Consider the following 57,671-nt stretch of genomic DNA (forward strand, 5'->3'; position numbering starts at 1 on the left):
CATCGTCACGGATGTCCACTGCCAGCGGCAGTGCCTTGCCACCGGCAGCCTCAATCTCTGCAGCTGCACTGTAGATGGTGCCGGGCAGCTTGGGGTTGGGCTCGGTGGTTTTAGCTAGGATCACGATGTTGGCGCCGTCGGCCGCCGCACGCCTGGCAATGGCCAGGCCGATGCCGCGCGAGGCGCCAGTGATAAACAGGGTCTTGCCTTTGAGGCTATTGCTAGTTTGGGATGCAGTTGTCATGGTTTCTCCTATGGCTGCTATATATTTGAATGACTACAACTTTGATAGCTGTATACGTATATTCCACGAGGGCTAGAGGCCTATTTGATACATCATGTTTTGGAAAAATCGGGCTTGCGCTTTTCCATGAACGCCGTGAAGGCTTCCTTGGCGGCGGGCTCCTGCAACAGGCGGGCAAAGCTTGCGCCCTCTTCCGCGATCTGCGCCAGCACCTGGGGCATCAGGCCCTTTTTCATCAGGCGCTTGGTCTCTACCAACGACTCCAGCGGCTTGGCGGCCAGCTTGCGGGCCTGCGCTTGGGCTACGGCGTTGGCCTCGGTGGGCGGCACGATGCGGTTGACCAGGCCCACTTCCAGTGCGGCCTCGGCCATGAAGGGCTCGCCCAGCAGCAGTGCCTCGGCGGCACGGTGGTAACCCATCATCTGGGGAACCAGCAGACTGCTGGCCGCCTCCGGGCACAGGCCCAGATTAACAAAGGGCATGGAGAAGGCGGCGTTGTCGCCTGCATAGACCAGGTCACAGTGGAACAGCAGTGTGGTGCCAATGCCCACGGCCGGGCCGCAAACGGCGGCAATGATGGGCTTGGGGTGTTGGGCAATGGCGTGCAGAAAGTCAAACACGGGTGAGGCTTGCAGTGCGGGAGACTCCTGCGAACTCGGCTTGCGCTGCAAAAAGTCGCCAATGTCGTTACCCGCGCTGAACACGGTCATGTCGCCCTGGATCACGGTGACGCGAATCGTGGGGTCCGTCTTGGCCTGCTCCAGGCCGGCGGCCATGGCGGCGTACATGGCCGGGGTGAAAGAGTTTTTCTTGTCCGGGCGGTTGATGGTGAGTGTCAGCACACCGGCGTCAATGTGGGTGAGGATGTCTTGCATGGTGGTATCAGTTTTTATAGTAAACAACCTGGTGGGTGGTGGCCAGCATCACACCGGCTTCATTCCAGAGCTGGGCCGTTTGATCAAAGTAGCCATTGCGAAAAGCCTGCGCGCGGGCCTGGCCCAGTATGTAGCCGTTGCCGCTGGCCTGCAACTGGGCAGTATCGGCATGGAAGTACACGGTCATGGTCACGGTGCCTATAGGCACCAGGGTCGCACGGCGTATGAACACGCGCGGGAAGAATACATCGGATAGCGCAGTGAGCGAGGCAAAGTCCAGCGGGCGCGGCGGGTTGTCACGCATCCACAACTGCGTCAGGCTGTGATCGCCGCTGCCATCCCAGGCCTGGGGTATGGCGCCAGAGATGGGACGCATCTCGTACCGCTTGATCCACTCCATGGGCACAGGCCCCAGGCCGTGTGGCATCTGCTCTGGCGGCGGGCACAGGGGCATGGCCTCCTCATCCACGCCCCAGGTCTCGCGGCGCAGTGCCGTAAATGCGGTGCCGGTAAGAACCGTCTCGCCGCCTTGCAGCACCTCGATGATCCAGTGCTGGGTGGAGCGGTTGGTGCGTGCGGCGCGGGCCTGAATCACAAAAGGACCATGGGCCAGGGCTGCTGCAAAGTTGATGGTGAGTGAAATCGGGTCGCCCAGGCGCTGCGGGTGCAGCAGCACGGCATTCAACATCTGTGCAGCACTGATGCCACCATACGGCCCCACCATATTGGCGTAGGCCGCGCTGGTATGGCCGGTAAAACTGCCGTCACGCTGCCGTTCCAGGGCGATGGCCTGGTCAAATGCATGGCTACTCAAATCACTTTCTCCCAATAGAAAAGGCCACCCGTAGGTGGCCTTGGTGCGGTTACGCTAGACGCGCTCAAAAATTCCCGCAGCACCTTGACCCGTGCCCACGCACATGGTCACCATGCCGTACTTCAGATTATGGCGATGCAAAGCATGAATCACTGTCGCGGCCCGGATAGCACCGGTGGCGCCCAGCGGGTGGCCCAGGGCGATAGCACCGCCCATGGGGTTGACCTTGGCCGGGTCCAGCCCCAGGGTGTTGACCACCGCCAACGACTGGGCAGCAAACGCCTCGTTCAGCTCAAACCAACCAATATCGCTGTGCTGCAAACCGGCGTAGCGCAGCGCGGCTGGAATCGCCTCGATGGGGCCAATGCCCATGAGTTCGGGTGGCACACCACGCGCAGCGTAGGAAACAAAGCGCGCCAACGGGGTCAGGCCAAACTGCTTGACCGCCTTTTCGCTGGCCAGAATCAGGGCGCCGGCACCGTCGCTGGTTTGCGAACTGTTGCCGGCTGTAACGCTGCCACGCGCCGCAAACACTGGGCGCAACTTGCCCAGTGCTTCCAGCGTGGTGTCGGGGCGCGGGCCTTCGTCCAGGTTCACGGTGCGGGTTGTGGTCGTTACCTCGCCAGTGGCCAGGTCCGGCGTGCGCTCGATGATGTCAATGGGCGTGATCTCATTGGCAAACTCGCCCGCCTGCTGGGCCCGCACGGCGCGCAAATGCGATTCCAGCGCAAAGGCGTCTTGCATCTCGCGCGTGACCTTCCACTGCTGGGCCACTTTTTCGGCGGTAATGCCCATGCCGTAGGCAATGCCGATGTTCTCGTCACGCTCAAAAATGGCGGGGTTGAACGAGGTCTTGTTGCCCCCCATCGGCACCATACTCATGGACTCGGCACCACCGGCGATCATCACGTCGGCCTCGCCCACGCGGATGCGGTCGGCCGCCATTTGAATGGCGGTGATGCCCGACGCACAGAAACGGTTCACGGTAACCCCCGCCACCGGATGGGGAAAAACCAGACCGGTCGCGATGCGGGCCATGTTCATGCCCTGCTCGCCCTCGGGGAAAGAGCAGCCAATGATGGCGTCCTCAATGGCCTTGGGGTCCAGCGTGGGCACCTGCAGCATGGCGCTCTTGATGGCAGCCACCAGCAGTTCATCGGGGCGGGTGTTGCGGAAGTAACCGCGACCGGAACGCCCGATGGGCGTACGGGTGGCCGCAACGATGTAGGCGTCTTGAACCTGTTTCATGGAAAAACTCCTTAGGATTTTTGTAAAGGCCCAGGCTCACGCCGGAGCACTGGCTGGGTTGGGTGCTGTCACCTTTTTTTTGGACGGCACCCAGGCCCAGATAAATTCACACACAATGGGCTCTTCGCCCGAGGCATCGGTTACGGTCACAGGGACCACCACCTCGCCCTTGTCCTGGGACTGCATCAGACGGCGCTGCTGCGCGCTTAAGTGCGCCACGGCCCGCATGTCGCCCTGGGTGCGGCGCTTGAACTGCACCTTGAGCTCCTTGGCCAAAGGCAGGCAGTCGTCGCGCACATTCATGCCGACCACCATGCCGGTGGCGGTCTCGGCCAGCAAGGTCATCGCTGCAGCGTGCACGCCGTGAATGTGGTTTTGCACGCAGCGCTGGTTGGTGATGGCAATCTCCACCTTCTCGGGCGTCATCACGGCATAGTCCAGACGCGCCGTACCGGTAAAAGGCACAGCACGGCGCAGCACCCAATTGCGTACGCGTGGGCGCAGCAGTGCTGGCACTTTGTCCAGCATGGACAAAGTGCGCACCAGGCGGTTGGGATGTTGGGTCATTGGCACTCTATAGAACGGCGTTCGTGGCTGAGGAAGCGCAGCGAGCAGGTCTCAGGCAAGGCGGACGGAGCACAGGAACCGCAACGTACTCCCTGTACGTGAGGATTCCGAGCACCGCCCAACGCGGCATGAGGACTGCGCAGTAGCTTCATCAGTTACGAACCGGCTTGCCGGTGGACATCATGCCCATGATCCGCTCTTGAGTCTTGGGGTGATTGAGCAGGCTGCCGAAGGCCTTGCGCTCCATGGCCATGCAGTATTCCTCGCTGACCAGGGTGCCAGCATCCACCTGGCCACCACAGACCACCTCGGCAATCAGCCTGGCAATATGGAAGTCATGTGCGCTGATGAAACCACCGTCGCGCATGTTGACCAGTTGCGCCGTGATGGTGGCAATGCCGCTGCGCCCAGCCACCGGGAACAGGCGCTTGTGCGGTGCGCGATAACCACCGGCAAACAGGGCTTTGGCCTCGTTGATGGCGACAAACAGGAGTTCGTCTTTGTGCGGCACCACCACATCGCTGTCCAGCAGATAGCCCAGCTTGCGGCTTTCCAACGCGCTGGTGCCCACTTTGGCCATGGCGGCGCCGGTGAAACCTTCGGTGAGGAACGGCAGCAAATCTTTGGAGGTGGACAGTGCCATGTTCTCGGCCGCACGGCGAGCGATGTAGGTGAGTCCGCCAGCGCCAGGCACCAGGCCCACGCCCACTTCCACCAGGCCGATATAACTTTCCATGGCCACTACGCGGCGGCTGGAGTACACCGCCAGCTCGCAGCCACCGCCCAGCGCCAGACCGCGCACGGCGGAGATGACCGGCACGTTGGAGTAGCGCAGCGTCAGCATGGCTTGCTGCATTTCTTCCTCAGCACCGCTGACAGCGGCGGCGCCACCGATCATGAAGGCCGGCAACATAGCCTGCAGGTCAGCGCCGGCAGAGAACATGTCGTCTGGCGACCAGATCACCAGGCCTTGGTAGTCCTTCTCGGCCAGTGCCTGGCCTTGCAGCAGACCTTCGACCACACCAGGGCCGATGGCGTGCATCTTGGTCTTGATGCTGGCGATCAATATTGCCCCGTCCAGAGTCCACAGGCGGATGGATTCGTCTTCAAAGACGGTCTTGCCAGCCGTAGCGGCCGACGCGGCATTAGCGCCCAGCACGCTTTCAGGAAAGTGTTGACGGGCATAGACCGGCAGGCGGCGCGGCGCGACAAACTGGCCCGTGGTGGGGTTGAATGAGCCTTCTGGCTGGTGCACACCGCCGCGCTCTGCCACCGGGCCTTCAAACACCCATTGGGGCAGGGGCGCCTTGCACAGCGCCTTGCCGGCGGCTATGTCTTCCTGGACCATCTTGGCCACTTCCAGCCAGCCAGCCTCCTGCCAGAGTTCAAACGGCCCTTGCTGCATGCCAAAGCCCCAGCGCATGCAAAAGTCCACATCGCGGGCGTTGTCGGCAATCGTTGCCAAATGGATGGCTGCGTAGTGGAAGCTATTGCGCAGAATGGCCCACAAAAACTGGCCTTGCTTGCCTTCTGCATTGCGCAGCAGCTTGAGGCGCTCGGCCGCGGGCTTCTTGAGCATGCGGGCATAAACCTCGTCTGCCTTCTCACCGCCCGCCACATACTCTTCGCTGTCCAGATCAAACCGCAACACGTCGCGGCCTACTTTCTTGAAGAAGCCGGCCTTGGTTTTTTGGCCCAGGTTGCCCAGCTCCAACAGCTTTTTCAGCACGGCAGGTGTGGCAAAGCTGTCGTAGAACGGATCGGTTTCGACGGAGAGCGTGTCTTGCAGCGTCTTGATGACGTGGGCCATGGTGTCCAGGCCCACCACGTCGGCGGTGCGGAAGGTGCCGCTGCTGGCACGGCCCAGTTTTTTGCCGGTCAGGTCATCCACCACATCAAAGGTCAGACCGTAGTTTTCCACTTCCTTCATGGTCGCCAGCATGCCGGCAATGCCGACGCGGTTGGCGATGAAGTTGGGGGAGTCTTTGGCGTGCACCACACCCTTGCCCAGGGTACTGGTGACAAAGCCTTCCAGCATGTCCAGGTATTTGGCATCGGTGGTGGGGGTGTTGATCAACTCCACCAGGGCCATGTAGCGCGGTGGGTTGAAAAAGTGGATGCCGCAGAAGCGGTGCTTCATTTCTTCGGGCAGTGCCTCGGACAGCTTGGTAATCGACAAGCCCGAGGTGTTGGATGCCAGGATGGCATGCGGCGCCACAAAGGGGGCGATCTTCTTGTACAGATCAAGCTTCCAGTCCATGCGCTCGGCAATGGCCTCGATGATCAGGTCGCAACCGGTGAGCAGGTCCATGTGCTCTTCGTAGTTGGCTTGCTGGATTAACACCGCGTCATCCGCCACACCCAGGGGCGAAGGTTTGAGCTTTTTCAGGCCTTCCACGGCCTTGGTGACGATGCCATTTTTAGGGCCTTCCTTTGCGGGCAGGTCAAACAACACCACGGGTACTTTGACATTGACAAGATGGGCGGCGATTTGCGCACCCATCACGCCGGCGCCCAGCACGGCGACTTTCTTGACTATAAAGCGGGACATACGGTTCTCTCAGATTTGATCAGTGGAGGACAGCGCTTGCGGTCATGCCGCTGCAATCTGCCCCGCAAAATTACGGTGATACCCGAATCCAGGTCTGGGTCCGGTAGAAGAAGCCGATGTAGCCACGCATCTGCAGCTTGGCACCGCCCTCAATGGGGGTCACGGTGGCGCGGTAAATCTTGCCATTGTTGGGGTCCAGCACCTTGCCGCCCTCCCACACGTCCGAGCCTTCGGTTTTCTTGAGGCCACGCAGAATTTCCATGCCCTGGATGGGCTGGTCCTTGCGCTCATCGCTGCATTCGACGCACTTGTCGTCCTGTTTGCCTTTTTCCAGGATCTTCTCAACCCGGCCGGACACCACGCCGCCGTTCTCCACAATGCGGATTTCGGACTTGGCACTACCGTCCTTGTCGTCGATGGTTTTCCACAACCCCACAGGGGTCATCTGGGCCATGGCAGTGCTGGCTGCCAAAGTGAATACAGTGGCTACTATTGAACGCAACATGTTTGCTCCTCTTAGTTGTTATGCCGAATAGGCGTGGGGGGGTAAGTATCAAGCCAGGGCGGCGTCAGTGTCCATCAGGACTTTGGAGCCAGCACGGGCAGTGCGCATCAGCGTTGCGGTCTCAGGAAACAGCTTGGAGAAGTAGAAACGCGCGGTCTGTAGCTTGGCCAAGTAGAACGGGTCGGTATTCCCGGTAGAGATTTCACGCAACGCCACCTGTGCCATACGTGCCCAGAAGTAGCCAAACACCAGGTGCCCGGCGACGCGCAGGTAATCTACAGCTGCTGCGCCCACTTCGTCGGCGTTCTGGAAACCCTTGAAACCGATTTCGGTAGTGAACTTGGTCATTTGGTCACCCAAGATGGCGATCGGGGTGATGAATTCGGCCATCTTCTCGTTGACGCCTTCTTCCTCCACCAACTGGCCCACCAGCTTGCCAAATTTCTTGAGCGTAGCGCCATTGTTGCCCAGCACCTTGCGGCCCAGCAGGTCCAGCGACTGGATGGTGTTCGTGCCTTCATAGATCATGTTGATGCGGTTGTCGCGCACAAACTGCTCCATGCCCCATTCCTTGATGAAGCCGTGGCCGCCAAACACCTGCATGCAGGCATTGGTTGAGATGTGGCCGTTATCGGTCAGGAAGGCCTTGACGATGGGTGTCAGCAACGCCAGCATCTCGGCGCTTTCCGCACGCACCTTTTCATCGGGGTGGTAATGCTCTTTTTCCAGCAGCATGGAGCAAAAGCCCTGCAGGGCACGGCCGCCCTCGGCGTAGGCCTTGGCGGTGAGCAACATCTTGCGCACATCGGGGTGCACGATGATGGGGTCCGCTGGCTTGTCCTTGGCTTTGGTGCCCGACAGGCTGCGCATTTGCAGGCGGTCCTTGGCGTAGGCCAAGGCGTTTTGGAAAGCGACTTCGGTCAGGCCCAAGGACTGATTGCCCACGCCCAGACGGGCCGCATTCATCATCACAAACATGCCGTTCATGCCCTTATTGGGCAGGCCTACCAGGGTGCCCACGGCTTCGTCCAGCACGATCTGGGCGGTGGCATTGGCCTTGATGCCCATTTTGTGTTCCAGGCCACCGCAATAAATGCCATTGCGCGCACCCAGCGACCCGTCCTTGTTGACGTTGAACTTGGGCACGATGAACAGACTCACGCCCTTGATGCCGATGGGCGCATCCGGCAGGCGGGCCAGCACCAGGTGGATGATGTTGTCCGACATGTCGTGCTCGCCGGCGCTGATGAAAATCTTGTTGCCGGTGATCTTGTAAGTGCCGTCCGCCTGTGGCTCGGCCTTGGTGCGCATCAAGCCCAGGTCAGTGCCGCAATGGGGTTCGGTCAGGCACATGGTGCCGGTCCACTCGCCACTGGTCATCTTGTGCAGGTAGGTGGCTTTCTGCTCGGGTGTGCCATGGGCTTCCAGGGCGGCGTAAGCTCCGTGGGTCAGACCGGGGTACATGGTCCAGGCCTGATTGGCGCTGTTGAGCATTTCATAAAACATGCTGTTCACCACAAATGGCAGGCCCTGGCCGCCGTACTCAGGGTCGCAGCCCAATGCCGCCCAGCCGCCCTCGATGTAGGTCTTGTAGGCTTCCTTGAAACCCTTGGGTGTAGTCACGGCATGGGTCACCGGGTCCAGCGTGCAGGCTTCTGCATCGCCCGAGATGTTGAGCGGAAAAATCACTTCGGAGGCGAACTTGCCGCCTTCTTCCAGCACGGCGGTGATGGTGTCCGCGTCCATGTCGGCATGCTTGGGAATCTGCTTGAGATCGTCGACAACCTTGAGCACTTCGTGCATCACAAACTGCATATCGCGCAGGGGTGGGTTATAGGTAGGCATGCTGAATACTCCTTATTGAACAGTGATCAGGAAACGGAAGGTGTGCCGTAGCGCACGAGAATATTTTCAAAACCCTTATTGGCCCTTGCAATCGAAGCCGGTTTCTTCAGGAAGCGTGCTTCATAGTGGAGCGCGAGGATGAGGCCGTGAATCTCAAACGCCATCTGCTGCTCGTCCACATCGGCACGCAGATGGCCGCAATCGCGGGCCATCACGATGGCGCGGTCCATCGCATCCAGCCAGGTCTGTACCGAAGTGGCCAGCGCATCGCGCACAGGGCCCGGGCGGTCATCAAACTCAACAGCGCCGCTGATAAATATGCAGCCGGCCTGGATTTCTTCGGCCACCAGCCGCATCCAGTTGGCAAACAGCGCCTTGACGCGCGGCAGACCGCGTGGCTGTTGCATGGCGAAATAGAAAACGTCGCGCTCAAACAGCGTGAAGTACTGGTGAATGACCGAAATCTGCAGCTCTTCACGCGAGCCGAAATGGGCAAACACGCCCGACTTGCTCATGTTGGTGGCTTCTGCCAGTGCACCAATGCTCAGGCCTTCCAGCCCCACGTGGGTGGCAAGCCCCAAGGCAGCATCCACAATGGCCATCTTGGTTTGCTGGCCTTTTTGCAAGGCGCGCCCGGAAGGCGCCTTACCCGCGCCCGCAGTTTTAGGGCGGGTTTTGCGAATCAGCTTGGCGGACACAGAGGCGATGGACATGGGAGCCTGACACAACAAAATAGAACGATCGTGCTATTTTGCAGCATTTCCATGGCGCCAGCCAACTATTTTCGGTTTCTAGAGGCTGAAACCTAAGAAACGCGGGGGTTTACCCCAGCAGCAGACGCAAACTGGCGTCCAGATGCTCGGACGGCAGGCGCTTGTACCCAGAGCGCACAAAGCGCTGTAGCCGTCCACCGGCAAAGGCCATCAGCACCGAGGCGCGGATCTGGGCGTCCACCGTGGGCGTAGCCGAGGCGGCAGACAGAGCCCCGTCGCGCAGGCATTGCTTGAGGGTAGATTCAATCTTGTCAAAAAACTGGTTCATGCGCTGCTGCAGGCGTTCATTCTCATGAACCAGGGCATCGCCCACCATGACACGGGCCATGCCGGGGTTCTTCTCGGCAAACTGCACCAGCATGGCGATCACTTTGGCTGCCTGGCGCGGGCCTTGGTCAGCCAGGCCTACCGTGGTGGTCTGCTCGCGCTCCACAATCTGGTTGACCAGGGTGAAGACCGACTGCTCGATGAATTCGATCAGCCCCTCAAACATCTGGGCCTTGCTGGCAAAGTGGCGGTACAAGGCTGCCTCGCTCACATCCAGCCGGGCCGCCAGCGCCGCGGTGGTAATGCGCTCACCACCAGGTTGCTCCAGCATGCTGGCCAGCGCTTGCAAAATCTGGATGCGCCGCTCGCCCGGTTTGGGGCGCTTACGCACTGGTGTAGCGGGTGCCGCCGGTTCAAGCCCTTGTGGCGCGTGCTCGGAAGCGTCAGTGGATGGGATGATGGTGGCGTCTGGCATGGTGCACTCAGCGTTAGGTGTGAACAATTCTCGCATAGCACCTGCAAGGGTTTTTCCTAGGACACAGCCAGGTTCTCCCTAGGCCGGCAGGCACACCCGCATGCGCAGCCCGCACCCGCCCTGTCCTTGCAATACTTGCAATTGGCTTGAATGCACCCGGGCGATCTCATCGGCAATGGCCAGACCCAGGCCGGTGCCCTCACCTAGAGTGCCTGGTACGCGGTAGAAGCGCTCCAGCAGGTGCACGCGTTCGGCCTCTGGAACGCCGGGGCCGTTGTCTTCCACCTCCAGAAAGGGCTGCGCACTCCCGTCGGGCGCAACGCCCCAGCCACAGCGCAGGGTGACGCGCCCGCCGCGCTGGGTGTAGCGGATGGCGTTGTCCACCAGGTTGCTCAGCAGCTCGCGCAGCAGCCAAGTGTGGCCACTTGCGTGCACCTGGGCCGCTTCCAGCCCCAGGTCGATGTTTTTTGCCGTGGCGGCGTCCAGATGGGTTTCGAGCATGACTTCGCACAGCTCCTGCAAATCCACCCGCTGCACGGGCTGGATGTGGGCGCTGCGCGAATCCGCGCGGGACAGAGCCAGCAACTGGTTGGCCAACTGCGAGGTGCGGCGCACCGCCTGGCGCAGCCGGTACACCTGACTTGCTTCTAAAGTAATAGCGGTATGTTCAATATCGACGAGGACTGGAGGCGTATTTTCCCTGTAGACCCGACCCGGATCAGCCTGCGCTGCAGTACTGGTCACGGCCTGGGCCCAGGCTTCTACCTGGGCCTGCAATGCGGCCAACGGCGTGCGCAGCTGGTGGGCAGCGTCGGCCACAAAGCTGCGCTGGCTTTCCGCTTGGGCGTTGACCAGATCGAACAGTCGGTTGAGTGACTCCACCAGTGGGCGCACCTCTTCAGGGACGCCCTCGGCGTCCATCGCCGAGAGGTCGCGTGGCGAGCGCCGCTCGACCGCATCCTTGAGCGCCAGCAAAGGCCGCAGCGCGTGGCGCACCGCCCAGTTCACGGCAAAAAACGCGGCTACCACCAAGATAAAGTTGGGCAGGGCCACCTTGATCCACAGGCGGCGCAGCCACTGCTGACGCGGGTCCGATCCATCGGCCAGGCGCAGCACCAGTTCGCCAGCTGGCGTTTTCATGCGCTGGCTGACGATGCGAAAGGTTACCCCATCAAACTCCTGGCTGGAAAACTCGGCCTCACCCGTGGCCGGGGGCATGCCGCTGAGCCAAAGGTCCCCCAGCAGCACGCTGCCATACCGCCCGACCAGCGCAAAGGCGGCCAGACCCCGACGCTGGTTCAGAAAGTCTTCTATGGGTGGGGCCATCAGCATCACTGGCGGATCGGTCTCGGTCGCACCACGCGCCACCACCGACGCCGACAGCAGCGGCACCAGGCTCAGGAGCTGGCGATCCTGCTGCAATGAAGCGCTGTCGGCAGAGCGAAAGTCAAACCAGGTATTGAGCGAAGCCAGCAGGAGTAGCGGCGTCAGCAGCAACAGCAACAGACGCCGTTTCAGCCCTGAAGCTATGGCTTGGCGCGCCGGCATGGCTTTCAGGCCCCGGCTGTTGGCGCGGGGGCGGCGTCGGGCGGTGGCGCCAGCAACTCCAGCCGGTAGCCAAAACCGCGGATGGAGCGCAGCGCCAAGCCGTGGGGTTCGAGCTTGCCACGCAGGCGCGAGATATAAACCTCCACCGCGTTGGGGGTGATCTCTTTGTCCCAACCGGTCAGGGCCTGCAGCAGCTTGTCTTTGTTGGCGGGTTTGGGGGCCTGCAGCATCAGGTATTCCATAACGGTCCACTCACGCGGACCCAGCTCGATCGGCACACAGGGACCGGCCGCGCCGGTGGGTCGGACACAGGCTTGGCGCAGGGCGGTGTCCAGTTCAAGCGGGCCAAAGCTCAACGTGGCAGATGTGGCCGCCTGGGAGCGGCGCAACAGCGCGCGCAGGCGGGCCAGCAGTTCAGGCAGCTCAAAGGGTTTGACCATGTAGTCGTCACCCCCCAGATCCAGCCCCTGCACCCGGTCTTGCAAGGCATCGCGCGCGGTCAGGATCAGTACGGGCATAGTGCGGCCTTCTTTGCGCAGGACCTGCGTCAGCTCCAGGCCGTCCATACCGGGCAAGCCAATGTCGATAACGGCCAGGTCAAAGGATTCAGTGCGACTCACCTCCAGGGCGCGTTCGGCGCTGCCCACCCAGTCCACCGCATAACCGGCACCACACAGACCGAGCTTGATGCCGCTGGCCACCATGACATCGTCTTCCACCAATAAGAGTCGCATGATTTTGGCCTCCAGCCCTTGTCGGATAGGCGTATACAGCTATGACAATAATAGCAATCAACACGAACGGATCATGGTGCCAAAAGCCTGATCGGTCAGAATTTCCAGCAGCAGCACATGCGGCACCCGCCCGTCAACAATGTGCACCGCGTTGACGCCGCTCTTGGCCGCGTCCAGCGCGCCAGCAATCTTGGGCAGCATGCCGCCACTGATGGTGCCGTCCGCAAACAGTTCGTCAATGCGCTGGGCCGTCAGGTCGGTGAGTAGCTGGCCACTCTTGTCGAGCACACCGCTTATGTTGGTCAGCATCATCAGCTTCTCGGCCTTTAGCACGGTGGCCAACTTGGCGGCCACCACGTCGGCGTTGATGTTGTAGCTCTCGTTGTTTTCACCAAAGCCGATGGGGCTGACCACCGGGATGAAAGCGTCGTCCTGCAGTGCTTTGACCACGCTAGGGTCCACACTGACGATGTCACCTACCTGGCCCACATCGTGCTCTTTGGTGGGGTCGGCGTTGTCCAGCATCTTGAGTTTTTGCGCGCGGATCATGCCGCCGTCGCGTCCGGTCAGGCCCACGGCCTTGCCACCGGCCTGGTTGATCAGACCCACAATGTCCTGCTGCACTTCGCCAGCCAGCACCCACTCCACCACCTCCATGGTTTCGGCATCGGTCACCCGCATGCCCTGGATGAACTCACCCTTTTTGCCCAGGCGCTTGAGAAGCCCTTCAATTTGCGGGCCGCCGCCGTGCACCACCACCGGGTTGATGCCCACCAGTTTCAACAGCACCACGTCTTCGGCAAAGGCCTTTTGCAGCGCCGGGTCGGTCATGGCGTTGCCACCGTATTTGATGACCATAGTCTTGCCATGGAACTTGCGGATGTACGGCAGTGCCTGGGCCAGGATGTCAGCTTTGTCCCTGGGAGCGATGGTGGTGGTGTCAGACATGATCAATTGCGTAGAAAGTGACTGGACAGATTGTGCCGCATGCCGGGCATACGCGGCTCGGGCCGACAGTCAAGTGCCAGCCTTGCGGGGCTCCCACCCCTAGGAGAAACCCGCGTTGATTGAGTCGCCCATTCACCGTAATATGGTTATATTTAATAATTACATAAACCCATGAAAACCGCACTGAAAGCTGTCATTCTCTCGTCCGCCCTGCTGGCTGCGGCTCCTTTGCTGGCTGGTGATTCCGGCGTCGGCGACACCGAAATCCTGATCGGCTCCTCCGCCGTCTTGACAGGCCCGCTGGGCCCCCAAACCACGGAATACACGGTGGGCTCGAATTTGTATTTTGATGCCGTTAACGCCAGCGGTGGCATCTATGGCCGCAAGCTCGTCTACAAACCCGTTGACGACGGTTTTGACGTGAAGCGCACGGTGGAAAACACGCGCAAAATGTTGTTAGAAGACCGGGTATTCTTGGTCTACAACAGCACCGGCACTGCCAACACGGCGGCCATTTTGCCGCTGGTGACAGAAAACAAGACCGTTATTTTTGGCCCGGTTACCGGTGCAACCACCTTCCGGGACAACTACAACCGCTACCTTTTCAACGTACGCGCCAGCTACGCCAATGAGGCGCAACGCATCGTCCAACAGCAATTGGTGGTCGGCATCACAAGATTGGCCATGGTCTACCAGGACGACGGCTTCGGCAACGCCCTGATGACGGAAGTCAAAAATGCAGCGCAGGCGCGCAAACTGGACCTCCCCACCTTTGTCAAGATCGACCCCAAGGCGCCCGACTTCAAGGCAGCCGCCGCCGCCATTGTTCAGGCCGACCCCCAGGCAGTGGTGATGGGCACGGCCGGCGCAACCTTTACTGGGTTTGTAAAGGCGCTCAATGCCACTGCAAGCCACCCGGTGATTTATGGCTTTTCGGTGGTCAGTACCGATATGCTGAATCGTGAACTGGGCACCGCTGCGCGCGGCATTGTGTTGGCGCAGATCATGCCGTCACTGCGCAACCCTTCCGTGCCGGTAGTGCAGGAATACCTGCGGCTGACCAAGGCCAAGGGCCCTGATGCCAAGCCATCAACCTCGCAATTTGAAGGCTTTATCCACGCCAAGATACTGGTGGAAGGACTCAAACGCGCGGGCAAAAACCTGAGCACCGAGAGCTTCATTAAGGGTCTGGAAACGGGCGGCGACATCAGCTTTGGCAAGTTCGTGGCGCATTACTCGCCCCACAGTCACACCGGCTCGTCCTACGTGGAACTGGCGATCCTGGATACCGACGGACAGCTACGGTATTGACCCGCGCTGCCCTTGCAGATCGGCAGTCAGCTATCGGCCACGTAGGGGTTGCTGCGCCGCTCCTGCCCGAACGTGCTCTCGGGCCCGTGGCCGGGGATGAACACCGTGTCGTTACCCATGGGCCACAAGCGCTGTGTGATGCTGGCGATCAGCGTGTCATGGTCGCCCTGCGGAAAGTCGGTGCGGCCAATGGAGCCGGCAAACAGCACGTCGCCTACAAAGGCACGCTGTGCCTCACTGGAATAAAACACCACATGGCCTGGCGTGTGGCCGGGGCAATGGCGCACGGCAAGCGTGCTATTGCCGACCGTGACGGTATCGCCATCTTGCAGCCAGCGCGTGGGCGTAAAGGGCTTGGCCCGGGCAAAGCCAAACATCTGGCTTTGCTGCGCCAGGCCGTCAATCCAGAACTGGTCGCCGGTGTGCGGGCCAATGATGGGCAGTTGCAGCCGCTCGGCCAGCTCGCCGGCGCCGCCGGCGTGGTCGATATGGGCGTGGGTCAACCAGATCTGTTTGAGCGAAAGGCCCAGGCGCTGCACCTCGCCCAGCACCCGGTCCAAGTCGCCACCGGGGTCGATAACCGCCGCGTCCAGCGTCTGGTCGCACCAGACCAGCGAGCAATTTTGTTGAAACGGGGTGACGGGGATGATGAGATAGCGCAGCATGGTGCATCAATATAACGGCTAGGGCCGGCCGGGGGAATCCCCTATGATTGGGACATCATGGCCAACACCGCATCCACTTCGCTTGTCGAATTTCGCAATTTGAGCTTTAGCTATGGCGACCATCGGGTACTCGATTCGGTTTCGCTCACCATTCCGCGCGGCAAGGTCACAGCCCTGATCGGCCCCATGGGCGCCGGCAAGACCACTACGTTGCGCTTGATGGGCGGCGAGCAGAAGGCGCAATCGGGTGCCATGCTGTTTGACGGGCAGGACGTGGGCCAGATGGACCAGACACAGCTGTATGCAGCGCGCCGGCGCATGGGCATGCTGTTCCAGTTCGGCGCCCTGTTTGCCGACTTGAGTGTGTTTGACAACGTGGCCTTTCCTCTGCGCGAGCACACCGACCTGGCAGAGCCGCTGATCCGCGACATCGTGCTGATGAAGCTCAACGCAGTGGGCCTGCGTGGCGCGCGCGATCTGATGCCAAGCGAAGTCTCCGGCGGCATGGCCCGGCGCATTGCACTGGCGCGCGCCATTGCGCTAGACCCCGAACTGGTGATGTACGACGAACCCTTTTCTGGCCTGGACCCGATTTCGCTCAAAACCGCAGCGCGACTGATCCGCCAGCTCAACGATTCCATGGGCCTGACCAGCGTATTTGTATCCCACGAAACCAAGCACACGCTGGAGATTGCCGACCACGTAATCGTGCTGGCCAGCGGCAAGGTTGCCTTCGAAGGCAGCGTCAACGCCGTGCGTGCCAGCAATGACCCGATGGTGGTGCAGTATCTCAACGCGCGCCCAGACGGCCCGGTACGCTTCCACTTTCCGGGCGCCGCCGTTGAGCAGGACTTTGGTTTGCCTGCGGCAATTGGTAACGCAACGTAAAAGGCCACCCGTCCACCGGGCCCTACTGGCAAGATTCCCTGGCATTACCTTTCCAGGAGTTCTTCATGCGACCGTACCTTGTCGGCACGCTGGCCACCTTGGGCGTGGTGGCACTGGCCGCCCATGCCGCAGACACGTTTGACCCGGCCACCACCTTGCTCTCGCTGGACACCATCACATTGGGCAGCACTACCTACCGACAGGTGCGGGCTACCGTGTCGTCTTATACCCTCCTGGGTGTAAATGGTGGCAGTGCCACACCCAACAGCTTTGATACAACCAGCAATTTGCTGACCCTGGGCGCCATCGGCTACCAGGGCAGCACCTACAACAATGCGCGGGTACACATCAACAACTATGTGGTGTTAAGCGCGAGCACCGGAAGTGCCGACGCCATTTTTGGCAACCTGGCAGCTGCCGACCTGGGCATTGGAGCCAACCTCAACGGCGCGGTGCCCTTCCCTGCAGACAACGCCTGGAACACCGACATCTCATCTGCCGCCATAGACCCCAACTCAGACACGCTCATTGCCAGCATTGGCCTCACGCCCGGGCTGCACCCGGATTTTGGTGCCGGCCTGTATGACGGTGCGCCTATCGGCATTCCCTATGTGGTGGTGGGCAATGGCCAGCCCAAAGTAGCCATCAGTTTCACCGATTATGGCGACGAGAGTGATCCTGGGCCTTACCCGGTTCCAGCCAATGCACCCATCGAAGGCGCGCTGGCCAATGGCGGGGCCTTTGACGGTGACCGCCATGTGTTGGTGATTGACCGCGACGCCAACCGCCTGTACGAAATGGGCAACGCCTACCCGCAGGTCGATGGCAGCTGGAAGGCCAGTGGCGGCGCGGTGTTCCACCTGAACTCCAACACCGTGCGCCCCACGGGGCAGCCTGGCTGGACCAGTGCCGATGCCGCCGGCCTGCCCATCTTCCCCGGCCTGGTGCGCTATGACGAGGCTGCCAGTGGTGTGATTCATCATGCATTCCGCTTTACCGTTAGCAGCACACGCAAGGCCTATGTGCCGCCGGCCACGCACTGGGCCTCTGGCAACACCAGCGCCAGCCTGGCGCCCATGGGTATGCGGGTGCGCCTGAAGGCCAGCTATGTGATCCCGGCCAGCTTCAGCACCGAAAGCCGTGCCATCCTGCAGGCAATGAAAACCTACGGGATGCTGGTGGCGGACAACGGCTCCAACTGGTTCGTCAGCGGCGCACCTGACGACCGCTGGAATAACGACAAGCTGCTTGCTGAACTGGGAAGCGTTAAAGGCGCCAGCTTTGAGGTGGTGCGCATGGACGGACTGGTTTTACCGTAGCCTTGCGGCCGCTGCCATGTCCTTAAGATCTTCGTGCTTGATCTCCAGATACTGGGCTAAATCCATTTCGTGCAATTGCGCCGCGTGGCGCTCAGTCAGCGCAAACCAGGTACGCAGCCGCGCTTCGGTCTGCACCTGGTCGCTACCCGTTGGTACGCTGGTATAGGCCTGCAAGGCCAGGTAGTTGCGCACGACATTACGTTCCATTGAGCCGCGTTCGCCCTGTATATATTGGGGTGCACCATCTGCGCCACGGCCCAATACGGTGAAACCAATCTTGGTACGCCCCACCGTGGTCAGATACAGGCCGTAGGCCATCTTTGCCAGGGAGCCGTAACCATAAGCGTAGCCAACCCGCAGAAAGCTGCGCTGTGCATCCACAGGCGCGGCCTCAAACACAATGCGGTAGTCGTACGTGCCCAGCGGCCCGCGCTGCGCCTTCAAGCTCACACGCAAGTAGTCGGCTTTTGTAGCCTCAACCACCATGCGGTAGTCCATGCGGTACGTGGTAGCGGGCGTGGCGCCTTGCTTGGGGCCGGCTGCCATGTGCAGCACCAACCCCTCTGACGTCTGTTCGGACAGGCAGGACCGCACATTGAGATGCAAGAAAAGCATGCCGCACACCGATTCGCCAGAACCCAGCATGCTGCGAATACGCTCCATGGGCTGACCCAGCTCGGCATAGACCTCGCCCTCCAATCGCTTGCCATCGTCCTGAGAACGCAGCACCAGCGGCTCACCAAAGGCCTGCGCCTGCAATTCGGCTTGCAGTTGCGCACGCCGCGCCAGCAATTGCGCTCCATCCATCGGCGCACCGATAGCCACGTGGCTGCCCAACACCCCGGCGATCAACACTGCCAGCAACCGAAAGCAGCCGTACTTAGAAATCATTTTCATGTATCAATTGGGGCTGTAGCCCTCGTGTAATTTACCTAATACGCTATCAAAGTGATAGTAAAACCATTCAATATCCGATGTACCAAAAGCACTCACGGCGATGGCATAAGTGCGCCAGTCAATGGAAAGATCATTTGTCAGTCGTGCTTACCTATACTTTTAAACCCGTTTGCAGTCAGTGTAAAAACCAGCGTCGCTGTAGCCACCGCATCCATCTGGAAGCCGAGGTGATGCCATAGGCCATTGCGGCCTTCCTGATACCCTCTGCCTGTGTCGGGTAGGTGTGAATAACACGTGAAATGGTTCCCAGACCGATACCGGCGACCATTGCCAGCGACAGGCCGTTGATCATCTCGCTGGCGTGGTGCGCCACCACCGTGGCACCCAGGATGGTGTCGGTGCCGTCACGAACGTGGATTTTCACAAAACCGCTTTCTTCGCCGTCGATGATCGCCCGGTCAACCTCATGCATCGGCACCGTGTAGGTTGTCACGGGGATACCGCGTTCACGCGCTTGCCGTACGTACATACCGACATGGGCGATCTCGGGGTCGGTGTAGGTGCACCACGGAATCGTCAAAGCACTCATGCGTTCGCGGCCAAAACACAGCGCATTGTGCACGACGATGCGCGCCGATGCCGCAGCGACATCGACGAATTGGTGCTCCAGGCAGACATCGCCGGCAGCAAAGATGCGCCGGTTCGAAGTGCGCAAAAAATCATCGACGACGATGCCCTTGTCAGCGACATAGGCAACACCAGCGGCTTCAAGGTTCAGGCCAGAGAGTGATGGCCTGCGGCCGATGCCGGTGAGGATCGCGTCGACGGTGAACGTCGCGACGTTGCCGTCGTTGATCGTTTCGACAAGTTTTTTGCCACCTTCAACACGCACGTTGACTGCCCTTGTGTTGAGATGGACCTCGACACCGTCGCGTGCCAGTGCCTCGGCCAGCAACTGGGCGGCATCACGTTCTTCCTTTGGCAGGAACAGCGGCTGCGAATGGGCGATGATGGTGCGGCAACCGAAGCGGCACAGTGCCTGCGCCACCTCGCAGCCCACCGGGCCGCCTCCGATCACGAGCACGCTGGCGGGCAGCTCGGTCAGGTCGAACAACGTTTCGTTCGTCAGGTAGCCGGCGGCGTCGAGGCCCGGAAGCGTTGGCAGCACGGCACGCGATCCGGTGGCGATCAGCGCCTTCTTGAAGCGCAGGCGCAGGCCGTCCACATCGACCGTGTCTACACCGACAAAACGTGCTGTGCCAAAGAAGAGATCGATGCCATCGGCGGCAATACGCTGTGCCGAGTCGGTGCGGCCAATGCGTGCGCGGATGCGGCGCATGCGCTCCATCGCCTGGGGGAAATCGCCCTCGGTGTTGGGTGGCGTCCGGGCTCCGTAGGCCGCCGCGTTACGCATCTCGGCATGCAGGCGCGAGGTGCGGATCAGCGCTTGCGAGGGCACTGCACTGTAGTTGAGTGCCAGACCGCCCAGCAGGTGTTTTTCAATGAGCGCCACGCGAGCGCCAAGCGCCGCCGCAGCCCGGGCGGCCATTAGCCCGGCTGGCCCAGCTCCAATAACGAGTAGGTGATAAGGTTCGCGCGGTTGCGGGTTGCGCCAGTCCGGCGGGCGGCCGTTGAGGCAGAGCTCACTGTCGTGAATACCGGTATGGGGCAGGGGTGGCACGGTAGAAGGTTGGGGCATAGAAGAGTCCATGATCGACTGACTACAGCCAGCCACCTTTGAAGCCCGCCCGGTGCAGCCCTGCGCGCACAAACGGGTTGGCGCGGCCCAGCCGCCAGGGCAGCCCACTGCGGTAATTTTCGATCATCAGTACGATCATGCCTTGGTCAAGGCCGAATTCACCCGGAGAGATCCAGCCATTGGGGCCGGCCTCAGCCACGGTCGGGTTGAAGCCGCTGGCGCGAATGAGGGATGGGTCATTGGTACCGGATCGCGCCTCCAGCGCGCGCAGCGCAGGCAGTACCAGCTCAGGTGCGAAGACCAACGACGACAACGTCGACGAGCCGCAGAGTGTGCCGTCGTCAGGGCCGTAGGGCACACCGCGTGCGGCATAGCCATAAAACGTCTGGTTGCGGCCGGCGATGCTACGCGCTTCGGCCTGGGGTCCGTCGCCAGCCGACAGACCCCAGCAGTCGGCACCGTAGCCGGTAAAGCTGCGGGGGTTGCGCATTGCATACTCGCGTTGCACATAGGTGGCACGCCGGCTGTTCTCGAAGTAGTCGCAGTCTTTCTCGCGCATGAAAGCATCGCGGATGCCGCGGAAATCGATCCATGCGTGCGAAAACTGGTGAATAAAAAGTGGCCCGGCAACCAGGAAGTTGTGGCCGTACAGGTTCTCCCACTGGTAGGTTACGGTCCAGGCGGGAAAGCTTTCATCAGTGAGTGCATGGGTGGGCGAGCCCAGGCCCAACACGTAGAGTAGGATGGCCTCGCTGTAGCCTTCCCAGCCGTAATTGAGGAAGCCGCACTCGGGCTTCCAGCCATGCGTCACCGCACCTCCATCGCGCTGCGCCCAACGCCAGTCAACGCGCCGGTAGAGCGCGTTAGCCAACAGGCGCAGTTCACGTTCTTCGATTGTGTCAGCATCGAAGTAGGTCGCCGCAGTTAGTACACCGGCCATCAGGAAACCTGTGTCAATCAAAGAGACTTCCGAGAGCCACACACGTGTGCCGAGTTCCATATCAAGGAAGTGGAAGTAGAAGCCCCGATACCCAGTTGCGTGCGCGCTACCCGACTGATCGCTGCCCATGAGGAAACGTAGCGTAACCAAGGAGCGCCGAACGGCTTCGGTGCGTTCCATCCAACCGCGCTCAATGCCCACTGGGTAGGCCGACAGCGCGAAGCCAATCACCGCGATGCTTGACGGTGCGCCCTCTCGCATCGTGTCGGCCACCAGCCCATTGCGCGGGTTATACGCTTTCAGAAAATACTCAAACGCGCCTCGCTGCAGACGTTCGAGCATTGCGTCGTCAGCGGGGTCAACTGTCACGGTGAAGAGATCGCCTTGTCGACGATTGCCTGCGCTTCCTTCAGGATGCGCTGGAGGTGATCGTGCCCATTGAAACTCTCGGCGTAGATCTTGTAGATATCTTCGGTGCCCGACGGTCGGGCGGCGAACCAGCCATTCTGGGTGGTGATCTTGATGCCGCCGATGGCCGCGTTGTTGCCGGGTGCACGGTCAAGCACAGCCGTGATCGTTTCACCGGCGAGTTCGTGCGCGGTAATGTCCGCGGACTTCAGAGCGGCAAGCTGCTTCTTTTGCGCTGCATTCGCCGGCGCCTCGACGCGGTCGGCGACCGGCTCACCGAGTTGCTGCACCAACTCCGCGTAAACTTGCGCAGGATCTTGCCCACAACGTGCCGTGATCTCGGCGGCCAGCAGCGCTGGCACAAGACCGTCTTTGTCAGTGGTCCAGACCTTGCCGTCGCGGCGCAAGAAGCTGGCGCCAGCGCTCTCCTCGCCGCCAAAACCCAGCGAACCGTCCAAGAGTCCCGCTGAAAACCATTTGAATCCGACCGGTACTTCAAAGAGTTTTCGACCAAGTCGTGTTGCGACGCGGTCTATCAAGCTGGTGCTGACAACCGTCTTGCCGATCCCGGCGTGCTCGCTCCATGAGTTCCGATTCCTGAACAAATAGTCGATGGCAACCGTAAGGTAGTGGTTGGGTGGCATCAAACCGAACGTGGGCGTAACAATACCGTGGCGATCGTGATCGGTATCGCAAGCGAACGCGATATCGAATCGGTCTTTCATACCTTGCAGACGTTGCATTGCATAGGGTGACGAAGGATCCATACGAATCTTGCCATCCCAGTCGACGGACATGAAGCCAAAGGTCGGGTCAACCAAATCGCTGACGACGGTCAGGTCGAGCCGATAGTGTTCGGCTATGCGAGCCCAGTAGTGCACACCCGCGCCCCCGAGCGGATCGACGCCGATGCGGACCTTGGAATCACGAATGACGTCGAAGTCGATCACATTGCCGAGGTCGGCGACATAGGCGTCGACGAAGTCATGGCGGTGTGTCGTCGCCGCGTGCAATGCTTGCGCATAGGACATCCGCTTGACACCGGTAAGCGAAGTCTCGAGGAAGCGGTTCGCTGCGGCCTCGATGCCGCCTGTGATGTCGGAACCCGCAGGGCCACCGTTGGGCGGGTTGTACTTGAAGCCGCCATTGTCCGGGGGGTTGTGCGAGGGCGTTACGACAATGCCGTCGGCTAAGCCTGAAGTGCGACCTCGGTTGTACGCCAGGATGGCGTGCGAAACAGCCGGGGTCGGCGTGTAGTCGTCGTTCGTCGCCAGCATCACGTCGACACCGTTGGCAGCCAGAACCTCGAGTGCGGTGGAGCAGGCCGGTTGCGACAGTGCGTGGGTGTCGATGCCCAAAAACAAAGGGCCGGTGATCTCCTGACTTTGGCGATACTGGCAAATGGCCTGGGTGATCGCCTGCACATGTTGTTCGTTAAACGAAAGATCAAGCGACGAGCCACGATGACCAGAGGTGCCGAAGGCCACGCGTTGCGATTGCACCGTCGGGTCGGGCAAACCGGTGTAGTAGCCAGTCACAAGCCGGGGCACATCGACGAGCAGCGAGCGCGGCGCGGGCTTGCCGGCCAGAGGACTGATCAGTGTGGTCATAGTCGCTCCTTCAGGTTCGGATAGCTTTGGGGTTGGGTCGGCGCTGGCGACGATAGCGCTCGATCAATGTATTGGTTGAGCTGTCATGGCCGAGCGGAACTTCACTTGCGCCATCGAGCTCAGGCAGCACGCGCTGTGCCAACACCTTGCCGAGCTCGACCCCCCATTGGTCGAACGAGTCGATGCCCCAAATGACGCCCTGCGTGAAGACGCTGTGTTCATAGAGCGCGATCAACGCGCCCAGCGTCGCCGGCGTCAGCCGTTCGGCCAAAATCGTGTTGCTCGGCCGGTTGCCGTCGAACACGCGGTGCGGCACCAGCTCAGGCGCAGTGCCTTCAGCGGCCACTTCTTGGGCAGTCTTGCCAAAAGCCAGCGCCTCACTCTGGGCGAAGAGGTTGGCCATCAACAGGTCATGCTGATCTCCCAAGGGATTCAGGCCCTGGCAGAAGCCGATGAAGTCGCAGGGCACAAGCCGTGTGCCCTGGTGGAGCAACTGATAGAAAGAATGTTGTCCGTTGGTGCCTGGTTCACCCCACAGTATCGGCGCGGTTTCAACGTCGACGCGCTGGCCGCCCTGCGTCACGTGCTTGCCGTTGCTCTCCATCGTCAGCTGTTGAAGATAGGCAGGGAAGCGCTTCAGGTACTGGTCATATGGCAAGACGGCAGTCGTTGCCGCGCCGACAAAGTTGTTGTTCCAGACCGCCAGTAGGCCAAGCAGCGCAGGCATGTTTTGCTCGATGGGCGCGTGGCGAAAGTGCTCGTCCATCGTATGAAAGCCGGCCAGCATTTCGCGAAAATGTTGCGGCCCGATTGCGATCATGGTCGACAGCCCAATCGCAGAGTCCATCGAATAGCGACCGCCGACCCAGTCCCAGAAGCCAAACATATTCTCTGTGGCGATGCCGAATTGCGCCACGGCCTGCGCATTCGTCGAGACCGCGACGAAATGTCGCCCCACCGCCGAGTCGCTGCCTAGCTGGCCCACGGCCCATGCCCGCGCCGCATGGGCGTTGGTCAAGGTCTCTTGCGTGGTGAAGGTCTTCGAGCAAACGATGAACAGGGTCTCACAAGCATCAAGGTCGCGCGTGGCTTCAACCAGATCGGTGCCGTCGACGTTGGAGACGAAACGCACAGTCAGGTCGCGCTGGCTGTAGTGTCGTAACGCCTCATAAGCCATCACCGGCCCAAGGTCCGATCCGCCGATGCCGATATTGATGACGTTGCGGATACGCTTGCCGGTGTGCCCTAGCCACTGGCCACTGCGCACGCTGTCGGCAAACCTGACCATGCGCTCCAGCACAGCATGGACTTCGGCAATAACATCGATGCCATCGACAAGGATCGTCTCGGTGGCTGGCGCACGCAGCGCGATGTGCAACACCGAGCGCTTTTCGGTCGTGTTAATCGCGTCGCCGCGAAACATGGCCTGAATCCGCTCGGCCAGCCCGCATTCATGAGCAAGCCCGGCGAGTAGTTTAAGAGTGGTGTCATCGATGCGGTTCTTCGAATAGTCCAGATAGAGTCCAGCCGCTTCGAGCGCATAACGCCCGCCACGCTGTGCGTCGGCCGCGAACAGCTCACGCAAGTGGGTGTCGCCTGTTGTCTGGTAGTGGTCGCTGAGGGACTGCCACGCCGGCAACGAGACAATTGATCCGGTCATGATCCTGACCCTCCCAGGACTTCACTCTTTTCGTGGATGCGCGCCAACAGCGCCTGCCAGGACACTGTAAAAGCATCGCTGCCCTCGCGCTGCAAGCGTGCGGCCAACGCTTCGTCGTCGACGCCCTCACGCCTGAACTCTTCCAGCACCGCCTCCGCATAGCCTCCATCGGCCGGCAAAACAGTATCTGCCTTGCCGTGGTCGGCAAACGCCTGCAGTGTCTTCTCGGGAATTGTGTTGATGGTGTCCGGTGCCGCCAGCGCCTCGATGTACAGCGTATCTGGCGCCGCTGGATCCTTGGTGCCAGTGCTGGCCCACAAAAGCCGCTGCGGCCGCGCCCCGGCTTTGTCAAGTTTCAGCCAACGCGGGGATGCAAGCAGATCCCGGTAGGCTTTGTAGGTGCGCATCGCGATCGCAATCCCCAGGCGGTTGTGAAACGCAGGCGTGATCTCCTGTTTGACGGCAACGTCCCAACGACTGACAAACAGCGAGGCGACCGAGCGCACGTTCGGATCGAGGCCTGCCTGAAGGCGACGTTCGATGCCACGCATGTAGGCCTCAGCTGAAACCACGTACTGTTCGCGCGAAAACAACAAAGTCACATTGACCGGCACACCGTTGAAAATCGATTCTTCGATGGCTTGGGCACCTGCCGGGGTTCCCGGTATCTTGATGAAGAGATTCGGTCGGTCCGCTGCCTCATGCAGTGAGGAAGCCGCTTGGATGGTCTTGGTAGCGTTGTCGGACAGCAAAGGAGACACTTCCAGCGAGACCCAGCCGTCGAGCCCTTCGGTTGCATCGAAGATTGGGCGAAACAGATCGGCCGCCCTCGTCAGATCCTCCAACGCCAGCGTGAAGAACAGCTCTTCTGCGGGTTTGCCGCGCCGTGCCAACCGGGCAATGGCTTCGTCATAAAAGCTGCCGTGGCCGATCGCGTGCTCGAAGATCGTCGGGTTCGACGTCAATCCGGTCACGGTGTAGTCGGAGATGTAACGCGCCAGCGTGCCCTTCACGAGCATCTCGCGGCTGATGTTGTCGACCCACAGACTCTGGCCCAGGTCGTGCAGTTTTTTCGTGTTGAGGTTCATATTCTTTCCTGGTACATGCAAGCCTTGTCAACCTGCTGTTTGATAAGTGAAGTGGGATCGAGCTCGGCGAGCTCGCCGATATGCTCAATCGTGAAGTCGGCTGCTGGTTGAACCACGACAATTTTCGGGTCCAGTGCGTAATGACCCTGTCGCGGGAAGATGGTGGTGAGCCGATCTTGCAAGATGGCTTTCATGGCCGCCAGGATACGCAGCTTATCGTCGACCATTACGTAGTGGCGGGCTGGATAGTGGCGTTGCACGGCATCCAGCATTTTTTCCTTGTGAACGTAGACCAACGCCCGGCCATCGACCGCGTCCAACAGGCCGGAGCGCTGCATCTTGCGTGGCTGCAACACGACGTCACCATCGGTCAAAATTACGGTTTTCCCGAAGCGGTCCAGATTTGTAATGACCTCCAACGCACGTGCATAGAGTCGATCCGAGAATGGGTAGTCGAGGAGGAACGAGGACATCATCAGCAGCCGCTGCTCGTCGGCGCTGCCCTGTTCGACGTCGACGCGGTAGCGCCGCAAAGCACCCAAATAGTCGACATACCCGAGTTCCTCGCGCAGCACATCGAAAATCGTCCAGTAGCGCTGGGCACTTGAAATGCCAAACTCGCTCTTCAGGTGGACGCGCAGATCTTCAACGATGCGGTCTCCGTCGAGCAAGGTGTTGTCCACGTCTAACAGAAAGACTACGTCGACCGTCATCATGACGCTCCAGGTTTGCAGGTCGGCGCGTCGGGTGCTGGTTCGTGCCAGCCGCCGTCTCCAGCGATCAGCGCCGACGCCTCGTCAGGCCCCCAGCTTCCGGGTTCGTAGGGTAGCGCTGCGCCATGATTCGCGAGTGCGGGTTCGACCACTGTCCATGCGGCCATTACGGCGTCCTCGTCGGTAAAAAGCGCGCGGTCACCGGCCATTGCGTCACCAAGTAGGCGCTCGTAAGGCGACATTTCGCTCTTGTCGTCTTCCCCGAGATACAGCTCACGCTGAGTGCCAACAAATTCCTTGCCCGGGCGCTTGGTGCGCGCAGCCAATGCTATGCCAGCCACAGGCTGCAGACGAAATCTGAAGTAATTGGCACGACCGCCGGCAGGCCTGGAATCGTCGAACAAGTGCTGCGGTGGTGGCTGCATCTGCACCTGCACCTCGACCACTGATCGCGGGAGCTGCTTGCCAGCACGCACATACCACGGCACACCTGCCCAACGCCACGAGTCGATGAAAAGACGCAACGCGCAGAAAGTTTCGATATCGGAGTCGCTCGCCACCCCCTTTTCGGTGCGGTAACCAGTGTATTGGCCACGCACCAAGTCTGCGGGCTGCAGTGGCCGCATGGCGCGCAGCACGCTGGCCTTGGCAATGTGCAGTGCCTCGAAGCTCTGGAACGCTGGCGGTTCCATCGCTAACAGTGCAATCACTTGAAACAGGTGATTTTCGACCACGTCGCGCAGGCAGCCGGCACTCTCATAAAACGCGCCGCGAGATCCAACACCAAAGTCTTCCGCCAGCGTCACCTGTACGCTGGCGATATGGTTGCGGTTCCACACCGGTTCGAGGAAGGAATTGGCGAAGCGGAAGTAGAGGATGTTCATGATCGCCTCCTTGCCCAGGTAGTGGTCGATGCGAAAGATCGACGACTCGGGGAACACCGAACGGGTGACCGCGTTGAGTTCGCGCGCCGACGCGAGGTCGCGGCCGAAGGGCTTCTCGACGATGACGCGCGCGTCCTGCGCCAACCCCGCGCTACCCAGACTCTGGATCACGGTAGCGAACAGCGACGGTGGAATAGCGAGGTAGAACGCTGGCTGTTGCGCATCGCCGAGCGCAGTCTTCAGCGCGGTGAAAGTTGACTCATCGTTGTAGTTGCCGCTGACGTAATTCATCAGCGATAAAAGGCGGTTGAATGCCGCTGAGTCGTCGATGCCACCTTCATGGTCCTCATGCATCAGGCTTTCACGAACATGGCGATGCCATTCGTCAACATCCCACTTCGACGACGCAACGCCGACAATCGGCACCGTAAGATGTCCCTTCTTCACCATCGCGTACAGCGCAGGAAATATCTTCTTGCTAGCAAGGTCTCCGCTGAACCCGAAAACGACCAAAGCGTCGGATTGCGCGCGCACTTCGCTCATCGTGCATCTCCGGCGTGTTTTTCGAGGTGGCCGCCGAAAGCATGTCGCATCGCCGAAAGCAGCTGATCGGAGAAACCAGCCTCGCCGCGCGATGAAAAGCGCGAATACAGTGCGGCGCTAAGAACCGGCGTGGGAACTGCTTCGTCGATTGCCGCCTGGATGGTCCAACGGCCTTCCCCCGAATCAGACACGCGACCGTCAAAGGCTTCCAGTTTTGGGTCCTTCAACAAGGCTCCGGCCGTGAGATCGAGCAGCCACGAACCGATCACGCTGCCGCGACGCCAAACTTCGGCGACTTCGGATAGGTCTATGTCGTAACGGTAGAACTCGGGGTCGCGTAGCGGCGTTGTCTCAGCATCGCTGATTTGTTTCTGATTGCCGATATTGGCGTTACGCAAGATGTTAAGGCCTTCAGCGTAAGCCGCCATCATGCCGTACTCAATGCCGTTGTGGACCATTTTGACGAAGTGTCCAGCACCGGACGGTCCACAATGCAGGAAACCGACCTCGGCCGACGTAGGCGCACCGCTGCGGCCAGGTGTGCGCTCGGCGGTACCGGGCCCTGGTGCCAACGCCGAGAAGATCGGCGTCAGGTGCTGGACGATGTCTTTTTCTCCGCCAATCATCAGGCAATAACCACGCTGTTCACCCGCAACGCCCCCACTGGTGCCAACGTCAACGTAGTGCACCCGGGCTTCACGCAGGCCATTCGCACGGCGTACATCATCGCGATAGAAGGAATTGCCGCCGTCGATGACGATGTCACCCTGTTGCAAATGCGGGGCCAAGTCTTTGAGTGCCATATCAACGACAGCGGCGGGTACCATGAGCCATATCGCGCGCGGCCGTGTCAGCGCCGCTACGAACTCCACAATCGACGCAGTGCCAACGGCTCCGTCACTATGCAGCGCGGCTACTGCCTCGGGTTTGGTGTCATGCACAACGCAGATGTGGTCCTGCTTCATCAGGCGGCGCACCATGCTTGCGCCCATGCGACCGAGGCCTATCATTCCGAGTTGCATAGATTGCTCCAAGTTAGTTGTTGTCAATTGCGCACCACGTCAATCAACACTACGTGGGTTTGACCATCATCAATTAGCGTTACGGTATTACCGGGGGTCGCGATGCCATTGATCACCACGCCCGCAACAGTACCTGCTGCCGCTTCCCGGCACGTGATGGCATAGGTGGAAGCCCCGAATCGGTAACTAACATTGAAACACGTCCAAGTCTTGGGTATGAGCGGCTGCACGTGCAGTTGGTTCCCGCTTCTTTTTAGGCCTAACAGCGACTCGTTGATAAGTTGCAGCATCCATCCTGCTGATCCCGTATACCAGGTCCACCCACCGCGTCCGGTGTGCGGTTCGAATGCGTAGACGTCACCGGCGAGCACATAGGGTTCTACCCGATATTGGGCCACCTCAGCGGCGTCTTTCGCATGAAGCAGAGGATTGAGCATCGCACACAACTCCCACGCTCGATCGGTATCGCCCAGCGCAGCAAAAGCCATCGCCGCCCACATCGCCGCGTGTGTGTATTGGCCACCGTTCTCGCGTACGCCGGGCACATAGCCCTGGATGTAGCCAGGCGAAGGCTTACTCGTATCAAAAGGCGGATCGAGCAACTGCACGATGTGGGTGTCGCTGTGCACCAACCGCTCGTACAGCGATGCCATCGCGAGCTGCGCATGATCGGCCGGGGCCGCACCAGACAGCACCGACCAGCTCTGCGCGATTGAGTCCATTTGGCATTCCGTGTTTGCCGCCGAACCGAGCACTGTTCCGTCGTCGAACCAGGCCCGCCGATACCAAGCACCATCCCAAGCAGATGCCTCAACGCTGGCACCCAATCGCTTTGCCTCAAAGTGGCAGAGGTCAGCAAACTCGGTGTCGCCACGGGCGCGTGCCAGCGGTGCAAAGCGCGCCAACACCGTGACAAGGAAGAACGCCATCCACACACTTTCGCCCTTGCCCTCAGCGCCAACCAGGTTCATGCCGTCATTCCAGTCGCCGCTGCCCATCAACGGCAGGCCGTGTTCACCCCAGACCAAGCCGTGGCGAATCGCCCTAACGCCGTGCTCATAAAGACTCGCCACCTCGTCTGCCACCTTGGGCAGCTCGTAATTCGATGCCTCGCCGTCCTTCAGTGCCCGGCTATCCAAAAACGGACACGCTACGTCTAGTATGTCAAAGTCGCCGGTCACTTCCGTATAGCGGCAGATGACCAATGGCAGCCACAAGAAGTCATCTGCACAACGCGTGCGCACACCCTTGCCCGACGGTGGATGCCACCAATGCTGCACATCGCCCTCGATGAATTGGCGACTGGCAGCACGCAACAGGTGTTCTCGCACCAGCGCTGGTGCAGCATGGACGAGTGCCATCACATCCTGTAACTGGTCACGAAATCCGAACGCGCCGCTGGACTGGTAGAACGCCGTGCGACCCCACAGGCGCGATGCGATTACTTGGTAGACCAACCAGCCGTTTGAAAGCCTGTCGAGCGCTGCGTCTGGTGTGTGTATCTGTACCGCACCAAGAGTCTGACGCCAAAATGCATGCACAGCGTCAAGTACATCGTCCGCGGCGCCAGGCCGGCGCCAGTGGAGCACCAGTTCGCGTGCTTCTTCGACCGTCTTACCTGCGCCAAGCCTGAAAACCGCGTATTGCGTTTGCCCAGGTGCCAAGTCAACACTTACTCTTAGAGCAGCACAAGGGTCAAGTGCGGCACCTATTCTTCCCGAAAGCTCTATGTGCGTCAGTGCAGCCGGTGCAGACAAACTACCGTTCGGCCCGAAAAAGTCGGCGCGGTCGCAACAGATATCAGTTGCAGCATTGTCTGCATCGAAGAATGCGGTACGACGGGCGAAGTCAGTGTTGTAGCCATTACGAGCGAACAGCGCGCCAGTAGCCACGTCGCGCTCCGTTACCACTTGCATCTGTGTTTTTGCGCGCTCGTCACCCAATACCCACTCGACGTAACCGATGACAGATAGTTTGCGCGGCTGATCCGATTGGTTGCATAGTCGCAGTACTGAAAATTTGACTGGGCTGTCGATGGCCACGTATAGGCGCAATTCAGAGTCGATGCCACTTTGGGTGTGCTCGAATGTGCTGTAGCCGAACCCGTGGCGTGTGGTGTAGTCGCCGGCGGCGCGTGTGGGTAGTACCGTGGGTGACCAAAAAAGACCACTGGCCTCATCCCTAATGTAAAAGGCCTCCATGTTGGGATCACTGACAGGATCGTTGGACCACGGGGTCAGGCGGAACTCGTGTGCGTTCTCGCTCCAAGTAGTTGCGCTACCGCTTTCAGACACGAGCGTGCCGAACTCGGGGTTTGCGATCACATTGACCCATGGCGCGGGTGTCATGCGCGCCGCGGATGTGGTGATGACATATTCACGCCCGTCAGGTGTAAACCCGCCGAACCCGTTGGCATCCAACAAGTCGAGCGGTGCCGCGCGTTGTGCGAGTTCGGCAGTTGGCACCGCCTCCGGGTTCTTGATAGCTGTTGGCTCGGCGTAGCAGGCGCTTACTGGGAGCTGTTCCGCCAGTGTCTGGGCGTCGCTTATGACGATCCTCGCGACGCTTTGCAACAATATCCGATCACCCGCGTCGAGCCCTTTGTCATCCAGCACGAAGACGCCGCCGGGCTTCCCTAGGCGATCGGGTTCCACTTGTGCTTCCATCTGCTGCCGAACTTGGTCAAACAAGCGTGGCTTGCCATCGGATGATTCAGCGCACAAGACGGCTAGTTCGCAGCTAAGGCCAAAGGCGTTCCAATAGGCGTGACAGTGCGCCATCTGTTTCGCAATGTTGGACCAATCGGGCCCACTCAGACGCAATAGCACGATAGGCAAGTCGCCAGAAATGCCGAACCCCCAAAGGCTGGACTGCCCGCGGCGGTTTTGTTCGATGACATCTGCGTCGGCACGAAATTGAGACGCCGCGAAAACGAGCGATGCCGCCATGCGTTGGAATAGCAGTGCATCAGAGTCACTTATCTCAAGGGCGAGGAGTAACTTCCGCTGGTATTCACCACCCTGTTGCAGAATCTGCGTAACTACCCCAGGATTTCTGACTTTGCGCAATAACGCCGCACAGGATTGGCGCGTGGCCGAGACACCCGTTAGCCAATCGATCGTGATCGAGTTACCAGGTTCCAAAACGAATGGGACACGGATAGCGGCCACGGCGTCGAGCACGGGGCCCGTCGATCCGGATAGCCCTGCACCATCGACCAGCGCCTGCGGATTGCCCGCATCGCGTCCCCGGCCGAGAAAGCGCATACGATCGGTCTCAAACGTCAGAGACCCTGTCGTCGAACCATTGATCATGACGGTATGGAAGAACCATGGTGCTGGATCGTCAGAGGCACTGGGCCGGCGTGTTGCGAGAATCGCTTGCAATTCGGTCTCAACCTCGGTCTCGATGAAAAGCTTGCTGAAGGCCAGGTGCGCGGAATCGGTCGCGTTTCGGGTAAGTACGATTTCAGCGTAACTGGTCGCGCTGAGTTCTCGGCGCTGATTACCATTGTTTGAAATCACCACACGGCGCAGCTCCATCGCATCGTCAAGTGAGACCGCCATTACGGTATGGAAGTCGATTTCATGCCTATGGTGCAAAACCGGCGAACTACCTGGCTCCTGCTGCTTCGCTGGGAACCCGGCAGACTGGGGCGTGTGGTCCAGCAAATAGCAACGTGCACCGCCGTCATCAAACGTCGCATCCGCCCGCCAACGTGTGATCGCCATGTCCCCCCAGCAACTAAACCCATGGCCCGCTGGCGTGAGCAAGACATGGTATGAACCATTTGAAAGAAGTTGAAGTTCGGACATGTGCTGAAACTTGAACGAGGCAATAGCGCGGCTTGACCCCCTAGAGTGTGCGCTTTTGCAATGCCGGTCTGTGCAATAGCGAACAGTCAGGCTGCCAATACAGACAATAGGATCGCCAGATACGGGATACGACCCGAAGTGTCAAAGCTGTCGCCGGCCGCCGCTTCCTGCACAAAGGATTACCATGTCTACCCACCACACGAGTCTCTTGCCCACGCAGTTTGCGCGCATGGATGCCTATTGGAGGGCAGCCAATTACCTGTCTGTCGGGCAAATTTATCTCTACGACAACCCGCTGCTAAAGCGACCACTTGTGCTTGCCGACATCAAGCACATGCTCCTGGGTCATTGGGGTACGACACCCGGTCAGAACTTTATCTACGTACATCTAAACCGGGTTATCCAACAGTACGACCTTGACATGATTTACGTCTCCGGACCTGGGCATGGTGGTCCGGCGGTCGTGGCCAACACATACCTCGAAGGCACCTATAGCGAGGTCTATCCAGATATCAGCCGGAATGAAGCTGGTTTGCAGAAGTTATTTCGGCAGTTCTCATTTCCCGGAGGGATTCCGAGCCACGCATCGCCTGAATGCCCGGGCTCCATCCACGAAGGCGGCGAACTCGGCTATTCACTCAGCCACTCGTTTGGTGCCGTGTTTGATAACCCCGAACTGATAGTGGCGTGCGTCGTCGGTGATGGTGAGGCAGAAACCGGGCCACTGGCAACCGCTTGGCACTCCAACAAGTTCCTCGATCCGGTAACCGACGGCGCGGTGCTACCGATCCTGCACCTCAACGGCTACAAAATCGCCAACCCAACTGTGCTCGCGCGCATCACACATGTGGAACTAGAGCAGTTCTTTCGCGGTTGCGGCTGGACGCCTATCTTTGTGGAAGGTCACGAGCCCACCCTGATGCACGAGGCGATGGCCACCGCACTGGACGACGCCATCGAACAGATCCGCAAGATCCAGAACGATGCACGCGCGACGGGCAAGGCTGAGCGTCCGCGCTGGCCAATGATTGTTTTGAAATCACCAAAGGGTTGGACGGGACCGAAAGAAGTTGACGGCTTACAGATCAAGGGAACCTTCCGTGCCCACCAAGTACCTATCACGGACCCTAGAACGCATCCGGGACACCTCGCGTTGATCGACACATGGCTCAAGAGCTATCGCGCCGAAGAGCTGTTTGACGACCAAGGTCGGCTGATGCCGGAACTGGCCGAGCTCGCGCCCGTCGGCACGCGCCGCATGGGCGCCAACCCGCATGCGAACGGCGGCCTGCTGCTGCGCGATTTGCATATGCCGGACTATCGCAACTACGCCTGCGAGGTGCCCGTGCCCGGCGCACCGGGCATTGGCGACACCCACGTGCTAGGACCCTTCCTGCGTGATGTGGCGAAGTTCAACGACGCGCAACGCAACTTCCGTGTATTCGGACCTGACGAAACACTGTCCAACGGATTGGCCGCGCTCTTTGAAGTCACGCAACGCCAGTGGGACGCAGAGACTCTGCCGAATGATGAGTTCCTAGCTCCCACCGGCCGTGTGATGGAGATGCTCAGCGAGCACCAATGCGAAGGTTGGCTAGAGGGCTATTTGTTGACGGGCCGCCATGGGGTCTTTAATTGCTACGAGGCCTTTATCCACATCATCGACTCGATGTTTAACCAGCACGCCAAGTGGCTGAAGGTGACGTCCCACATTCCATGGCGTCGAAAAATAGCGTCGCTGAACTACCTGCTGGCATCACACGTCTGGCGCCAAGACCACAACGGTTTCACGCACCAAGACCCGGGCTTCATCGACCACGTGGTCAACAAAAAGGCCGAGGTCGTCCGCGTCTATCTGCCGCCCGACGCCAACTGTCTGCTGTCGGTAATGGACCATTGCCTGCGCAGCCGCCATTACGTCAACGTAGTGGTGGCCGGCAAACACCCGGCGCCCCAGTGGCTGACGATGGAGCAAGCCGTTAAGCATTGTGCGCAGGGCATCGGCATCTGGGAGTGGGCCAGCAACGACGGCGATACGGCCCCCGATGTCGTGATGGCCTGTTGTGGTGATGTACCAACGTTGGAGACTCTGGCCGCGGTGTCTATCTTGCGCGAGCATTTGCCAGACCTGAAGATCCGCGTTGTCAACGTTGTCGATTTGATGCGGCTGCAACCGCATACAGAACATCCGCACGGTTTAGTGGATGCGGATTTTGATGCGCTGTTTACCACCGACAAGCCGGTCATTTTTGCCTTCCACGCGTACCCGTGGCTGATCCACCGTTTGACCTACCGCCGCCACAACCACAACAACATCCACGTGCGTGGCTACAAGGAAGAGGGCACGATCACGACACCATTCGACATGACGGTTCTTAACGACCTTGACCGCTTTCATCTGGTGATGGACACCGTCGACCGGCTGCCGCAGACCGGCGACGCGGGCCTGGCGTTGAAGCGACGACTGGAAGACAAACTGATCGAGCACGGCCAATACATTCGGCTGCACGGCCAGGACATGCCAGAGATACGCAATTGGCGATGGGTAGTTAAAGCATGAACGAAAAGACTTTGCGTGCGACCGCAGCCGCACTGATGGCCGACCATAAGGGTCTGCTGGCGATGGATGAGAGCAACCCAACTTGCAACAAACGCTTTGCCGCGCTGGGTATCCCACAGACGCCGGACACCCGGCGCGCATGGCGTGAACTGATTGTGATGACACCGGGGCTGGCGGACAGCATCAGTGGCGCGATCCTGTATGACGAGACCATTCGCCAGTCAACGCGCGCGGGCATGCCCTTCGCGCAGGCACTGGTCGAGCGTGGAATCATCCCTCGGCATCAAGGTCGATGCTGGCGCAAAAGTGCTGGCTGGACATCCTGGTGAAGAGGTGACGGAAGGACTCGATGGCCTGCGCGAGCGCTTGGTGGGCTATGCCGCGTTGGGTGCACGTTTTGCCAAGTGGAGGGGCGTGATCGCCATTGGTGATGGCTTGCCTAGCAAGGCCTGCATGACGGCCAACGCCCACGCCTTGGCCCGCTATGCCGCACTGTGCCAAGAAGCCGGACTGGTGCCCATCGTCGAGCCCGAGGTGTTGATGACAGGACCGCACACGCAACAGCGCAGTGCCGAAGTCACCGCACAAGTGCTGCACGAAGTGTTTGAGCAATTGCATTTGCAGGGCGTGCTGCTAGAAGGCATGCTACTGAAACCAAACATGGTGTTGCCAGGGTTGGACTGTGCCGACCAGAGCGACGTCGACAAAATCGCAGATGCCACGGTCAATCTGTTCATGCGCGCAGTGCCAGCTGCGGTGCCGGGCATCGCATTTCTTTCTGGCGGCCAGAGTGCGGAGCTGGCTTCGGCGCGGTTGAACGCGATGAACCTGCGCTTCACAGGTCGATTGCCCTGGGCGTTGACCTACTCATTCTCCCGCGCGATCCAGCAACCGGCGCTAGACATCTGGCGTGGCGATGCCGCTAACGTGCAGAAGGCGCAGCGCGCGCTACAACACCGTGCCGCCTGCAACCGCGCCGCCCGACGTGGCGAGTACACGCCTTCGATGGAGCACGTTGCTTCAACCTGAAAGTAGGATCACTATGAACAGTCCACTCGGTCAGCAATGCGTCAACACCCTGCGCTTCCTGTCGGTAGACATGGTGCAAAAGGCCAATAGCGGCCACCCGGGCCTGCCACTCGGTGCGGCGGCAATGGCCTACGCCTTGTGGACGGGGCATTTGAAGCACAACCCGGCCGATCCCAAGTGGCCTGATCGCGACCGTTTCGTACTGTCGGCCGGACACGGCTCTGCGCTGCTCTACAGCCTGCTGCACATGACGGGCTACGACCTGTCGCTCGACGACCTGAAGCAGTTTCGGCAATGGGGTAGCAAGGCACCCGGGCACCCTGAGCGCGGTCACACGCCGGGCGTCGAGATCACGACTGGGCCATTGGGCCAAGGCCTCGCCAACGCCGTCGGTATGGCTATCGCAGAAGTCCACTTGGCGGCACGCTACAACCGCGACGGCCATACGCCGGTGGACCATCGCACGTGGGCCATCGTCAGCGACGGAGACCTGATGGAAGGCGTTGCTGCCGAAGCGGCTTCGCTGGCCGGTCATTTGAAACTGGGCAAGCTGGTATGCCTGTATGACGACAACCGTGTCACGCTCTCGGCGGGGACCGACATTACTTTCAGTGAGGACCGCGCGCTGCGGTTTCAAGCCTATGGCTGGCATACACTGGTCGTAGACGACGGCAACGATCTAGAAGCGATTCATGCAGCTCTTGCTGCGGCGCGTGCCGAGACTGCCCGGCCAACATTGATACTGGTACGAACCCACATTGGCTTCGGGTCGCCAGAGCAAGACAGCTTCAAGGCCCATGGCTCCCCGTTGGGTGTGGAAGACGTGATGCGTACGAAGCAAGCATTGGGCTGGCCGGTAGAACCGACCTTTTTGGTGCCTGTTGCAGCGCGTGATCACTTCCGTATGGCCTTGACGCAAGGAGAGCAAGTGCAAGCGGATTGGAATGGGCGTATGCAACGCTATGCCCAGACCTTTCCCGAATTGTCAGCAGAGCTCCTGGGCCGTTTGAACGGCGACTTGCCGCAAGGCTGGGACGCGGATATCCCCGTCTTCGATGCTGACGAAAAAGGTATAGCCACCCGTGTGGCCGGTGGACGCGTGATGAACGCCATCGCGCCAAGGCTACCCGCGCTGTTTGGCGGATCGGCCGACCTGGATCCTTCCACCCACACGGCATTGAAAGGGCAGGGTACCTTCAACCCGCCGCTGCTTGCCGGGGAGGATGCACAAGGCAGCGACGCAGGCGGCTGGAACCTGGCCGGTCGCAACCTGCACTTTGGGGTGCGTGAGCATGCCATGGGCGCCATCGTCAACGGCATGGCCGCACATGGCGGCTACCTTGCTTTCGGGTCAACGTTCTTCATCTTTTCTGATTACATGCGCCCCGCTATACGGCTGGCTGCACTGATGGGCCTGCACGTGGTGCACGTGTTCACACACGACAGCATCGCAGTGGGTGAAGACGGCCCGACCCACCAGCCGGTGGAGCAACTCGCCAGCTTGCGCGCCATGCCAAACCTTAGGCTGATCCGCCCGGCAGATGCCAATGAGACTGCGGTGGCATGGAGGGTGGCGGTTGAAACGCGAGATCGGCCGGTACTGCTGGTGCTGACGCGCCAGGATCTGCCCATATTGGATCGTAGCCATTTTGCCAGCGCCGAGGGTCTACGCCGAGGCGCATATGTCGTGCTGGACGCGCTTGCTGCCAATAGCAGCCCGAGCTTGCCGGACCTGATTTTGTTGGCAAGCGGCTCAGAGGTCGCACTCATTTTGGCCGCGGCACAGCGTCTGCAGGCCGGTGGTGTTGCAGTGCGTTGCGTCTCAATGCCCAGCTGGGATTTGTTCGATGCACAACCCCAAAGTTATCGTGACGAAGTATTGCCACCTGCCGTGAAAGCGCGACTGGCCGTGGAACTGGGGGCCTCGCTAGGTTGGCACCGCTACGTTGGCGACCATGGGGATGTGCTGGGTGTCGATCGGTTTGGCGCGTCGGCGCCTGCAGACGCGCTGATGCCGGAATATGGCTTTACGGTCGACAATGTGGTGGCGGGGGCTCACCGCTTAATTGACGCTTCAAATAGATTGTTTTGATCTGTTATGCGGGCGCAATTCTTGAGCTTAGATCCGAACTGAACATCTTCTAGTTGGAACCGATAGACGTCAACGTATGGAGAACCGAGAGTGCCTCGGACTTATGGCATAAACCAGTCTAAGATTTCTGCCACACTCTTTCGGTTCAAGATGTCATCGGCGGCAACAATAGCGAGTAGCATTCGGGTGCAGCTCAAAAGTACTACTATTCATCATGTGCTGTTTGACGAATGATCAACATTCGGCCACGTAGCAGCCCAACCACAACCGCTCAGATGACCACGCTGTACAAGACGCGGCAATTTGAAGTGCTTTGTATGGTTTTGCTCGTCGGCAATGAGTGGCCTGGGCATGCGGTTGCCGGTGCCATTCGTTGAAAACCTGCGCATGCTTTCAGACGCCCCACCGAACCAGTAGCCGCTGCCACTTCTATCATATCGGGTGCTTGCCTGAGGCCGCTAAGTTGCTGCGTCCGTTCGTCGTCACCTAGCGATTCAGCCCAGTCAAGTGCAACGATTACGAAACGACGCGCTTTAGAATCGGGCTTTCAGGAAAATCGTGGGACCGTCCATTCTGAGGTCTAGTGTCCCATTGCTGCCATCACTATCGATATTGATCCGCGTCGAGCTGTACTCGGCACCAATTCCAACGTTTTTCGCAAAGTACCATTCGGCACCAAGAGAAGCGTTATAGATACGTCCGCTCAAATTTCCACCTATCTTTTCTATACCTGACGCGTCGACATACATCCTTGAATTGGGAGAGAACGCATGACGCCAACCGAGCTGGATAAGCGGTGCAACGGCGTCGCTGCTATAGCTTGCGTTAGCTGAACTCGACGCATTGTTGATATTGGTTGCCGCGTTCGCGTCTACACCGAAACGGATGCGATAGTAAGCAGCGCCAACCCCAACCCCTATAACGTCCGGTCCTGATCCAAACCACCATTTATAGGATGCATTGGCCAAATCCAGACCCACGTTGACGCTGGCATTGGCAGAGAAAGTGAGGTCGTTTGGGTCTGTTGAATAGGTGCGGCTCACGCTGTCGGAATATTGGCGGTAGAACCCGTAATAGTCGAATGCGAAACCCTGACTGTGGCCTAGCAAAAAGTCCGCCTTTAGCCGTGGGATATGAACCTGATGAGAAGACACATCACCCGAACTGGCAGATCCGTACGGTGTATTGAGCGTCAGATTGGCATTGGGGCTGACAATGTAATCGCCAATAGAAATACTGATGTTGTCCAGCGCCTCCGAATGCGATTTTGACTGCGGTGTTGACTCGGCTGCTGATGCTGGCGTCAACATCGCGCCCAGGGAAAGTAGGCCTGCCATCACAGCAGGCTGGCGTAGGGTAAGTACAAACAGCAACATAGCAAATCACCTGTGAAAAATATCTATACGAAATGGATAGCAACCACGCAATGTCACGCGAGTGCTAACAGGAACCACTTTACGTATAGCAAAGAAATTGTCTGTTCGATGGTCAACTCTGACTTGGTCCAGATGCGCGTCCTACTCAGCAACAGACCCAACGCTGGCATCAGAGGCGCACGCCCCAGCATCACGTTGGAGAAATTGTTGCACTTCATGGCTTTAAAAGGTTCAGCCAATTGAATTTTGCATAGCCCCGCCGCGGGGGGGCGCCCCCTCTCTCCCCCGCGGCCGGGGCCCCCCAACAAAGGAAACCCCCGGCGGCCAAAAAAAAACGGGGCCTCGCAAATTGGGAACAAACAAAAGAAAGGGGGGGGGGGGTTTATTTTTTTTTTTTTTTTTCCCGGGGGGTGGGCGGAGTTGGGGGCCCCTTTTTTTCCCCCCCCCCGGGGGGGGGGGGTTTTGGGGGTTTTTGGGGTTTTTTTTTTTTTTTTTTTTGGTTTTTTGGTTGGCGGCGCCCCCCCCCCCCCCCCCCGGGGTTGGGGGGGGTGGGGGGGGCCCCCCCCCCCCCCCGGGGGGGGGGGGGGGGGCGTTCCCCCCGGGGGGGGGGGGGGGGGGGGGGGGGGGGGGGTTTTTTTCCGGGGGGGGGGGGGGGGGGGGGGGGGGGGGGGGTTTTGGGGGTTTGGTGGGGGGGGGGGGGGTGGGGGGGGGGAACCCCCCCCCGCCGGGGGGGGGGGGGGGGGGCCCCCCCCCCCCGGCGGGAAAACGGCGGCCCCCCCCGCCCCAAAAGCTAATTAAAAAAAAAAAAACAAAAGCCTCCACACCGGTTCCGGGGCTCGGGTTCTGGCGGGGGGGTTTTCCCCCGGGGGGGGGGCCGGGGGGGGGGAACGGGGGGGGGGGGGGGGTTTTCGTTTCGGGGGGGTTTTTTTTTTTGGGGGGGGCCGGGGGGGGGTCCCCGGCCGGGAACCCCGGGATGGGGGGGGGGGGTTGGGGGGAAAAATTTGGGGGGTGGGTTTCGGGGGGGGGGGGGAAAGGGGGGGGAAAAACCCAGGGCTTTTTTGGTTTTGTTAAGGGGGAGGTTTCCTGGGGGTTTGGTTTCCGTTTTGTCGGGGTTTTTGGGGGGGCGGCCCCCCGCCGGTTTCGGGGGCGCGTCCCGCCGGGGCGCGCGGGGGGGGGGGCCCGGGGGGCCGGGGGGGGGGGGGTCGAAGGACGGAGGGTTTTGAAATGTCCGGGAACGCCCCTCCCCCCCACCCCCCCCCGGCATTTTTCCAGAAAGGGGGTCTTTGGGGGTGGGGGGGGGGGGTTTGGGGGGGGTTGGGGGGGGGGGGGGGGGGGGGGGGGGGGGGGGGGGGGGTGGGGGGGGGGGGCGGGGGGGGGGCCGGGGGGGGGAAAAGGCCCCCGGGTCCGGGAAACCCGGGGCGGGCCCGGGGAGGGCCGGAAAGGGGGGGGGGGCCCCCGGGCCCGGGGGCCCCGGGGCCAGGGGGGCCCCCCCCCCTTCCCCCGGGGGGGGGGGGGGGGGGCCGGGGGGGGGGGGGGGGGGGGGCCAGGACGGGGGGCCGGGGTCCCGGGGGGGGGGCCCGGGGGGGGGGGGCCCGGGGGGGCCGCCCCGCCCCTCCGGCCGGCGGGGGGGGGGGCCCCGGGTCTTTTGGGCCGGGGGGGGGGGGGGGCCCCCCGGGGGCCCCGGGGGGGGGGGGCCCCCCCGGGGGGGGGGGGGGGGGGGGGGGGGGGGGGAAACCGGGGGGGGGGAGAATTGGTGTGTGGGGGGGGGTTTGGGGTGGGGTGGGGGATTCTCCTTTTTTTTCGGGTTTTTTTTGGTTGGATTTTTTTTTGATTAATTTTAGAGAAAAAACGTTGGGAACCCCTACCTTGCTCCGTAAATGGCAGTTCTCATCCCGCTTCAAGCGCAAAGACTATGGCTGGTGACGCTACAAAGATCGCTATCGGACCCGTAAATTCATGTCAATGTCTTGCGAGACCTATGTGTTCGATGGCACTGAGTGGTTGTGTCGCAATAGCGGGGCACGTGAGCCCTGGACGAGAACGACGACATGAAAAACCAATGGAGTTGGTTTGCCAGTCCAACGGGGAACCAAAATACATGTCGAGGCGGTCACGGTCAGCGAGATTAGTAGGATACTTCACCTACACGTTGTTTTCTAAAGGAGCGTTATATGTCAGGCTGGTACGAACTTTCATCCAACGACAAAGGACAGCATTTCTTTGTTCTCAAAGCAGGTAATGCGGAGACGATTCTGCGTAGTGAGCAGTATGAATCGAAAGCTGCAGCAGAAAATGGCATTGCCTCGGTACAGAAGAACAGCCCACTGCCCGAGCGTTATGACCGTAAGGATGCAACCGATGGTCGTTTCTATTTCAACTTGAAGGCGGCAAACCATCAAGTGATCGGCACCAGCCAAATGTACAAGGCGACGGCTGGGCGGGACAACGGAATTTCCTCCGTGCAAACCAACGGTCCGAGTAGCACTGTCAAAAGCGTCTAATTTTCAAGCAGGACGTTTCTGGCGGCCACTGCAAAATAACTTGCAGCCCAGCATCGGATCTTTGATTTATCTAACGATTCAATGGTCCTGTAGACAATGCTGTTGAGATACTTCGCTTGGTGAGCTTCGATGTCCAAGCAAGCATGTTCGTTGACGTCGCGAATGGCAGTGGCGTTGGCGCCACATTTGTAGATGGTGCTCGGGCGCTCAAACGGCTGCACTAAACGTCCACACGAGCAGCAAATTGTTTGCCGGCATGCTCATCCGCTGCGCCAATCTCAATCCTGCCTCGACGGCCTCCTTCTCAACATCTTCAAGGTGACGAATGCCCCAAGCGGGATTCTGAGTAGATATGGGCCATAGGTGATCAGTATGCCGTGGAGCGATAGTATTTGCCCGGCTCCTTGCATCAGTGCCTTGGTTGTAGCCCACGGGGAAATATGAATCATGTTCGCGCAGTAAATTGCATCAAACTTGGCGTCTACATCGTCCAACCACGGCCACTTCAGGACGTCAAGAACGCGTGGGCCATGTACGTTATGCAAACCTTGCGTATGCAGGGCAATATCGGAAAAGCCATCCACGTATGCATCGCTGGGCTGCCAGTTCCACTGTGGCAGATTCCGGGCAAACCATGCTACGTGTTGTCCGGTGCCAGAAGCTATCTCCAGTGCCTTGCCACGATCGGGCAGTACGCGGCGCAATGTATCCAGTATCGGCTGTTTGTTGCGATCGGCTGCGGGACTGTATCTAACTGGGGCCATACTTCCAAGTATAGGCAGGTTACTCTCTCGCCCTGCTGATCCACGCGCTAGCCAGCTTGCCAGTCTGGTAATGCATACGTGCATAAATGTTCATGCCGACACCCACCGTCCCCCGTCGGGGACATACAGTGCGCAGTTCAAGACGTTCACGTGGACGAAGGGCAGTTTCCAAAACCGCCACCGACCAATTTGGTCAGATTCCGAACGAGGGGCTACCTTTCAACGAACGACTGGAATCAGCCAGTCCCTGCTGGTCCGTCCAACACTTCTGCTTGAAGCGCGGATCCTTTGCCCTCCCAATTTAGGCAGTGGATCCGCAGCCTTACCGCCGCTAACTCCACTCACCGGCGATTCGGATTGCCCGGAAAGCGGTCATAGCGGTTGGGAATACCGTCCCGGTCGTAGTCGCCCCAAGAGCCTTGGGCGTACTCGTTACGGCCATGGTGGTTGTAGCGTTGGTGGCCCCAACCGTACGTTGGCGCTGGCTGCACGTAAACCGGACGGGGACGCATATAGACCGGTTGCGGCTGCACATAAACGGGGCGGGGATGCACATAGGCCGGGGCAGGCCGCACATAGGTGGGCCGGGGGTGCACGTACACCGGGGCGGATTGCACAAGAAAGCCAGGGCTACCCAGCGTTACGGAAAACTGCACGTTGTCGCGTGCCTGTGCCGCGGTGGTAGCAGCCAAAGTGCCCAGAGCCAAAGCCGCTGCGGCGAGAAACTTGAGTGAAACGATACGGTTCATGGATTACTCCTTGGGTTAACAAGGTTCTATAGTGCGCCCCGGTGCATGAACGCAAACTGAACCAAATCAATAAGTTTGCATAGTAGTAACACCGTGTTTCAGGTTGCGGGCAAGGCAATGTTCACCTGCGCTCCGCCCCAGGCCGATGCGCCCAGCGTCAACGTGCCTTCGTGACTGGCTACCAAGTCATTCACCACGGCCAGGCCCACACCATGGCCGGGCACCTTTTCGTCCATGCGCACATGCAATTGCAGCACAGCCTGCGTATCGGTAAAACCAGGGCCGTCGTCTTGCACACTGATGCGCAGGGCATCTCCATCGCGCCATATTCGCACACTCACACGCCTTGCCGCCCATTTGGAAGCGTTATCAAGCAGGTTACCCAGCATCTCAAAGGCGTTTCCTTCGTCCATTCGCCAAGTCAGGTCAGGCGGGCAGTCAACGGTAAAGACCAACTGCTTGTCGGCATACACCTTGGCCAGCGAGTCGCGTATGCGCTCTACCACCGGGGCTAGCGCCAACCAGGGCGCAAAGCGTGTGGCGCCGCTCGCGCCGGCGCGGCCCAGTTGGTGCTGCACGATGTGGTCCATGCGGCTCACCTGTTGCGCAACGGTGTCGGCCAGTTGGTCGGGCTGGCCCAGTGAGGAGCGCAGCACGGCCAGCGGCGTTTTTAAGCTATGGGCCAGATAGCTCAGCGCTTCTTTGTAGCGTATTCGACGCACCCGTTCTTGTTTAATGAGGGTGTTGAGGTTGTTGGTAAGGGCGGCAATTTCGGTGGGGTAGACGCCTTGCACTTCGGACTGCTCACCACTTTCAATGCGGGAAATTTCTAGTGACACCCGTTGCAGCGGCGCCAGGCCCCAGCGCAACAACAGTGTCTGTGAAAACAAGAGCAAGAGGCCTGCCCCGCCCAACCAAGACCAAAGCGTTCGTTGAAAGACCTTCGTTTCGCGGTCGAACGCAGCGCTGCTCTCCACCACCGAAAGCACCAATCGCACCCCGGTCTTGTCTTGCCCTGCCCACCGCACGCCGTAGCCGGCGGTCAGGAATGTGCCTGATGGTGCCCGCACTGTGTCGTAGCGCCACTCGCCTACTGGCACATTGCCATCAAAAGGCGGAGTAAAGCCCAGCGTGGATGCGGACTGCCACGTCTCGCTACGCGCCACGTTAACAATACTGGCATACAAGCCCGACCCGGGTAGCGACAGGCGTGGCTCTGCAAACTCCGTCGGCATAACCAGCGCGCCGGAAGTGTCCAGTTCGGCCCCGGCCAGTAAAAGATACACGGTGCTTTGCAGTCGAGCGTAATGTGCGGCGCGCACGCCGTCCGCATGGGCACGCTGCAAGGCCACGCCTGCAACTGCCATGAAGGCCAGAAATACCAAAACGGCGCCCACCATCAGCCGCGTGCGGATGGACGACGCGTCGAACCTCATGAAAAGGTAACCCGCGTCATTCGAGGGTGAAGCGGTAGCCGCGTCCGCGCAGGGTTTCTATGGGCTCCAGCGTTCCTTCTGGGTCCAGTTTGCGGCGCAGGCGGCCCACCAGCACCTCCAATACATTGCTGTCACGGTCCTGGTCGTGGGGGTAGAGATAGTCCGATAGCTCTTGTTTGCTTACCACGCGGGCGCGCTCCCGCACCAAAAATTCTAGTACACGGTATTCAAACGCGGTGAGTTCCATAGCCGAGCCATTCAGCTTGGCAGCCTGCGCACCAATGTCCAAGCTGAGAGGCCCCACCGTTAGCACATCAGTGGCGGCCTTCATGGCGCGACGCAACAGCGCCTTGACGCGCGCGGCAAGCTCGGGGTATTCAAAGGGTTTTACCAAGTAGTCGTCAGCGCCAGCTTCCAGCCCGACGACCTTGTCTTGCCAGCTGCCGCGCGCGGTAAGGATGAGGATGGGCAGAGCCTTGCCTTCGGCACGCAGCCGCTGCACGACTGTGAGGCCATTCATCTTGGGTAGACCCAGATCGACAATCGCCAGGTCCACAGGGTACTCACGCACCTGGAAAAGACCGTCTTCACCATCCGTGGCTTGGTCCACCCGGTAGCCATCAGCCTCCAGCCGCAATGCAAGCGAGAGCCGCAGCGGCGCATCGTCTTCAATCAGCAGCAGGCGCATTTAAGCTACAGCGACCGACCCGTGGCGGCGTCGATCATTACTACCCGCACGTCGCCACCGGCTGTAACCAGCTTGACGCGCCACGCTACCCGTTTTCCCATCTGAGCCTTGTCCACCGACAGCACCCTTCCACTCACCACCTGCAAGGCCGCTACAACCGCTTCGTCGCGGCTCACATCCGCCCAGGCGGGCGTGCAGGCCAGCATGAGGGCTACGAGCAGCGAGCAGGCAAGACGTGTGAGCATGGACGCTATCGTACTACTAGGAAATCGGATTAGTACATGGCGGGGCCAACGGGGTCTACCGACACACGCACTTGCAGGTTAGGGCCCGGGTCTTCGCGCATTAAGGTTGTGTATGTCTGACCACGGTAGTCGTAAGCCACGCGGTAACCAGTTAGGCGCGCCTGCACGTCGTTTACCGTTTGGCAGCGGGTGACTTGGCGCGGTGCTTCCTGCACCTGTTCGTAACGGTTGTTGCGGCCGGCAATGCGGTCGCCCGCCAAGGCCCCAACCAGTGCGCCGAGGGCCGTGGCTGCCTCCCGGCCTCCATTTCCCCTACCCACCTGGTTACCCACCACACCACCGGCCAACGCGCCCAGCACCACGCCACCATAGTTGGGCGTACCACTGCTGACACGTTGAGAATCAGTCACCCATTCGTTGCGGCACTCGTCGCGCGGTACGGTGATATTTTCATACTGCGGCTCGGCACTACGTACGCGGGCGTTGTCATAAAAAATATCGGCTTGCACAGCAAAAGTGCCAACAGTGCAAGCAAGAGCGATAGCAAGACGTTTCATGGAATGCCCCTTTGGGTTGGTATGGGCGTATCTTGCTGCTGGATGGGTGAACGGTGGCTGAATGGATGCGAGAAAACGGCCAATTCACGTCATCGGACTGCGGACCTATGGCTTATGAGCGGCAAAACCTAACATGGAGGTTACTAATTACTCCGATTTCACGGATGCCATTTGGACTAGTGCTATCGCTCATTACAACAAAAACACTGACCATGGCCACTGACCAAGGTGGACGCCCCACCATTGAGCTGGACCACATACTTCGTGACCCCACCTCCGTGGGGTCTTCAATGCTACCGGGTGCCCGGTGGTCATGGTGCCCCGCCAAGCGATGTGCAGTCTGTTCCCCTAAAAATCACTTGGCTGCTGCCTGCCAAATGCGCTTGAGTTGCGCATCACGCCCACAACTGAGGCGGTAGTACTTGTAGCGAACCGGGTTCTTTTTGTAGTAGTCCTGGTGGTAATCCTCGGCCAGATAGAACGGGTCGGCGCGTTTCACCTCGGTGTAAATGTCTTTGAACTGCCCCGATTTGAGCAGCGCAACTTTGCTGGCTTCAGCCACGATTCGCTCGGCCTCTGAGCCCCAGTAAATGCCAGAACGATATTGGTTGCCCACATCACAAAACTGGCGGTCTTTTTCGGTGGGGTCGATGGTGCGCCAGAAGTATTCGACCAACTGGGTGTAGGTAACTTTGTCGGGGTCGTAAGTCACGCGAACCGCCTCGGTGTGACCCGTGGCACCCGCACTCACGCTCTCATAGCTGGGGTTGACCACTTTGCCGCCGGTATAGCCCGACTCGGCCGCTATAACACCCGGGAGTTTTTCAAAGTCAGACTCGGTGCACCAGAAGCAGCCTCCTGCAAAAACAGCCGTGGCGGTGGCGGCTTGCGCGGCCGCTGTGAGCGCTGTCAAACCGAACGCAAAAAACATTTTTTTCATATCGAACCTTCAATAGTTAGCTTCGCAGAGCCGGCAGGGCCTGTCCCTCAGACACAAACGCCAGCGCAACGCCGTTGTTGCAATAGCGCTTGCCGGTTGGCTTGGGGCCATCACTGAATAGGTGGCCCTGGTGGCCGCCACAGCGCGCGCAGTGGTATTCCGTTCGCGGGAAAATCAGCTTGAAATCAGTCTTAGTGCCCACGGCTGCCTCTAGCGGCTTCCAGAAGCTGGGCCAGCCTGTGCCGCTTTCATATTTGTGAGCCGAACTGAACAGGGGCAAAGAGCACGCGGTGCACACAAACGTGCCAGCACGTTTTTCCGCGTTCAGCGGGCTGCTGCCTGCGGGTTCTGTGCTCTCTTCAAACAATACCTGAAAGGCTGCGGGCGAGACAAGCTCACGCCACTGCTCCTGCGTCTTCTTGATCGGAAAGGGTGCTGCGCTGGCTGCGCGTGATATCGAGGCAAACGCAGCAGTCAGTAGGCTGATCTGCTGAATCAAGGTTCTTCTTTTCACAGTGAATTTCTTTGATAATTTATACGGGACCCCCTTGGAACCGGTGGCCGCAGCGACACTTGCTTCTATTCGGCAAGTCTGACAGGACCCTATAGACCTCTCACGCGTGAAGGTCAACATTCCGGTAAGCCTTCTTCCTATGTGAAGACACCCAACCAATGTCTCATGACCTTCTCGGGTATTCGTTCGCCGCCACAGAAAGGCGCGATGGACAAAGGTGGGGTTTGAGCGGCAGAGCGCTTGGCTGTTTTTCTGGAGATGCGCAGACGCCAGATCGCTTCGCGCACGGATCACCCGTCTCAAAGGGTGAGATTAGACTATGCCGAACTATCCCGGACACATGTCACTCAACGCTTGAGCATGACAGGCAATCGTTTTGCGCAGGTACTCAATGGGGTCGAACCATGAGGTGTACACATTATCAAATCCGTCAAACGGCTCCTATTTCCCTCCAGAGTCACTTCCATTCATGAAGATTCTCAACGCAACCGAAACGCGCACCGCATTGCCCTTTGACCGTCTGATCGAGGCGTTGCGGCGCATGTTCGTTGAGGGCTGCGAGGTGCCACTTCGGCACACGCACACACTGAAAGCCTCCGACGGTAGCCAGGGAACCGTCCTGATCATGCCGGCTTGGCGTGCGGATCGGTACCTTGGGATCAAAACGGTCAACATATTTCCGGGCAACTCAGCGCGAGGTCTACCGGGGTTGTTTGCTACCTATGTGCTTTACGACGCACGCACTGGAGAGCCGTTGGCGCACATTGATGGCAATGAGATTACGGCGCGCCGCACGGCAGCAGCCTCAGCGTTGGCCGCCTCGATGTTGGCACGCCCGAATGCAAGACGCCTGCTGGTAGTCGGTGCAGGGCGTGTTGCCAGTCTCATCCCAGAGGCCTATCGCCAGGTATTGCCGATTGAAGAGGTTCAGGTTTGGGCCCGCAAGGCCTCGCAAGCACAACTGCTGGTGAATGAATTGAAAGCTGACGGCATCGCGGCCAGCGTTGCGATCGAACTTTCAAGATCCGCAGCGCGGGCCGACATCGTCAGTTGTGCCACGCTGGCGACCAATCCGGTCATCGAAGGGGCATGGCTCAGTCCAGGCAACCATCTTGACTTGATCGGCAGTTTTACGCCCACCATGCGCGAGGCTGACGATGCTTGTTTCGCTGGTGCCAGTCTCTTTGTGGACACTACCGAAGCGTTACAAAAGAGTGGGGACCTGCTTGGCCCAATGTCGCGCGGCGTCTTCTTGGCAGACGACGTGTGCGGTACCTTGGAAAACCTATGCCGCGGAAAGGTTTCTGGGCGGCAATCGGAAGACCAGCGCACCGTTTTCAAGTCGGTTGGCACTGCACTGGAAGATCTGGCTGCAGCCGCGCTCGTGTTTGAAGGCAGCGCCTAACGCTTCCAAGATCGTCGACATTATTTCAACTGCGAAGAAAAGCGACGCGGCTGAGGGGAAATCCGTCGTGCCAAATCCGGGCAGGGGTTAATAGCCGCGTACGCCACGGCGTTATTCGGCGCAAGTTTGATGCATTGCAGAGCTCCAATTAATGGCAATGAGCCCACGGTCAATCTAAAGCCAAACAACCAGAAAGCCGCATGCACTTTCGCCCCACTTTTCGAGTTACGCTTCTACTAGCGCTCGCAAGCTTGGCCTCGGGCTGCACCGACATGTCTTGCCTGTTGCAGGCGGCCAAGGGGCACGTCGACATCATGTGGGCTGCGCGGTGGACACACTCAAAAGCCCCGACAACGCCAGCTACACGGGCTATGCCGACTTGCAACGCCGTCCCGTAGTGTGGAACGTCGTTGCCCCACCCGCTTTAGCACCCGGCGGCTGGATTTTCGCAACACGCTGAAAGTTGCAAGCGATCTACGCGACAAACGTAGCTGGAGCCAACAACGCATCCTTTGCCGCGCTGGCGGCCTACGTTGACTGGGTCGATGCGTTTGAGACGCTGTTTGTCAGCAGTAGCGGCGACTGAACAGCCTTTTACAGCGCCGCAAAAACCCTGGCCAATCAACCGCACGAAGTAAGGACGCCTCATTTGCAGCAGATCTAACGGGCAAAGCTTTAGTCAACTATCAGTCCACCGCAGGCGTTGATGGAAAAGCCATATGTAGCTGCGTGCGTTGAGCACAGTCACACCAGGCAGGCGCCGGCCCAACACCCGCTCATCAACCGTTCGGGCCTGACGCTAGCGGACACCATGGCGCTGGCCTCCCAGGCCTCATGCTGCACGCACAGGCCGGCAAACACGCCGTAGCCCGGTCCGGCACGCAATTCGTGCCCCGCACTCAGGCTTTCGCCGGCGCGAATCGAGCCACCGGCGATGATCGAATCGGTTGCCTTGATGCCCAAGCCGGCTTCCAGGTGCAGTGCGCAGCGCAGCGATGCGCCACAGAGAATTCCCTGCCTAGCGTGGATGCTGTCCGAACCGGTGATGGCGCCGCGAACGTGCAAGTCCTTACCGCAGGCAATCGCTCCCTCCACCACCAGGTCCTGCCCGACCAGCACTTTGTCCACGGCGTCGAACTTGCCGCCGCAGGTAACGTCCCACAACGCGCGCAGCCCGCCGCCGCAGCGAATCGCCCCCAGGGTTTCGATGCTCATTTCACAGAGGATGTCGCCACCGCTTTCCAGCGTGTCACCGCTGCGGATAGCCGCGCCTGCCTGGATGTCCTCCCCCGCGATGATGGTGCGGCCAGCGCGAATGCCGCCGCCAGCGCGGATGGAGCGACCGGCGCGGACAAGGGAATTGACCTCGATGCCACCCCTCACCTCAATCGACCCCGCAAACACCAACGCCTCGGCCTCGACAGCGTCGAGCTTCAACACCGCGTCGGTAGGGCCGAACTGGTTTAGCAGCCAACAGGCGTCATCGATGCGCCCGGCTTCCACCAGCGCGTCAAGTACCTGCTGATAGTCGCCACCTTCCTGGTGGTTGCGCACAAACCAGCGATAGCCCTGCGCGCACGGATTTTTCGAGCGCACGAATTTTGTCGTGAAGTCCATGGTGGTTGGGGACATGACGATTCTCCATCGGCAGCGGTACTTGCCCTACACCGGGGGCGGCCGCATTCGCGCTTGAGCAAAAGCCCGGCGATAGATGGTGTTGCGCTAAATAGAGAGGGAGTTATCGCCGGGCCGAGGGATGTGCGACCGGCTTATGCAACCAGGGCGTGCACGCCACAGCGCGCCTACCGCTCGTCAGGCCGCGAATCGGGCCTGCGACGCTGGAGAGGCGGGTACAGGAGACTGAACGTACCTGCAGTTCGCAATGCATTGGAGAAGTGTAGCCAGAATCCGCCTAATTCCAGCCTGTTCGGGCCTATTCTGGCAAAGAGTGTCGGGACTTTATGGCCACCACCGTCAGGCCGAGCTCCAGCCGCGTGGCTGTGGTTTGGGTGTTGCAGGGCTCACTTCTTCTGCGATGGCTCCGTCTTTTTGCTGCTCGCTATCGGCTTCTTTTGAAGAAACTTGGCTGCCAATTCCGCCTTTTTGCGTATGCGCTCGCCCATGACGCGATCCAGCTCTTTGTGGCCGCCGGCCTTGTTCATGTTGGGATCTTTACCAAAAACGCCTGCCATAGTGATTACTCCTTTGCCGCAGTCTAACGGACTGCCTGGCGCGCAGGCGCCGTGCCATGTCAGTGCCCCGTTGGCAGCTTGCCGAGCGGGCACTGCGCCCACCAAATCTCGGCTGCTCTTATATTCAACCAATTGGTTCATTCAGGGTTATCGCAACACCCACCAAACCCAACGCCTACAACCGGAGACACAACATGCAACCAACCTACCAGCCCAACGCAAACCTAGACCTCAGCTTTACCCGCATCATCAATGTGCCCAGAGCGCAGGTGTGGCGCGCCTGGACCGAACCTGCGTTGCTCATGCCCTGGTTTTGCCCCATGCCCTGGAAGACGATTGACTGCGAAATAGACTTGCGCCCCGGTGGTCTGTTTCGCACCACCATGCAGTCGCCCGAAGGCGCTGAGTTTCCCAATGCTGGTTGTTACCTGGAAGTGGTGCCGCAGGAAAAGCTGGTGTGGACCAATGCGCTGCTGCCCGGTTTCCGGCCCGCCAATCCCACGGCTACGTGCGGTGATGCCAACACCGAGTTCATGTTCACCGCCATGGTTGAACTGGCCGACGCTGATGGCGGCACCCGCTACACCGCTACCGTCATTCATGCCGACGAAGCCGGTTGCCAAAAGCACGCCGCCATGGGCTTTGAAGCCGGTTGGGGCGCGGCGCTGGACCAACTGGTGGCCATGATTCAGCGGGGCATCTGACCATGGCGGAGTCAACAAAAAAACAAAAGCTGGTGGTGCGCGGATTTGCCTTGTCGCTGGACGGCTTTAGCTCTGCCTCGGGGCAAAGTTTGGAAAGCCCGTTTGGCAACGGCGGGCTGGTGATCATGGAGTGGGCGTTTCAGACCCGCACCATGAAAACCATGTTTGGGCAGGAGGGCGGCAGCACCGGTATCGACGACAGTTTTCTGGCCAAAGGCTTTGACAACATTGGCGCCAATATTCTGGGCCGCAATATGTTTGGCCCCGTGCGCGGGCCTTGGCCTGACGAGGAGTGGAAAGGTTGGTGGGGCCCCAATCCGCCCTACCATTCGCCGGTTTTTGTCGTGACCCACCACGCCCGCGCGCCCTTGCCCATGGAAGGCGGCACCACCTTTCACTTTGTGACCGATGGCATCGAATCTGCCTTGCAGCAGGCGTTTGCCGCTGCAGAGGGTAAAGACGTGCGCTTGGGCGGCGGCGCCACGCTGGTGCGCCAATATCTCAAGGCAGGGCTGATCGACGAACTGCACCTGGTCATGACCAACAAATTGCTAGGGTCTGGCGAGCGCTTGTTTGATGGGACGGACAACCTCGCGCGCGACTACGACTGCGTGGAAACGGTTGGGTCTGAGACCGTCACGCATGTGCGTCTTGCTAAAAGGAAGCGCAGCTAAATAGTGACGACTGCTATAAAAATAGAAGTTGCATGTGTATATTTCACGAGGGCTAGAGGCCAATTTTGTTCAGAAGCGTTTGACCAAAGACAACAAACCCACCAGGTGCTTGCGACAATTGACTTGATTTAACTAGACGATCGGTCTAATATCGGCCGAATGGAAACCCCTGCCACCCCTACGCGCCGACGCGGCCGGCCGCCCAAAGCGCGTGAGCACTTGGCCGACACCCGTGGTGTGCTACTACGCGCAGGGTTGGAGGTGCTGACCGAAAAAGGCTTTTCGGCCACGGGCATCGACGAAGTCCTGCGCCGCGTGGGGGTTCCCAAGGGCTCGTTCTATCACTACTTCGACAGCAAAGAAGCGTTCGGCTCAGCACTCATTACGCAGTACGCGGACTACTTCGCACGCAAGATAGACCGCCATCTTTTGAACGAAAACCTGACGCCCATGGCCCGCTTGCATGCCTTTGTTGCGGATGCGCAGGCGGGCATGGCCCGCCATGCCTTTCAGCGCGGCTGCCTGATTGGCAACCTGGGCCAGGAAATGGGCGCGCTCCCGGAGAGTTTTCGCAGCCAACTGCGGGCTGTCTTCACCGATTGGGAATCGCGATTCGCAGTCTGCTTGTGTGCGGCGCAAGCCAGCGGCGAGGTGTCCAAGCAAGTCGATTGCGAACAAGTCGCCAGCTTCTTCTGGATTGGCTGGGAGGGCGCCGTGCTCAGGGCCAAGCTGGAGCAAAGCGCGTCGCCGCTGGAAATCTTCGGACGTGGATTTTTTGCAGGGCTAACGCCCCACTGATTTTTTAACGCAACTAGACCATCGGTCTACATCAACAAGGAGCGCAAGATGTTCAAAGGAATTTTGATTGAGAAAGATGACGCCGGTTACCGCGCCGGTGTGCAAGACATCGACGAATCACAGCTGCCCGATGGCGATGTGACCGTGCGCGTGAGCCACTCCACGCTCAACTATAAAGATGGTCTGGCCATCACCGGCAAGGGCCCCGTGGTGCGCAAATTTCCCATGGTCCCTGGCATTGACTTGGCTGGCATCGTTGAAGACTCTGCGCACCCCGACTACAAGCGCGGTGACGCAGTCTTGCTGAACGGCTGGGGTGTGGGCGAAGGCCATTGGGGTGGCTTGGCACAAAAGGCCAGGCTCCAGGGGAAATGGCTGGTGCCCCTGCCAGCGAGTTTTACGCCGCAGCAGGCCATGTCGATCGGCACGGCAGGCTACACCGCCATGCTCTGCGTGCTGGCACTAGAGCGCCATGGCGTGAAGCCATCGGATGGAGAAATTGTGGTGACCGGTGCTGCGGGCGGCGTGGGCAGCGTGGCCATAGCCATCCTCGCCAAACTGGGCTACACCGTGGTCGCGGTTAGCGGCCGACACGAAGAGGCTAACTATCTGAAAGGGCTGGGCGCCACTGACGTGCTGGAACGCGCGCAATTTGCGTCGCCGGGCAAGCCCTTGGGCAAAGAGCGCTGGGCGGGTGCGGTCGATGTGGTGGGCAGCCACACTTTGGCCAACATTTGCGCCACCACCAAATACCGTGGTGTGGTCACCGCATGTGGCCTGGCCGGTGGCATGGATTTTCCGGCGTCGGTGGCACCGTTTATCCTGCGCGGCGTCACTCTGGTGGGTATTGACAGCGTGATGTGCCCCACGCCCGACCGGCTGGAAGCATGGCGGCGTTTGGGGGCCGACCTCGACATTGCGAAGTTGGGTGCGATCAGTCAAGAGATTGGCCTGAGCGAGGTGGTGCCGTTTGCCGTCAAGCTAATGAACGGTGAAGTCAAAGGCCGCATCGTGGTGGACGTCAACCGCTGACCGAAAGCAACACGACGGCGGCGTTTGCGGCAAGAACCGTTTTATCGGCGCTTTGGCTCGCTAAAACGTAGCGCATCGACCACCCGCGAAAACGCCGGAGTGGGTTGTCGACGGCTCGGGTAGTAAAGGTAGTAGCCGTCAAATGGTGTACACCAGTCCTGCAGTACGCGCAGCAATTGCCCATGCTCGATGTGTGGCGCGAACTCCTCTTCTGGCAGAAATGCAACGCCCAGTCCTTCGAGTGCGGCGAGCACGATATGGGGCGTGCTGTTGAATACAACCTGCCCGTCGACGCGCACGTTCAACGGCACACCTTTGCGCTCAAACTCCCAGACATACAGCCCGCCATGCGTTGGAAAGCGCATGTTGATACAGCTATGGGCCACCAGATCCCGTGGCGTTTTAGGCGCAGGATGCTTGGCAAAGTAGGCGGGCGACGCGACGGCGGCCATGCGCAGCTTCGGGCCGATAGGCACCGCAATCATGTCTTTGTCGATGGTGTCGCCCATGCGCACGCCCGCGTCAAAGCGATCTGCCACGATGTCCCTGAAGCCGTAGCTGATATCGAACTCGACCTTGATGTCGGGAAACTCGGCTAGCAACGGCGCGATCTTTGGCAACAACGTCGCTCGCGCGATGTGGTCGCCGCAAGTGATGCGCACGGTGCCAGCGGGTTTGTCCCGCAGCTCGGTTAAAGCGTCCAACTCGGTTTCGATTTCATCGAAGCGATGGCCGATGGCTTGCAATAGCTGCTCGCCAGCTGCCGTTGGCGACACGCTGCGCGTGGTGCGTGTGAGTAGACGGATTTCGAGTCTGGCTTCCAGACCACTGATGGCTTGGCTGAGCGCCGACTGGCTTACGCCCAGCAGCGCAGCGGCGCGGGTAAAGCTGCCTTCCCGGGCCACCGTCACAAAGGACAAAAGATCGTTGAGGTTGCGTCTGACCATACTGTAGTTTCCCATGGATATTGATTAGCAAGACTTATATGGTCATTAAGCATTCATTAGCTAGTCAAAACAAAGCCTGGCCACGAAAATTCAGTCTGTTGCACAGAATGAATGGAAATTGACCTATGACCCGCCAGACTCCATTCCAAACGCGTATTGCATGACGGCATCCACAACAAACACCTCCTTCAACAACGCCGCCAAGCAAGGCGCAGCCGAGGCACCAGCGGCGCTATGGGGCGGCGTCTTCGCGATGACGCTGTGTGTCTTCGCGTTGATTGCCTCGGAGTTCATGCCGGTGAGCCTGCTGACGCCTATGGCCAACGATTTGGGGGTCAGCGAAGGCCTCGCCGGGCAGGGCATCGCCATATCCGGCGCATTCGCAGTGCTGACCAGTCTGTCGATCTCACGTATCGCCGGCAGCATGAACCGCAAGCTTTTGTTATTGGGCTTGACGGCGTTGATGGCCGTGTCTGGTGTCGTGGTCGCGCTGGCCCCCAACTATCTGACGTACATGGCTGGGCGCGCGCTGATCGGTGTGGTGGTGGGCGGATTTTGGTCTTTGTCGGCAGCCACGGCCATGCGCCTTGTGCCGCCCCAACAGCTACCCCGAGCCCTGGCCGTTTTCAACGGTGGCAACGCGCTGGCAACCGTGATTGCCGCTCCGTTGGGTAGCTACCTGGGTTCCATCATCGGTTGGCGTGGTGCGTTCTTTTGCTTGTTGCCGGTGGCGGCCATTGCTTTCGTCTGGCAGTGGGTCAGCCTACCGTCCATGCCGGCGCAGCCTCGCCCGGCAAGCTCCGGCAACGCGCTCAAGCTGCTCAAAAACCCAGCGGTCCTTATGGGCATGCTGGCGGTGAGTGCATTCTTCATGGGGCAGTTTGCGCTGTTCACTTATCTGCGTCCATTTCTTGAAACGGTAACCCACGTGGACGTATCGACGCTGTCGCTCGTTCTGCTGACCGTTGGTGTCGCAGGGTTCATGGGCACCTCGGCCATTGGCACGTTTCTAAAGTGGAACTTTAGCCGCACCATGGTCGGCATTCCGATCTTGATGGCCGTGATTGCGCTGGCGCTCACTTTCTTTGGCGACGACTTGGCCGCAGTTGCCATTCTGCTGGGCGTGTGGGGACTGGTTGCCACCGCCGCGCCGGTGGGCTGGTGGTCGTGGCTGGCTAAAACGCTGCCCGCTGATGCAGAGGCCGGTGGTGGGCTGATGGTGGCGGTGGTTCAGCTCGCCATTGCGTTGGGCTCTACTATGGGGGGCTTGTTGTTTGACACCAGCGGATACCGCAGTACGTTTTTCGCGAGCGCATCTATCTTGCTTCTTGCTGCGTTTCTCAGCTTTTTGACTACGCGCTCGCAGCGCATTGCGGCGGCCTGAGCCACGTGGACAGCAAGGAAATATCCATATGACGGCTACTCCTATCTACAAACTCAATACCCGAAAATTCTGCGCCCATGCCATGGGCCTTATGCTCGGCATATTGGTGCTTGGCGGCTCCCAAGCTGCCCAACCGGCGAACCCGAATACCAAGGAATCAACCATGTGGATAAGCATTGCCGAACGCCGATTCGCCATCAGCCTGGCGGACAACCCTGCTGCCCGTGC

Annotated in this window: 49 protein-coding genes, 1 other RNA gene and 3 pseudogenes (2 of these 53 running past the window's edge); 16 read left to right on the forward strand and 37 right to left on the reverse strand. The window is 59.9% G+C overall.

The genetic code is table 11. The features are described 5' to 3' along the window. The 14 genes from IPI80_RS02545 to argB all read right to left on the reverse strand — a co-directional run. Positions 1–244, reverse strand: partial view of an SDR family oxidoreductase gene (locus tag IPI80_RS02545; protein ID WP_413856837.1) — the 5' portion only. It extends 608 nt beyond the left edge of the window; only the first 244 of its 852 coding nucleotides appear in the window; the start codon lies at positions 242–244; the stop codon falls past the left edge of the window. Positions 245–336: 92 nt separating this feature from the next. Next, entirely contained in the window at positions 337–1,119 is a 783-nt protein-coding gene (locus tag IPI80_RS02550) for an enoyl-CoA hydratase (RefSeq protein ID WP_413856839.1), read from the reverse strand. 7 nt (positions 1,120–1,126) lie between these two features. After that, positions 1,127–1,933 carry an acyl-CoA thioesterase gene (locus tag IPI80_RS02555; protein ID WP_413856841.1) on the reverse strand — a complete coding sequence of 269 codons (807 nt, stop codon included), beginning with the start codon at positions 1,931–1,933 and terminating at the stop codon, positions 1,127–1,129. Between the two features lie 54 nt (positions 1,934–1,987). Then, a complete protein-coding gene (locus IPI80_RS02560; protein ID WP_413856843.1) occupies positions 1,988–3,181 on the reverse strand; it encodes an acetyl-CoA C-acyltransferase in 1,194 nt (397 codons plus the stop codon). A gap of 36 nt (positions 3,182–3,217) precedes the next feature. Next, positions 3,218–3,748 (reverse strand): DUF4442 domain-containing protein, encoded by a 531-nt coding sequence (locus IPI80_RS02565; RefSeq protein ID WP_413856845.1) that lies wholly within the window; start codon positions 3,746–3,748, stop codon positions 3,218–3,220. 25 nt (positions 3,749–3,773) lie between these two features. Beyond that, positions 3,774–3,848: non-coding RNA, sX9 sRNA (locus tag IPI80_RS02570), on the reverse strand. Positions 3,849–3,899: 51 nt separating this feature from the next. Then, positions 3,900–6,299, reverse strand: a complete 2,400-nt coding sequence (locus IPI80_RS02575; RefSeq protein ID WP_413856847.1) for a 3-hydroxyacyl-CoA dehydrogenase/enoyl-CoA hydratase family protein — start codon at positions 6,297–6,299, stop codon at positions 3,900–3,902. Positions 6,300–6,369: 70 nt separating this feature from the next. Then, a complete protein-coding gene (locus tag IPI80_RS02580) occupies positions 6,370–6,804 on the reverse strand; it encodes a DUF2147 domain-containing protein (protein ID WP_413856849.1) in 435 nt (144 codons plus the stop codon). 48 nt (positions 6,805–6,852) lie between these two features. After that, a complete protein-coding gene (locus IPI80_RS02585; RefSeq protein ID WP_413856851.1) occupies positions 6,853–8,649 on the reverse strand; it encodes an acyl-CoA dehydrogenase C-terminal domain-containing protein in 1,797 nt (598 codons plus the stop codon). Between the two features lie 26 nt (positions 8,650–8,675). Next, positions 8,676–9,362, reverse strand: a complete 687-nt coding sequence (locus tag IPI80_RS02590; RefSeq protein WP_413856853.1) for a TetR/AcrR family transcriptional regulator — start codon at positions 9,360–9,362, stop codon at positions 8,676–8,678. 109 nt (positions 9,363–9,471) lie between these two features. Continuing rightward, positions 9,472–10,164 (reverse strand): nucleoid occlusion factor SlmA, encoded by a 693-nt coding sequence (gene slmA / locus IPI80_RS02595; protein WP_413856855.1) that lies wholly within the window; start codon positions 10,162–10,164, stop codon positions 9,472–9,474. A 78-nt stretch (positions 10,165–10,242) separates the two neighbouring features. Then, positions 10,243–11,712, reverse strand: a complete 1,470-nt coding sequence (locus IPI80_RS02600) for an ATP-binding protein (protein ID WP_413856857.1) — start codon at positions 11,710–11,712, stop codon at positions 10,243–10,245. 5 nt (positions 11,713–11,717) lie between these two features. Beyond that, on the reverse strand, positions 11,718–12,446 hold the full coding sequence (locus IPI80_RS02605; RefSeq protein WP_413856859.1) for a response regulator: 729 nt from the start codon (positions 12,444–12,446) through the stop codon (positions 11,718–11,720). 57 nt (positions 12,447–12,503) lie between these two features. Then, the gene (gene argB, locus IPI80_RS02610; protein WP_413856861.1) at positions 12,504–13,394 is read right to left on the reverse strand and encodes an acetylglutamate kinase; all 891 of its coding nucleotides are present in this window, start codon (positions 13,392–13,394) and stop codon (positions 12,504–12,506) included. A gap of 171 nt (positions 13,395–13,565) precedes the next feature. Here argB and IPI80_RS02615 point away from each other — a divergent pair, with 171 nt between their 5' ends. Further along, positions 13,566–14,705 (forward strand): ABC transporter substrate-binding protein, encoded by a 1,140-nt coding sequence (locus IPI80_RS02615; protein ID WP_413856863.1) that lies wholly within the window; start codon positions 13,566–13,568, stop codon positions 14,703–14,705. Between the two features lie 26 nt (positions 14,706–14,731). Here the strand turns inward: IPI80_RS02615 and IPI80_RS02620 are convergent, their stop codons facing one another. Further along, entirely contained in the window at positions 14,732–15,370 is a 639-nt protein-coding gene (locus IPI80_RS02620) for an MBL fold metallo-hydrolase (protein ID WP_413856865.1), read from the reverse strand. A gap of 57 nt (positions 15,371–15,427) precedes the next feature. Here IPI80_RS02620 and IPI80_RS02625 point away from each other — a divergent pair, with 57 nt between their 5' ends. Both IPI80_RS02625 and IPI80_RS02630 read left to right on the forward strand, forming a co-directional pair. Then, positions 15,428–16,258, forward strand: a complete 831-nt coding sequence (locus IPI80_RS02625; RefSeq protein ID WP_413856867.1) for an ABC transporter ATP-binding protein — start codon at positions 15,428–15,430, stop codon at positions 16,256–16,258. A gap of 65 nt (positions 16,259–16,323) precedes the next feature. Beyond that, positions 16,324–17,577, forward strand: a complete 1,254-nt coding sequence (locus tag IPI80_RS02630) for a hypothetical protein (RefSeq protein WP_413856869.1) — start codon at positions 16,324–16,326, stop codon at positions 17,575–17,577. On the opposite strand, the gene IPI80_RS02635 is transcribed toward IPI80_RS02630, so the two are convergent. The 10 genes from IPI80_RS02635 to IPI80_RS02680 all read right to left on the reverse strand — a co-directional run bounded on the left by IPI80_RS02635 (position 17,569) and on the right by IPI80_RS02680 (position 32,856). Continuing rightward, positions 17,569–18,474: a hypothetical protein gene (locus tag IPI80_RS02635; protein ID WP_413856871.1), complete on the reverse strand. Its 906-nt coding sequence runs from the start codon at positions 18,472–18,474 to the stop codon at positions 17,569–17,571. The two genes, IPI80_RS02630 and IPI80_RS02635, sit on opposite strands and share 9 nt — an antisense overlap. 175 nt (positions 18,475–18,649) lie before the next feature. Next, entirely contained in the window at positions 18,650–20,185 is a 1,536-nt protein-coding gene (locus IPI80_RS02640) for a mercuric reductase (protein WP_413856873.1), read from the reverse strand. A gap of 10 nt (positions 20,186–20,195) precedes the next feature. Further along, the gene (locus tag IPI80_RS02645; RefSeq protein ID WP_413856875.1) at positions 20,196–21,482 is read right to left on the reverse strand and encodes a glucoamylase family protein; all 1,287 of its coding nucleotides are present in this window, start codon (positions 21,480–21,482) and stop codon (positions 20,196–20,198) included. Further along, a complete protein-coding gene (pgm, locus tag IPI80_RS02650) occupies positions 21,479–23,131 on the reverse strand; it encodes a phosphoglucomutase (alpha-D-glucose-1,6-bisphosphate-dependent) (RefSeq protein WP_413856877.1) in 1,653 nt (550 codons plus the stop codon). The genes IPI80_RS02645 and pgm overlap by 4 nt, the downstream gene beginning before the upstream one ends. Positions 23,132–23,141: 10 nt before the next feature. Next, positions 23,142–24,791, reverse strand: a complete 1,650-nt coding sequence (gene pgi, locus IPI80_RS02655; RefSeq protein WP_413856879.1) for a glucose-6-phosphate isomerase — start codon at positions 24,789–24,791, stop codon at positions 23,142–23,144. Then, positions 24,788–25,879: a transaldolase gene (gene tal / locus IPI80_RS02660; RefSeq protein WP_413856881.1), complete on the reverse strand. Its 1,092-nt coding sequence runs from the start codon at positions 25,877–25,879 to the stop codon at positions 24,788–24,790. Before tal ends, pgi begins: the two co-directional genes overlap by 4 nt. Then, positions 25,876–26,592: an HAD family hydrolase gene (locus IPI80_RS02665; protein WP_413856883.1), complete on the reverse strand. Its 717-nt coding sequence runs from the start codon at positions 26,590–26,592 to the stop codon at positions 25,876–25,878. Before IPI80_RS02665 ends, tal begins: the two co-directional genes overlap by 4 nt. Then, complete coding sequence (gene zwf, locus IPI80_RS02670) at positions 26,592–28,019, reverse strand: glucose-6-phosphate dehydrogenase (RefSeq protein ID WP_413856885.1); 1,428 nt, start codon at positions 28,017–28,019, stop codon at positions 26,592–26,594. The genes IPI80_RS02665 and zwf overlap by 1 nt, the downstream gene beginning before the upstream one ends. After that, positions 28,016–29,041, reverse strand: coding sequence for a phosphogluconate dehydrogenase (NAD(+)-dependent, decarboxylating) (gene gnd, locus IPI80_RS02675; RefSeq protein ID WP_413856887.1), 1,026 nt, complete (start codon positions 29,039–29,041; stop codon positions 28,016–28,018). Before gnd ends, zwf begins: the two co-directional genes overlap by 4 nt. Before the next feature lie 23 nt (positions 29,042–29,064). Next, positions 29,065–32,856 (reverse strand): GH36-type glycosyl hydrolase domain-containing protein, encoded by a 3,792-nt coding sequence (locus tag IPI80_RS02680; RefSeq protein WP_413856889.1) that lies wholly within the window; start codon positions 32,854–32,856, stop codon positions 29,065–29,067. 184 nt (positions 32,857–33,040) lie between these two features. Between IPI80_RS02680 and IPI80_RS02685 the strand changes: the two genes are divergently transcribed. The 3 genes and pseudogenes from IPI80_RS02685 (at position 33,041) to tkt (ending at position 38,537) form a co-directional block, all read left to right on the forward strand. Further along, the gene (locus IPI80_RS02685; RefSeq protein ID WP_413856891.1) at positions 33,041–35,416 is read left to right on the forward strand and encodes a phosphoketolase; all 2,376 of its coding nucleotides are present in this window, start codon (positions 33,041–33,043) and stop codon (positions 35,414–35,416) included. Beyond that, a pseudogene (locus IPI80_RS02690) lies at positions 35,413–36,445 on the forward strand (class I fructose-bisphosphate aldolase). The gene IPI80_RS02685 and the pseudogene IPI80_RS02690 overlap by 4 nt, the downstream one beginning before the upstream one ends. A gap of 13 nt (positions 36,446–36,458) precedes the next feature. After that, positions 36,459–38,537, forward strand: coding sequence for a transketolase (gene tkt, locus IPI80_RS02695; RefSeq protein WP_413856893.1), 2,079 nt, complete (start codon positions 36,459–36,461; stop codon positions 38,535–38,537). Between the two features lie 533 nt (positions 38,538–39,070). Here the strand turns inward: tkt and IPI80_RS02700 are convergent. After that, the gene (locus IPI80_RS02700) at positions 39,071–39,913 is read right to left on the reverse strand and encodes an autotransporter outer membrane beta-barrel domain-containing protein (RefSeq protein WP_413856895.1); all 843 of its coding nucleotides are present in this window, start codon (positions 39,911–39,913) and stop codon (positions 39,071–39,073) included. Between the two features lie 2,171 nt (positions 39,914–42,084). Between IPI80_RS02700 and IPI80_RS02705 the strand changes: the two genes are divergently transcribed. Further along, the gene (locus tag IPI80_RS02705) at positions 42,085–42,414 is read left to right on the forward strand and encodes a YegP family protein (protein ID WP_413856897.1); all 330 of its coding nucleotides are present in this window, start codon (positions 42,085–42,087) and stop codon (positions 42,412–42,414) included. A gap of 207 nt (positions 42,415–42,621) precedes the next feature. Here the strand turns inward: IPI80_RS02705 and IPI80_RS02710 are convergent. The 8 genes and pseudogenes from IPI80_RS02710 to msrB all read right to left on the reverse strand — a co-directional run bounded on the left by IPI80_RS02710 (position 42,622) and on the right by msrB (position 48,307). After that, positions 42,622–43,178 (reverse strand): annotated as a pseudogene (locus IPI80_RS02710) (DUF938 domain-containing protein). 341 nt (positions 43,179–43,519) lie between these two features. Beyond that, positions 43,520–43,927 carry a hypothetical protein gene (locus IPI80_RS02715; RefSeq protein WP_413856899.1) on the reverse strand — a complete coding sequence of 136 codons (408 nt, stop codon included), beginning with the start codon at positions 43,925–43,927 and terminating at the stop codon, positions 43,520–43,522. 98 nt (positions 43,928–44,025) lie between these two features. Next, complete coding sequence (locus IPI80_RS02720; RefSeq protein WP_413856901.1) at positions 44,026–45,363, reverse strand: ATP-binding protein; 1,338 nt, start codon at positions 45,361–45,363, stop codon at positions 44,026–44,028. A 16-nt stretch (positions 45,364–45,379) separates the two neighbouring features. Beyond that, positions 45,380–46,051: a response regulator transcription factor gene (locus IPI80_RS02725; protein ID WP_413856903.1), complete on the reverse strand. Its 672-nt coding sequence runs from the start codon at positions 46,049–46,051 to the stop codon at positions 45,380–45,382. Between the two features lie 5 nt (positions 46,052–46,056). After that, positions 46,057–46,296, reverse strand: coding sequence for a PepSY domain-containing protein (locus IPI80_RS02730; protein ID WP_413856905.1), 240 nt, complete (start codon positions 46,294–46,296; stop codon positions 46,057–46,059). A gap of 29 nt (positions 46,297–46,325) precedes the next feature. Further along, positions 46,326–46,853 carry a glycine zipper 2TM domain-containing protein gene (locus IPI80_RS02735; protein ID WP_413856907.1) on the reverse strand — a complete coding sequence of 176 codons (528 nt, stop codon included), beginning with the start codon at positions 46,851–46,853 and terminating at the stop codon, positions 46,326–46,328. Between the two features lie 355 nt (positions 46,854–47,208). Beyond that, a complete protein-coding gene (gene msrA, locus IPI80_RS02740) occupies positions 47,209–47,793 on the reverse strand; it encodes a peptide-methionine (S)-S-oxide reductase MsrA (RefSeq protein ID WP_413856909.1) in 585 nt (194 codons plus the stop codon). 16 nt (positions 47,794–47,809) lie between these two features. Beyond that, complete coding sequence (gene msrB, locus IPI80_RS02745; RefSeq protein WP_413856911.1) at positions 47,810–48,307, reverse strand: peptide-methionine (R)-S-oxide reductase MsrB; 498 nt, start codon at positions 48,305–48,307, stop codon at positions 47,810–47,812. Positions 48,308–48,776: 469 nt separating this feature from the next. On the opposite strand from msrB, the gene IPI80_RS02750 reads away from it, so the two are divergent. The 3 genes and pseudogenes from IPI80_RS02750 (at position 48,777) to IPI80_RS02760 (ending at position 50,298) form a co-directional block, all read left to right on the forward strand. Next, entirely contained in the window at positions 48,777–49,712 is a 936-nt protein-coding gene (locus tag IPI80_RS02750; protein WP_413856913.1) for an ornithine cyclodeaminase family protein, read from the forward strand. A gap of 325 nt (positions 49,713–50,037) precedes the next feature. Beyond that, positions 50,038–50,160 (forward strand): annotated as a pseudogene (locus tag IPI80_RS02755) (aminopeptidase); the annotation flags it as partial. Between the two features lie 15 nt (positions 50,161–50,175). Then, a complete protein-coding gene (locus IPI80_RS02760; protein WP_413856915.1) occupies positions 50,176–50,298 on the forward strand; it encodes a hypothetical protein in 123 nt (40 codons plus the stop codon). A gap of 158 nt (positions 50,299–50,456) precedes the next feature. On the opposite strand, the gene IPI80_RS02765 is transcribed toward IPI80_RS02760, so the two are convergent. Beyond that, a complete protein-coding gene (locus IPI80_RS02765) occupies positions 50,457–51,344 on the reverse strand; it encodes a hypothetical protein (RefSeq protein ID WP_413856917.1) in 888 nt (295 codons plus the stop codon). 389 nt (positions 51,345–51,733) lie between these two features. Then, positions 51,734–51,904, reverse strand: a complete 171-nt coding sequence (locus IPI80_RS02770; RefSeq protein WP_413856919.1) for a hypothetical protein — start codon at positions 51,902–51,904, stop codon at positions 51,734–51,736. A 194-nt stretch (positions 51,905–52,098) separates the two neighbouring features. On the opposite strand from IPI80_RS02770, the gene IPI80_RS02775 reads away from it, so the two are divergent. The 4 genes from IPI80_RS02775 to IPI80_RS02790 all read left to right on the forward strand — a co-directional run bounded on the left by IPI80_RS02775 (position 52,099) and on the right by IPI80_RS02790 (position 55,112). Then, entirely contained in the window at positions 52,099–52,608 is a 510-nt protein-coding gene (locus IPI80_RS02775) for an SRPBCC family protein (RefSeq protein WP_413856921.1), read from the forward strand. Positions 52,609–52,610: 2 nt separating this feature from the next. Further along, a complete protein-coding gene (locus IPI80_RS02780; RefSeq protein ID WP_413856923.1) occupies positions 52,611–53,282 on the forward strand; it encodes a dihydrofolate reductase family protein in 672 nt (223 codons plus the stop codon). A 159-nt stretch (positions 53,283–53,441) separates the two neighbouring features. Beyond that, complete coding sequence (locus IPI80_RS02785) at positions 53,442–54,080, forward strand: TetR/AcrR family transcriptional regulator (protein ID WP_413856925.1); 639 nt, start codon at positions 53,442–53,444, stop codon at positions 54,078–54,080. Between the two features lie 48 nt (positions 54,081–54,128). Beyond that, on the forward strand, positions 54,129–55,112 hold the full coding sequence (locus IPI80_RS02790; RefSeq protein WP_413856927.1) for an MDR family oxidoreductase: 984 nt from the start codon (positions 54,129–54,131) through the stop codon (positions 55,110–55,112). 41 nt (positions 55,113–55,153) lie between these two features. Here IPI80_RS02790 and IPI80_RS02795 read toward each other — a convergent pair whose 3' ends face one another. Further along, complete coding sequence (locus IPI80_RS02795; protein ID WP_413857582.1) at positions 55,154–56,059, reverse strand: LysR family transcriptional regulator; 906 nt, start codon at positions 56,057–56,059, stop codon at positions 55,154–55,156. A 160-nt stretch (positions 56,060–56,219) separates the two neighbouring features. Between IPI80_RS02795 and IPI80_RS02800 the strand changes: the two genes are divergently transcribed. Beyond that, positions 56,220–57,443, forward strand: coding sequence for an MFS transporter (locus IPI80_RS02800; protein WP_413856929.1), 1,224 nt, complete (start codon positions 56,220–56,222; stop codon positions 57,441–57,443). Positions 57,444–57,471: 28 nt separating this feature from the next. Beyond that, positions 57,472–57,671 carry the 5' portion of a cyclophilin-like fold protein gene (locus IPI80_RS02805; protein WP_413856931.1) on the forward strand. It continues 277 nt past the right edge of the window, so 200 of the gene's 477 nt are visible here — the first part of the coding sequence; its start codon is at positions 57,472–57,474; the stop codon falls past the right edge of the window.

It is taken from the genome of Candidatus Aalborgicola defluviihabitans (genome assembly GCF_016705985.1).
Taxonomy (GTDB): Bacteria; Pseudomonadota; Gammaproteobacteria; order Burkholderiales; family Burkholderiaceae_C; genus Allorhodoferax; species Allorhodoferax defluviihabitans.

Coding starts and splice junctions, on each gene's coding strand:
- IPI80_RS02550 (WP_413856839.1), bottom strand. CDS start 1,119: ATGCAAGACATCCTCACCCACATTGACGCCGGTGTGCTGACACTCACC.
- IPI80_RS02560 (WP_413856843.1), bottom strand. CDS start 3,181: ATGAAACAGGTTCAAGACGCCTACATCGTTGCGGCCACCCGTACGCCC.
- IPI80_RS02565 (WP_413856845.1), bottom strand. CDS start 3,748: ATGACCCAACATCCCAACCGCCTGGTGCGCACTTTGTCCATGCTGGAC.
- IPI80_RS02575 (WP_413856847.1), bottom strand. CDS start 6,299: ATGTCCCGCTTTATAGTCAAGAAAGTCGCCGTGCTGGGCGCCGGCGTG.
- IPI80_RS02580 (WP_413856849.1), bottom strand. CDS start 6,804: ATGTTGCGTTCAATAGTAGCCACTGTATTCACTTTGGCAGCCAGCACT.
- IPI80_RS02585 (WP_413856851.1), bottom strand. CDS start 8,649: ATGCCTACCTATAACCCACCCCTGCGCGATATGCAGTTTGTGATGCAC.
- IPI80_RS02590 (WP_413856853.1), bottom strand. CDS start 9,362: ATGTCCATCGCCTCTGTGTCCGCCAAGCTGATTCGCAAAACCCGCCCT.
- slmA (WP_413856855.1), bottom strand. CDS start 10,164: ATGCCAGACGCCACCATCATCCCATCCACTGACGCTTCCGAGCACGCG.
- IPI80_RS02600 (WP_413856857.1), bottom strand. CDS start 11,712: ATGCCGGCGCGCCAAGCCATAGCTTCAGGGCTGAAACGGCGTCTGTTG.
- IPI80_RS02605 (WP_413856859.1), bottom strand. CDS start 12,446: ATGCGACTCTTATTGGTGGAAGACGATGTCATGGTGGCCAGCGGCATC.
- argB (WP_413856861.1), bottom strand. CDS start 13,394: ATGTCTGACACCACCACCATCGCTCCCAGGGACAAAGCTGACATCCTG.
- IPI80_RS02615 (WP_413856863.1), top strand. CDS start 13,566: ATGAAAACCGCACTGAAAGCTGTCATTCTCTCGTCCGCCCTGCTGGCT.
- IPI80_RS02620 (WP_413856865.1), bottom strand. CDS start 15,370: ATGCTGCGCTATCTCATCATCCCCGTCACCCCGTTTCAACAAAATTGC.
- IPI80_RS02625 (WP_413856867.1), top strand. CDS start 15,428: ATGGCCAACACCGCATCCACTTCGCTTGTCGAATTTCGCAATTTGAGC.
- IPI80_RS02630 (WP_413856869.1), top strand. CDS start 16,324: ATGCGACCGTACCTTGTCGGCACGCTGGCCACCTTGGGCGTGGTGGCA.
- IPI80_RS02635 (WP_413856871.1), bottom strand. CDS start 18,474: ATGAAAATGATTTCTAAGTACGGCTGCTTTCGGTTGCTGGCAGTGTTG.
- IPI80_RS02640 (WP_413856873.1), bottom strand. CDS start 20,185: ATGGACTCTTCTATGCCCCAACCTTCTACCGTGCCACCCCTGCCCCAT.
- pgm (WP_413856877.1), bottom strand. CDS start 23,131: ATGACCACACTGATCAGTCCTCTGGCCGGCAAGCCCGCGCCGCGCTCG.
- pgi (WP_413856879.1), bottom strand. CDS start 24,791: ATGACCGGATCAATTGTCTCGTTGCCGGCGTGGCAGTCCCTCAGCGAC.
- tal (WP_413856881.1), bottom strand. CDS start 25,879: ATGAACCTCAACACGAAAAAACTGCACGACCTGGGCCAGAGTCTGTGG.
- IPI80_RS02665 (WP_413856883.1), bottom strand. CDS start 26,592: ATGACGGTCGACGTAGTCTTTCTGTTAGACGTGGACAACACCTTGCTC.
- zwf (WP_413856885.1), bottom strand. CDS start 28,019: ATGAGCGAAGTGCGCGCGCAATCCGACGCTTTGGTCGTTTTCGGGTTC.
- gnd (WP_413856887.1), bottom strand. CDS start 29,041: ATGCAACTCGGAATGATAGGCCTCGGTCGCATGGGCGCAAGCATGGTG.
- IPI80_RS02680 (WP_413856889.1), bottom strand. CDS start 32,856: ATGTCCGAACTTCAACTTCTTTCAAATGGTTCATACCATGTCTTGCTC.
- IPI80_RS02685 (WP_413856891.1), top strand. CDS start 33,041: ATGTCTACCCACCACACGAGTCTCTTGCCCACGCAGTTTGCGCGCATG.
- tkt (WP_413856893.1), top strand. CDS start 36,459: ATGAACAGTCCACTCGGTCAGCAATGCGTCAACACCCTGCGCTTCCTG.
- IPI80_RS02700 (WP_413856895.1), bottom strand. CDS start 39,913: ATGTTGCTGTTTGTACTTACCCTACGCCAGCCTGCTGTGATGGCAGGC.
- IPI80_RS02705 (WP_413856897.1), top strand. CDS start 42,085: ATGTCAGGCTGGTACGAACTTTCATCCAACGACAAAGGACAGCATTTC.
- IPI80_RS02715 (WP_413856899.1), bottom strand. CDS start 43,927: ATGAACCGTATCGTTTCACTCAAGTTTCTCGCCGCAGCGGCTTTGGCT.
- IPI80_RS02720 (WP_413856901.1), bottom strand. CDS start 45,363: ATGAGGTTCGACGCGTCGTCCATCCGCACGCGGCTGATGGTGGGCGCC.
- IPI80_RS02725 (WP_413856903.1), bottom strand. CDS start 46,051: ATGCGCCTGCTGCTGATTGAAGACGATGCGCCGCTGCGGCTCTCGCTT.
- IPI80_RS02730 (WP_413856905.1), bottom strand. CDS start 46,296: ATGCTCACACGTCTTGCCTGCTCGCTGCTCGTAGCCCTCATGCTGGCC.
- IPI80_RS02735 (WP_413856907.1), bottom strand. CDS start 46,853: ATGAAACGTCTTGCTATCGCTCTTGCTTGCACTGTTGGCACTTTTGCT.
- msrA (WP_413856909.1), bottom strand. CDS start 47,793: ATGAAAAAAATGTTTTTTGCGTTCGGTTTGACAGCGCTCACAGCGGCC.
- IPI80_RS02750 (WP_413856913.1), top strand. CDS start 48,777: ATGAAGATTCTCAACGCAACCGAAACGCGCACCGCATTGCCCTTTGAC.
- IPI80_RS02765 (WP_413856917.1), bottom strand. CDS start 51,344: ATGTCCCCAACCACCATGGACTTCACGACAAAATTCGTGCGCTCGAAA.
- IPI80_RS02770 (WP_413856919.1), bottom strand. CDS start 51,904: ATGGCAGGCGTTTTTGGTAAAGATCCCAACATGAACAAGGCCGGCGGC.
- IPI80_RS02775 (WP_413856921.1), top strand. CDS start 52,099: ATGCAACCAACCTACCAGCCCAACGCAAACCTAGACCTCAGCTTTACC.
- IPI80_RS02780 (WP_413856923.1), top strand. CDS start 52,611: ATGGCGGAGTCAACAAAAAAACAAAAGCTGGTGGTGCGCGGATTTGCC.
- IPI80_RS02785 (WP_413856925.1), top strand. CDS start 53,442: ATGGAAACCCCTGCCACCCCTACGCGCCGACGCGGCCGGCCGCCCAAA.
- IPI80_RS02790 (WP_413856927.1), top strand. CDS start 54,129: ATGTTCAAAGGAATTTTGATTGAGAAAGATGACGCCGGTTACCGCGCC.
- IPI80_RS02795 (WP_413857582.1), bottom strand. CDS start 56,059: ATGGTCAGACGCAACCTCAACGATCTTTTGTCCTTTGTGACGGTGGCC.
- IPI80_RS02800 (WP_413856929.1), top strand. CDS start 56,220: ATGACGGCATCCACAACAAACACCTCCTTCAACAACGCCGCCAAGCAA.